Here is a 56293-nt window from a genome sequence, read left to right on the forward strand (position 1 = left end):
GAGTGATCAGGGCCGCAACGGTTTCACCGTCGGGCAGTTCAAGGGATTCACCGTTCAACTGAATGCGCATGCGCAACGCCGCCATCATTTTTTGGGGCTGGCATTCTAGCCCGATCATGACCTAAAGGTCAGCACCAAGCGTCAAGCGGTTGCTTGCAAGCGCCAGGCGGCGAGCCCCAGGCAAACCCATCCGGCCAGAAATGCCAGGCCACCGAACGGGGTGATGATGCCAAGCTTGCTGATGCCGGTGGTGGTGAGCACGTACAGGCTACCGGAGAACAGCAGGATACCGACGGTGAACGATACGCCCGCCCAAGCGACCAGCCGCCCCTGAATCTGCGTGGCCAACAGCGCCACACCGAACAGTGCCAAGGTGTGCACCAATTGATAGGTCACGCCCGTGTGGAAAATCGTCAGGTACTCGGGTGTCAGGCGGTTTTTCAGGCCATGGGCGGCGAACGCACCCAAAGCGACCCCGGTGAAACCGAAAAAAGCGGCCAGCATCAAAAAGCCACGCAGCATTGGGAACTCCAGTCAGACGCGATCGGCAGGGTCTGTATAATGGCCCGCTCCACCGGTTCGGCCAAGCCATCTCTATGCTGCGTACTATTTTCCGTCGTCTCACGAAGGCCCTGCTCTGGTTCGCGGGCGGCAGCATCTTGCTGGTGCTGGTGTTTCGCTTCGTGCCGCCGCCGGGCACGGCGCTGATGGTCGAGCGCAAAGTCGAATCCTGGGTCGATGGCGAGCCGATTGATCTGCAACGTACCTGGAAGCCGTGGGACGAGATTTCCGATGACCTCAAAGTGGCGGTCATGGCGGGTGAGGATCAGAAATTTCCCGAGCATTGGGGCTTTGACTTCAGTGCCATCCAGGCTGCCTTGGCGCACAACGAGTTGGGCGGCTCGATTCGCGGCGCCAGCACCTTGAGTCAGCAGGTGTCGAAGAACCTGTTTCTGTGGGCTGGGCGCAGCTATCTGCGTAAAGGGCTCGAGGCGTGGTTTACCGCGTTGATCGAGGTGTTCTGGCCCAAGCAGCGGATTCTTGAGGTCTATCTGAACAGCGTCGAGTGGGATGACGGGGTGTTTGGCGCCGAAGCGGCGGCCCGGCATCACTTTGGCGTGAGCGCGAAATCCTTGTCACGGCAGCAGGCTAGTTATCTGGCTGCCGTTTTGCCAAACCCGCGTGTCTGGAGTGCCAGTCACCCGACCGCTTATGTCTCGCGCCGGGCCGGGTGGATTCGGCAGCAGATGAGTCAGTTGGGTGGGGATAGTTATCTTTTGGGGCTCAACGATTCGCGGCGGGCGCCGTGGTCTCGATAACTGATCAAAGATCTTCCAAACCCTGAAGATCCCTGTGGGAGCGAGCTTGCTCGCGAAGGCGGTGGGTCATTCAGCAGTGGCGGTGACTGACACTCCGCCTTCGCGAGCAAGCTCGCTCCCACATAGGTTTTGTGTGAAGCCAGAAATGAAAACGCCCCGATCATCGCTGATCGGGGCGTTTTTTATTGCCGAGGCGCCGGTTATGCGGCGATCGACAACTTGAGCTTGTTCATCGCGCTCTTCTCGAGCTGACGAATACGCTCGGCCGACACGTTGTACTTCTGTGCCAGGTCGTGCAGCGTGGCTTTCTCTTCTGCCAGCCAACGCTGATAGAGGATGTCGCGGCTACGTTCGTCCAGCACTTCCAGCGCTTCGTGCAGGTTGTGATTGGAGTTGTCACTCCAGTCGGCATCTTCCAGTTGACGCGCCGGGTCGTACCGGTGGTCTTCCAGGTAGTTGGCCGGCGACTGGAAAGCGCTGTCGTCGTCGGCTTCAGCAGCCGGGTCGAAGGCCATGTCATGGCCGGTCAGGCGACTTTCCATTTCACGCACTTCCCGCGGTTCAACGCCAAGGCTTTCCGCCACACGGTGGACTTCCTCGTTGTTCAGCCACGCCAGACGTTTCTTCTGGCTGCGCAGGTTGAAGAACAGCTTGCGCTGGGCCTTGGTGGTCGCGACTTTCACAATGCGCCAGTTGCGCAGGATGAACTCGTGAATTTCCGCCTTGATCCAGTGCACGGCGAACGACACCAGACGCACACCCATTTCCGGGTTGAAACGTTTCACGGCCTTCATCAGGCCGACGTTACCTTCCTGGATCAGGTCAGCCTGAGCCAGACCGTAGCCGGAATAGCTACGGGCGATATGTACGACAAAACGCAGGTGGGCGAGCACCATCTGCCGAGCCGCCCCCAAATCCTGCTCATAGTAGAGACTCTCGGCCAGTTCACGCTCCTGCTCCGGCGTCAGCAATGGAATGCTGTTGACGGTGTGCACGTAAGCTTCCAGGTTCGCACCCGGAACCAACGCATACGCAGGCTGCAAAGAATTGGTCATACGAAAAAACCTCCCACTTACATAACTCATGCCTTTCGGCACTGCGAAAAATTGACCGGGAATTCAAGTACAAGTTCCCATAAAAACCGCAAGGTCAATCACGCGCAAAAAAGATTCTACTTCGGCGCCAGCTCCCTGAGATGGCGTGCGACTGCAATCCATGCACCGATATAACCCAACAGCACCGCGCCAAGCAAGAGCGACAGACCGTCGGCAACTGGCACTCCGGCCAGTGCGAAATCACTGCCGTACAAGCCGGCCAGCCCAACCACCGCATCGTTCAGCCAGTTCAGGCCGAACGCCAATACACCCCAGGACAACAGTCCCGCACCGAAGCCATACAGCGCGCCCATATAAAGGAAGGGACGACGCACATAGCTGTCAGTGCCGCCGACGAGTTTAATCACTTCTATCTCGGTGCGGCGGTTTTCAATATGAAGACGAATGGTATTGCCTATCACCAAAAGTAATGCAGAAACCAAAAGCACCGTCAGACCGAAGACAAAACGATCGCCAAGCTTGAGGATGGCGGCCAGACGCTCGACCCAGACTAGATCAAGTTGCGCCTGTTGTACCTTGGGCAGCTCGGAAAGTTTTTGTCTTAATGCTTCCAGGGTCGGCTTGTCGACTTCGTTCGGCGTCACCAGCACCACGCCCGGCAGCGGGTTCTCAGGCAGCTCACGCAGGGCTTCGCCCAGTCCGGACTGCTGCTGGAACTCTTCCAGCGCCTGATCGCGGCCGACATATTCTGCATCAGCTACGCCGGGCATGCCTTTGATCTGTTCACGCAACGACTCTCCCTGCTCCGGGCTGGCGTCGAGTTGCAGGTACAGCGAGATCTGCGCCGCCCGCTGCCACGAACCGCCGAGACGCTCGACGTTGTTGAGCAACAGCGAAAGCCCCATCGGCAGGCTCAGTGCGACCGCCATCACCATGCAGGTGAAGAAGCTGCCGATCGGCTGTTTGCCCAAGCGGCGCAGGCTGTCGAGCAGGCTGGCGCGATGGCTTTCGATCCACGCACGAAACAGCGTGGCGAAATCCGGGCCATCGTCATCGTCGTGCTTTTTCTTCTTTGGCGGCTGCGGATCAGCGGCTTTCGGGGCCACGCGCTCGGAAACCTTCGGACTGCGTGTCGCACTCATTCGCCGGCCTCCCCGTCGCCAATCAATCGGCCGCGTTGCAGGGTCAGCATGCGGTGACGCATGCGCGCGATCAGCGCCAGGTCGTGACTGGCGATCAGCACGCTGGTGCCGAGACGGTTGATGTCTTCGAACACGCCCATGATTTCCGCCGCCAGACGCGGGTCGAGGTTACCGGTCGGCTCGTCCGCCAGTAGCAAGGCCGGACGATGCACGATGGCGCGGGCAATGCCGACGCGCTGTTGCTGACCGGTGGACAGATCGCCCGGGTACAGATCGGTTTTATCCGACAGCGCCACGCGCTCAAGTGCCGAATCGACACGCTTGGCGATTTCGGCCTTGGACAAGCCAAGAATCTGCAGCGGCAAGGCGACGTTGTTGAACACGGTGCGATCGAACAGCAACTGGTGATTCTGAAACACCACGCCGATCTGCCGGCGCAGGAACGGAATCTGCGCGTTGCTGATGGTGCTCAGGTCTTGCCCGGCCAACAGCAGTTTGCCGCTGGTCGGACGTTCCATCGCCAGCAGCAGGCGCAACAAGGTGGATTTACCGGCACCGGAGTGGCCGGTAACAAACAAGAACTCGCCACGACGGACTCGAAAGCTCAGCTCATGCAAGCCGACGTGACCGTTCGGGTAGCGTTTACCGACCTGTTCGAAACGAATCATGAACGCTCCCGCTCGGCAAACAGTGCCTGGACAAAGGGTTCGGCTTCAAAAGTACGCAAATCATCGATGCCTTCACCGACGCCGATGTAGCGGATCGGCAGGCCGAATTGCTTGGCCAGGGCGAAAATCACCCCGCCCTTGGCGGTACCGTCGAGCTTGGTCAGCGCCAGACCGGTCAGTTCGACGGTCTGGTTGAATTGCTTGGCCTGGTTGATGGCGTTCTGGCCAGTACCGGCGTCGAGCACCAGCAGCACTTCGTGCGGCGCGTCGGCATCGAGCTTGCCGATCACTCGGCGAACCTTTTTCAACTCTTCCATCAAGTTATCTTTGGTGTGCAGACGACCGGCGGTGTCAGCGATCAATACGTCGATGCCACGGGCCTTGGCGGCCTGCACGGCGTCGAAGATCACCGAAGCCGAGTCAGCGCCGGTGTGCTGGGCGATCACCGGAATCTTGTTGCGCTCGCCCCAGACCTGCAATTGCTCCACGGCAGCGGCGCGGAAGGTGTCACCGGCGGCGAGCATGACTTTCTTGCCTTCCAGTTGCAGCTTCTTCGCCAGTTTGCCGATGGTGGTGGTCTTGCCGGCGCCGTTGACGCCGACGACCAGAATCACGAAAGGCTTGTTCTGCGAGACGATTTTCAGCGGTTGTTCGACCGGTTTGAGCATCGCGGCCAGCTCGGCCTGCAGGGATTTGTACAGCGCGTCGGCGTCGGCCAATTCCTTACGAGCAACCTTCTGGGTCAGGCGCTGGATGATCTGCGTGGTGGCTTCGACACCGACGTCGGCGGTGAGCAGACGAGTTTCGAGGTCGTCGAGCAGATCGTCGTCAATGGTTTTGCGGCCGAGGAACAGGCTGGCCATGCCCTCGCCGATGCTCGCGCTGGTTTTCGACAGGCCTTGCTTGAGGCGGGCGAAGAAACCGGCTTTGGTTTCTTCGGTGCGTGGGGCTTCGACGGGCGCTTCAGCAACCACTTCGATTGGCGTAACTGGAGCAGCAACGACCGGTGCAGGCGCAGGTTCGGGCTCAACCACAAGCGCTGGCGCCACTTCAGGCACAAACGCGGCAGGCGCAGGGATCACTGGCGTGATGTGTGCCGCAGCCTCTTCAACCAATGCCACCGGCTCTTCCGCCACCGGCAAGGTCAGCCACGGCTCAGCCGCCGGCGTCAGCGGCAGTTCAGCCGCCTCAGGCGCTTCTGGCTCAGGCTCTGGCTCAACCGGTTGCAGCACCGGCTCGGCAATCGGCAGGACAATCGGTGCCGGCTCTTCTTCTATTACCGGAGCCGGCGCGGGAGCGGGTTCAGGAATCGCGGGCGGCTGTTCGACGACGGGTTCCTGCGGTTTCTTACGCAGCCATCCGAACAGGCTTTTCTTCTCGCCAGCCGCAGCTGGGGTCTTCTTGTCGTCGTTGGAACCAAACATGGAGGACGGCTATCTCACGGTAGCGACGCGCCATAAGGGCGCCCCGGCAAATAAATATTCGATGCAGAACAGACTGTGTTTCATCCAGCTTGTTCACGCGCAACATTTTGTCGAGGCGCCACAGGCACCTCAAAGGTCGATTAATACGAAGGACTGGAACGGCATCGTCGGCGAAAACGCAGAGTTTAGCTGACAAACTCAAAGCTTCTGCCGGGAACCCATACAACCTATCGACCGATCAGTGGCTTGATAGGCGTGGCCGCCAGTAAAACGGATCAGTATCCTAGCACCCTCTCGCCCGCCGACGCTAAGACCAAGCGGGCAGCCCAACAGGTTAAAAAACGAATGAATGCTCTAGCCCGCCGCGCCGCAGGCCTGCTGCTCAGCACAGTCTGCCTGCCCCTTTCGGCCCTGGCGGCCGACCCGCAACCGACCCACGAATTCACCCTCGACAACGGCCTCAAGGTCGTCGTGCGCGAAGACCATCGCGCGCCAGTGGTGGTCTCGCAGGTCTGGTACAAGGTCGGCTCCAGCTACGAAACCCCGGGCCAGACCGGTCTGTCTCACGCGCTCGAGCACATGATGTTCAAGGGCAGCGAGAAAGTCGGCCCCGGCGAAGCCTCGCTGATCCTGCGTGATCTGGGCGCCGAAGAGAACGCCTTCACCAGCGACGACTTCACCGCTTATTACCAGGTGCTGGCCCGCGACCGTCTGGGCGTAGCCTTTGAACTGGAAGCCGACCGCATGGCCAATCTGCGCCTGCCGGCCGACGAGTTCGCCAAGGAAATCGAAGTCATCAAGGAAGAGCGCCGCTTGCGCACCGATGACAAGCCGATGTCCAAGGCTTACGAGCGCTACAAGGCCATGGCCTACCCGGCCAGCGGCTATCACACGCCGACCATCGGCTGGATGGCCGACCTCGACCGCATGAAGGTTGAAGAGCTGCGCCACTGGTACCAATCCTGGTACGTGCCGAACAACGCCACGCTGGTGGTGGTCGGCGATGTCACCCCGGACGAAGTGAAAACCCTCGCCCAACGCTACTTCGGCCCGATCGCCAAGCGCGACGTGCCACCGGCGAAAAAACCACTGGAACTGGCCGAGCCAGGTGAACGCCAGATCACTCTGCACGTGCAGACACAACTGCCTAGCCTGATGCTCGGCTTCAACGTGCCAAGCATCGCCACCGCTGAAGACAAGCGCTCGGTCAACGCCCTGCGCCTGATCTCGGCGCTGCTCGACGGCGGCTACAGCGGTCGCATCCCGACACAACTGGAGCGCGGCGAAGAACTGGTCTCCGGCGGTTCGTCGAACTACGACGCCTACACCCGTGGCGACAGCCTGTTCACCTTGTCGGCAACGCCGAACACGCAGAAGAAAAAGACCATGGCGCAAGCCGAGGCCGGTCTGTGGAAACTGCTGGAGCAGCTGAAAACCACCGCACCGTCCACCGCAGAACTGGAGCGCGTGCGTGCGCAAGTGATTGCCGGCCTGGTCTTCGAACGTGATTCGATCACCAGCCAGGCCACCGCCATTGGCCAACTGGAGACCGTCGGCCTGTCGTGGAAACTGATGGACACCGAACTTGCCGATCTGGAAAGCGTGACCCCGCAAGACATCCAGAACGCCGCCAAGCTGTATTTCACCCGCGAACGTCTCAGCGTCGCCCACGTCCTGCCATTGGAGACGACCCATGAGTGAGCGCAAAACCCCACGCCTGATGCTGCTCGGCCTGATCGCCGTGGCGGTGATCGGCTCCGCTGCTTTCTATCTGTCGCCAAGTGCTGACAGCAAAGCCAGCGAAGCCCTCGACAACGCCAAAACCAGTCAGAAGCTGCAATCACTGGCCGAACTCGACGGCAAGGCCCCGGCCAGTCGCAAACTCGACGTACAAACCTGGAACACCGCCGAAGGCGCCAAAGTGCTGTTCGTCGAAGCCCACGAACTGCCGATGTTCGACATGCGCCTGATCTTCGCCGCCGGCAGCAGCCAGGACGGCAGCGCGTCGGGTCTGGCGGTGCTGACCAACGCGATGCTCAACGAAGGTGTCGCCGGTAAAGACGTCGGCGCCATCGCTCAGGGCTTTGAAGGCCTGGGTGCGGATTTCGGCAATGGTGCTTTCAAGGACATGGCGCTGGCCTCGCTGCGCAGTCTGAGTGCGCCAGAGCAACGTGAACCGGCGTTGAAGCTGTTCTCGGAAGTGGTCGGCAAACCGACCTTCCCGGCCGACTCGTTCGCGCGCATCAAGAACCAGATGCTCGCCGGTTTCGAATACCAGAAACAGAACCCCGGCAAACTCGCCAGCCTCGAGCTGATGAAGCGTCTGTATGGCGATCACCCGTATGCGCATTCGAGCGACGGCAATCCGCAAAGCGTGCCGAAGATCACCCTCGCGCAATTGCGTGAGTTCCACGCCAAGGCCTACGCCGCTGGCAACGTGGTGATCGCGCTGGTCGGTGATCTGTCTCGCGCAGAAGCCGAGGCGATTGCCAATCAGGTCTCCTCTGCGCTGCCGAAGGGTCCGGCGCTGGCGAAGATCGCGCAACCGCAGGAACCGAAAGCCAGCGTCAATCACATCGAGTTTCCGTCGAAGCAGACCAACCTGCTGCTCGCGCAACTGGGCATCGACCGTGACGACCCGGATTACGCGGCACTGTCGATGGGCAACCAGATCCTCGGTGGCGGCGGTTTCGGTACGCGCCTGATGAGCGAAGTGCGCGAGAAACGTGGCCTGACCTACGGCGTGTACTCGGCCTTCAGCCCGATGCAGGCGCGTGGCCCGTTCATGATCAACCTCCAAACCCGCGCGGAAATGAGCGAAGGCACCCTGAAACTGGTGCAGGACGTGCTCGCCGACTACCTGAAAACCGGGCCGACGCAGAAAGAACTCGACGACGCCAAACGCGAACTGGCCGGCAGCTTCCCGCTGTCCACCGCAAGCAATGCCGATATCGTCGGCCAACTCGGCGCGATGGGCTTCTATAATCTGCCGCTGAGCTATCTGGACGACTTCATGCGTCAGTCGCAAAGCCTGACCGTGGAACAAGTCCGCGACGCCCTGAACAAACACCTGAGCACGGACAAAATGGTCATCGTCACCGCGGGTCCAACCGTGCCGCAAAAGCCGTTACCGGCCCCATCTGATAAACCTGCCGAGCAACCGCTCGGGGTTCCGGAGCATTAATGGCGACTCGTTCCCCTAAAAAACCTGCGCACAACGTTCACAACGGTGTGAACCAGTTGCGCATCATTGGCGGCCAATGGCGCAGCCGCAAGCTGAGCTTCCCCGACGCACCGGGCCTGCGCCCGACGCCGGACCGCGTGCGGGAAACCCTGTTCAACTGGCTGGCGCCGTACGTTGAAGGGGCCAAAGTACTTGATCCGTTCGCGGGCAGCGGCGCGCTGTTTCTCGAAGCGCTGTCGCGTGGCGCGGCCATGGGCCAGGCGCTGGATGCCAGCAACATCGCGGTGTCCAGCCTGAAGGAACACCTCGGCACCTTGCGCTGCACCAACGGCCAGGTACAGACCGCCGACGCCCTGCGCTATCTGGAAACCCAGACCGCCAGCGCGTTCGATCTGGTGTTCCTCGACCCGCCGTTCAATCAGAACCTGCTGCCAGCCGTTTGCACCCTGCTGGAAGAACGCCAATGGCTGGCCGCCGACTCGTGGATCTACACTGAAAGTGAAACGGCGCCATCGACGCTGGGCCTGCCGGGCAACTGGCGCCTGCACCGCGAACAGAAATCCGGGCGGGTTTACTACGCGCTGTGGCAACGTACGGCAGAGATCGCCGGTTAACCGACCGGCTTGAACAAGCGGCGCGCTTCGAACGAGGCCGCCGCGCTGCATCGAGAATCATCGTGTCCCCTCCTTCAGAACGCTTCACCCCCGCCTTCGGCCTTGGCAATCCGCACCTGCAAACCTTGTGGGGACCGCTGTGGCGCAAAACCGTGCATATCGAACGTGAACGCGAACGCCTGTGGCTTGAGGATGGCGACTTTCTCGATCTCGACTGGCACGGTCCACATACCGCCGATGCGCCACTGGTGCTGGTGCTGCATGGCCTCACCGGTTCCTCCAATTCGCCCTATGTGGCGGGTGTGCAAAAGGCCTTGGCCGACCAAGGCTGGGCCAGCGTTGCGCTGAACTGGCGGGGCTGCTCCGGCGAACCCAATCTTTTGCCGCGCAGCTACCATTCCGGCGCCAGCGAAGACCTCGCCGAAACCATCAAACACCTACGCGCCAAACGCCCTTTAGCCCCGTTGTATGCCGTCGGCTATTCGTTGGGCGGTAATGTGCTGCTCAAGCATCTTGGGGAAACCGGCAGCGCCAGCGGTGTACTCGGTGCAGTGGCGGTGTCGGTGCCGTTTCGTCTTGATCAATGCGCCGATCGTATTGGCCAGGGCTTTTCCAAGGTCTATCAGGCGCACTTCATGCGCGAGATGGTCGCCTACATCAAGAACAAGCAACGGCAGTTTCAGCACGATGGGCGCGAGGATGGACTGGCAGCGCTAGCGGCGCTGGGTTCGCTGGAGAACATGCGCACGTTCTGGGATTTCGATGGCCGGGTGACGGCGCCGCTGCACGGTTTTACTGATGCCGAGGATTACTATCGGCGGGCGTCGAGTCGCTATTTCCTTGGCGAAATCCGCACGCCAACCCTGATCATCCAGGCGGCGGACGATCCGTTCGTGTTCCCGCACAGTTTGCCGCAGGCCAGTGAACTGTCGGCCTCGACCGCGTTTGAGTTGCAGCCACGCGGCGGCCACGTCGGATTCGTCGACGGCTCTGTGCGCCGGCCCGGTTATTACCTCGAACGTCGTATCCCGCAATGGCTGGCCAGCGTGCCCACATGAGCGATCACGGCGAGTCGATCCATTTCTGGCAAACCGCGCCACTGGCCGGCGTCGAACTGTTGTCGGCACGCTACATCGATCATCGTTTCGCCCCGCATGTGCACGACGGCTTCGTGATCGGCATGATCATGGCCGGCGCCCAGCGCTACCGCTATCGCGGCGCCGAACATCTGGCCGGCAGCGGCACGCTGGTGCTGATCAATCCGGACGAATTGCACACCGGGCACAAAGGCACTGAGGATGGTTGGTTGTATCGGGCGTTTTATCCCGACACGTCACAGATCGTTTCGCTGCTGGATGAACTGGAACTGTCCAGCACAAGCCTGCCGGCGTTTGGCGCCACGCTGTATCGCGATGCGGATCTGGTCAGCGGGTTTGCGCAACTGCACCGTTTGCTGGAAAGCCCGGCGACCGCCCTGCAACAGCAAACGGTGTGGCGCGAGATGATGTTGCTGCTATTGCAGCGTCACGCGGCAGTGCCGGTGCCCGGTCGGGCTGGCAAAGAGCACCGCGCGGTGCTGCTGGGCAAGGAATTGCTGCACGCGCAACTGGCCGCGCCGCCATCGCTGGAAGAGCTCGCCGCGGCGGTCAATCTGTCGCCCTTCCACTTCGCCCGGGTGTTCCGCCGTGCGACCGGCATGCCGCCGCACACCTGGCTGATGCAACAGCGCATTGCCCAGGCACGCGCCCTGTTGCAGAGCGGTTGCCTGCCACTGGAAGTCGCCACGCAATTGGGTTTTGCCGACCAGAGCCATTTGAGCCGACAGTTCAAACAGGCTTATGGCGTCGGACCCGCCGCCTATCGCAGCGCCCGACAGACTCCCTCAGACACCCCATAACCAATGTGGGAGCGAGCCTGCTCGCGAAAGCGGTCGCTCACTCAACATTGATGTCGACTGATCTGACGCCTTCGCGAGCAGGCTCGCTCCCACAGGGGGATTTGTATTGGTTATTCGCCGGTGGCGATGCCGCGAGCAGGTTCGTTGATCCACTCACTCCAAGACCCGGCATACAACGCCCCCAACGGGTAACCCGCCAGGCACAACGCAAACAGGTTATGACACGCGGTCACTCCGGAGCCGCAATAGGCGACCAGCTCCGACGGCGAACGCTCACCGAGCTTGGCCGCAAAACGCTGCTTGAGCTGATCGGCCGGCAGGAATCGCCCGTCACTGCCCAGGTTGTCGGTGAACGCCGCGCATAGCGCGCCGGGAATATGCCCGGCAACCGGATCAATCGGCTCCACTTCGCCCTTGAAGCGCGGCAACGCCCGGGCATCGATCAGCGTCAGCGTCGACTGGCCGAGGCGCTGCTGCAATTGGTCGGCGCTGAGCAGCAGGCTCATGTCCGGCTCGCCATTGAGATTGCCACGGGTAACCGTCGGTGCATCCAGACTCAGCGGCAGACCCGCCGCGTGCCAGGCCTTGAGGCCGCCATCGAGAATGAACACGCCGTCGCGCTTGCCCAGCCACGCCAGCAACCACCATGCGCGCGCCGCGTAGGCACCGGGGCCGTCGTCATACAAAACCACGTCGCTGTCGTCGTTGATGCCCCACGCGTGCAGGCGCTCGATCAACTCTGCCGGTTCGGGCAGCGGATGACGACCGGTGACGCCTTTGACCACTTTGCCGCTGAGATCGCGCTCAAGGTCGGCGAAGCTCGCTCCGGCAATATGCCCTTCGGCGTAGCTGCGCTGACCGTAATCCGGGTCTTCAAGGGCAAAACGACAATCGAGAATCACCAGCCCCGGCTGTTCTTTGCGGGCATCCAGTGCTGGCGGGCTGATCAACTGCGCAATCGGCATAACGAGCTCCTGTGGAGTTGCATCGGGAATGTTTACTTTACGTCTTCGAGCGCCTGGGCCAAGGGTACGTAGAACTCGTCGAACAGCGCGTTGACCGCGTCCCGCGCCTGCTCGGTAACAAAACCGGCCTCCAGCACCAGCACTTGATACACACCGCGTTTAACGGCCTGCTCACTGAGGTGATTGGAGTTCTCGCGGGTGGTGCACAGAAAGCGAACCCACGAGGTCAGGATGATCCACGCGTTGAGGGTCAGGGATTCGATCTGCACGCGGTCCATTTTCAGGATCCCGGCGGCGACAAAGCCTTCGTAGATCGCCGCACCCTGAATCACGCAGCGCTGGGAAAAGCGCCGATACCGGGCGGCCAGTTCTGCGTCGCTGTCGAGCAAGTGTTCGAGATCGCGGTGCAGAAAGCGGTAACGCCACATCGCCGAGAGCAGTTCCTTGAGATAGAAACGCTTGTCTTCAACCGTCGCGGCGCGCCCCTGTGGCGGGCGCAGAAAGCTGTCCACCAAGGCTTCGTACTCACTGAACAGCACGGCGATGATCGCCTGCTTGTTAGGGAAGTGGTAGTACAGGTTGCCCGGAGAAATCTCCATATGGGCCGCAATGTGATTGGTGCTGATGCTGCGCTCGCCCTGCTGATTGAACAGCTCGAGACTGTTCTGAACGATGCGCTCGCTGGTTTTTATTCGTGGGGCCATGGCTTGAGCTTTAATTCAGAGTGCGGTGACCGGCATCTTACGACCTATCCGGAAATGGATAAAACAAAGCTGCGCAAGGAAGTCATTTGACTTTCTAGAGCATAGACTCTAAAAAGTCCTCACTACAATAAAACCGGAGCCTTTGATGACTGCCGACATTGCCTACCTGCAAACGCTGCAACAGCCACTCGAAGCGCTCGACCGGTTGTTCGCCGTGCAACGCGCCGCGTATGCCGCCAACCCGATGCCGCCGGCCGCTCAGCGCCAGCAATGGCTGAAAACCCTGCGCGATTTGCTCAGCAGCGAGCGCCAGGCGTTGATCGAGGCGATCAGTGCGGATTTCAGTCACCGCAGCGCCGACGAGACCCTGCTCGCCGAATTGATGCCGAGCCTGCACGGCATTCATTACGCCAGCCGCCATCTCAAGCGCTGGATGAAAGCCTCGCCGCGCAAGGTCGGCATCGCCTTCCAGCCCGCCTCGGCGAAAGTGGTTTATCAGCCGCTGGGCGTGGTCGGCGTCATCGTGCCGTGGAATTACCCGTTGTATCTGGCCATCGGACCGTTGGTCGGGGCATTGGCAGCGGGCAACCGGGTGATGCTCAAACTCAGCGAATCGACCCCGGCCACCGGGCTGCTGCTCAAGCAATTGCTGGCGCGGGTGTTCCCCGAAGATCTGGTCTGCGTGGTGCTCGGCGAGGCTGACGTCGGCGTCGCTTTCTCGCGCCTGCCCTTCGATCATCTGCTGTTCACCGGCTCCACCAGCGTCGGCAAGCACGTGATGCGCGCCGCTGCTGAAAACCTTACGCCCGTGACCCTGGAACTGGGCGGCAAATCCCCGGCGATCGTCTCCCATGACGTGCCGCTGAAGGACGCGGCCGAGCGCATCGCCTTCGGCAAAACCCTGAACGCCGGACAAACCTGCGTCGCGCCCGATTACGTGTTGGTGCCGGAAGACCGCGTCGGCGCTTTCGTCGAAGCCTATCGCCAGGCCGTGCAGAGTTTTTACCCGAACCTCGCCGACAACCCGGACTACACGGCGATCATCAACGAACGCCAACTGGCGCGACTGAACGGTTATGTCAGCGACGCGACCAGCAAAGGCGCGTTACTGATTCCACTGTTCGAGCAAGGTCAGGGCCGACGCATGCCGCACAGTGTGCTGTTGAATGTCAGCGACGAGATGACCGTGATGCAGGACGAGATCTTTGGCCCGTTGCTGCCGATCGTGCCGTATCAGGATTTGCAGCAGGCATTTGCTTACATCAATCAGCGGCCACGTCCTCTGGCTCTTTACTACTTCGGCTACGACAAACGTGAACAGAATCGCGTGCTGCACGAAACCCACTCCGGCGGTGTTTGCCTGAACGACACCTTGCTGCACGTGGCGCAGGACGATATGCCGTTCGGTGGCATTGGTCCTTCGGGTATGGGCCACTATCACGGCCATGAAGGTTTCCTGACGTTCAGCAAGGCCAAGGGCGTATTGATAAAACAGCGCTTCAACGCGGCCAAACTGATTTACCCGCCGTACGGCAAATCGATTCAGAAACTGATCCAGAAGCTGTTCATCCGCTAACGTTCGTCACCGCCGGGTAATAAAAACAATGCACCCAAGCCTGACCGAAACACCTGCGCTGTCGCGCCGTGGCCTGCTGAAATTCAGCCTCGGCGCCACGGCTTTCCTTGCCACTGCCGGGCTCGGCGCCAGCCTCAGTGGCTGCTCGTCGAGCGTTGCGGCTAACGGTTTCATCGCGCTACGCGACGGCGACCTGCTGTTTTTGCACGCGCTGATCCCGGTGATGCTCGACGGCGCCGTGGCGGTCGAGAAAATGCCGGGCGCGGTTGAAGGCACGCTGAAATCACTGGACTACAGCCTCGATCACTTGTCGCCGGAAATGCTCAAACTCACCCGGCAACTGTTCGATGTACTGGGCATGGCCGTGACGCGCGGGCCGCTCACCGGGATCTGGGGCAGTTGGGAAAATGCCAGCCCGGAGGCGATGCGCAATTTCCTCGATCGCTGGGAAAACAGCTCGTTGAGCCTGCTGCGCATGGGGCATAGCTCGTTGCAGCAGATGGTGATGATGGCCTGGTACACCCGCGCAGAAGCCTGGGCGCATTGCGGTTATCCCGGCCCGCCTACCGTTTGAGACCGGCGGCGCGGCTTTCGCGAGCAAGCTCGCTCCCACAGGGGTTCGCACTCCAATGTGGGAGCGAGCTTGCTCGCGAAGGGGCCAGCCGCCACACCTTGCATCCAAAAATAATAAAGAGAAGCTGATCGATGCCCGTACCCGACCCGTTCCGCGAAGGCCTCGCCCGAGGCTGGAAAACCTACAACGGCGCGCAACTCACCGACGACCTGACCCTTGAAGCCGACGTGGCCATCATCGGCAGCGGCGCGGGTGGCGGCACCACCGCTGAAATCCTCAGCGCCGCCGGCTACAAAGTCCTGCTGATTGAAGAGGGTCCGCTGAAAACCAGCTCCGACTTCAAAATGCTCGAAGACAAGGCCTACAGCAGCCTGTACCAGGAAGGCATCGGTCGCATGAGCAAGGACGGTGCGATCACCATCCTGCAAGGTCGCGCGGTCGGCGGCACGACGTTGATCAACTGGACATCGAGCTTTCGCACGCCCGAACCGACGCTTGAACACTGGGCCAGGGAGCACAACGTCAAAGGCCACAGTGCCGCCGACATGGCGCCGTGGTTCGAGAAAATGGAACAGCGCCTCGGCGTCGCGCCGTGGATGGTCCCGCCCAATGCCAACAACGACGTGATCCGCAAAGGCTGTGAGCAACTCGGCTATAGCTGGCACGTGATCCCGCGCAACGTGCGCGGTTGCTGGAACCTCGGTTACTGCGGCATGGGCTGCCCGACCAACGCCAAACAATCGATGATGGTCACCACCATTCCGGCGACGTTGGAAAAGGGTGGAGAACTGCTCTATCTGGCCCGAGCGGAGAAACTGCTGATCAATGGCGACAAGGTCACCGGCCTGCACTGCGTGGCGATGGACGAGCGCTGCGTCGCACCGACCGGGCGCAACATCACTGTCAAGGCGCGGCATTACGTGCTGGCCGGCGGGGGCATCAACAGCCCGGCGCTGTTGCTGCGCTCGGACGCCCCGGACCCGCATAAAAATCTGGGGAAACGCACCTTCCTGCACCCGGTGAACATGTCCGCCGCGCGCTTCGATGAAGTCATCAACCCGTTTTACGGGGCGCCGCAGTCGATTTATTCCGATCATTTCCAATGGAAGGACGGCACCACCGGGCCGATGGCTTTCAAACTGGAAGTGCCGCCATTGCACCCGGCGCTGGCCGCCACGCTGCTCGGCGGTTTTGGTCAGGAGAGCGCGCAACACATGGCCGACCTGCCGCACACCCACGCCATGCTCGCCTTGTTGCGCGACGGCTTCCACCCGGACAGTACCGGTGGCTCGGTCGAATTACGCGGTGACGGTTCGCCGGTGCTCGACTATCAGGTTTCGCCCTATGCCTGGGAAGGCTTGCGCCGGGCGTTTCAGGTCATGGCCGAAATCCAGTTCGCCGGCGGCGCGAAATCGGTAATGCCGATGCACGCCGACGCGCGCTACGTGAAAACCCTGGCTGAAGCGCGCACGTTGATCGACGGTTTGAGCCTGGAGCTGTATCGCACGCGACTGGGCAGTGCCCACGTCATGGGCGGCTGCGCGATGGGTGAAGAGCCGAAAAGCGCCGTCACCGACAGCCTCGGCCGCCATCATCAACTGGCTAATCTGTCGATCCATGACGGCTCACTGTTCCCCACCAGCATCGGCGCCAACCCGCAGCTGTCGGTGTATGGCCTGACCGCGCAACTGGCGACAGCACTCGCCGACAGGCTGAAAAACCCGTGAAAAAACCCATTATTGCGATCGTCTATAGTGCTTTCTTACCCAACAGGCGACTTGGCCGACCGGGACGGCTGCGATACCATCCGACTCCCCAACGGACTCCCGCCAGGACGACGCGATGAACCGAGTGTTGTACCCAGGTACCTTCGACCCTATTACCAAGGGCCATGGCGATCTGGTCGAACGCGCCTCGCGCCTGTTCGATCACGTGATCATTGCGGTCGCTGCCAGCCCGAAGAAAAACCCGCTGTTCCCGCTGGAACAACGGGTCGAACTGGCTCGCGAGGTCACCAAACACCTGCCGAATGTGGAAGTGGTCGGCTTCTCGACGCTGCTGGCGCATTTCGCCAAAGAGCAGAACGCCAATGTGTTCCTGCGTGGTCTGCGCGCGGTGTCGGACTTCGAATACGAATTCCAGCTGGCCAACATGAACCGCCAGTTGGCCCCGGATGTCGAGAGCCTGTTTCTCACCCCATCCGAGCGTTATTCGTTCATTTCCTCGACGCTGGTACGGGAAATTGCCGCGCTGGGCGGCGATATCAGCAAGTTCGTCCACCCGGCCGTGGCTGACGCGCTGACCCTGCGCTTCAAGAAGTAACGACCGTTCAAACGGCGCCCGCGTGCACTGCGGGCGCCAATGCGGCACAATTGCGCGCATTGATTTATAGCGCCCGGGCCTGCCGCCCCGGCTGGAGTTAGCATGTCCCTGATCATCACCGACGATTGCATCAACTGCGACGTCTGCGAACCCGAGTGCCCGAACGCCGCCATTTCCCAAGGCGAAGAGATCTACGTGATCGACCCAAACCTGTGCACCCAGTGCGTCGGCCACTACGACGAACCGCAGTGCCAGCAGGTTTGCCCGGTGGATTGCATCCCGCTGGACGAGGCGCATCCGGAGACTGAAGAACAGTTGATGGAGAAGTACCGCCTGATCACCGGCAAGGCCTAAGCCTTCAGCGTCCGTTCGGGCCTCTTCGCGAGCAGGCTCGCTCCCACTTTTGAAATGCGTTCCAAAGTGGGAGCGAGCCTGCTCGCGAAGGGGCCATCAGCAGCACCGCAAAACCCTGATCAACTCACTCGCGCTGCTCAAACCCCTCCCCGATACACCCCAGACACCGCACAAACGCCGCTTTCGCCGGATCAACCACCAGCGCCTGCCCGGCATCGCCAATCCCGCCACCCAGCGCGGTAAACGGCAACGACACGACAAACGCCCCCGCACCGATCACCGTCGCCACCACCAATAAAGGTCGGGCAATCAGCAAATCGCCGATCATCGCGTAGGCCGGGGGATTCTGGATGGTGTAGCGCGGATCACCGCTGCCGTTTTCCGTGGCCTGAACAGCCAGACTGGAACACAGCAGCAGTGCAACAACGAGGGCTTGCAAGGACTTCATGGCACGATCCTTCGGGCTGAACAGTGAGACAACTCACTATAGACCGTAGGACCTTTTCAGCTTTTTGCCTCAGCTCTGGCAGCGCGGGCAGAACACACTGGCGCGCTGACCCAGCTTCACTTCGCGCAGACCGGTGCCACAGACCTTGCAGTGCTCACCGCCGCGGCCGTAGACAAATAGCTCCTGCTGAAAATAGCCCGGCTGGCCGTCACCACCGATGAAATCACGCAACGTGGTGCCACCGCGCTCGATGGCGGCGGCCAGAATACGTTTGATCTCGATCGCCAATTTCAGATAGCGCCCCCGAGAAATGCCTCCGGCCTCGCGACGTGGGTCGATCCCGGCGGCAAACAATGCTTCGGTCGCGTAAATATTGCCGACCCCAACCACCACCGCGTTGTCCATGATGAACGGCTTGACTGCCATCGAACGCCCGCGCGACAACTGGAACAGCCGCTCGCCATCGAACAGATCGGTCAACGGCTCCGGGCCGAGACGGATCAGCAGTTCGTGATTGAGCGGGTCGTTACTCCACAACATCGCACCGAACCGTCGCGGGTCCGTATAGCGCAGCGCCAGCCCCGACTCCAGTTCGATATCGACGTGTTCATGCTTGAGCGCCGGCAAACCGACTTCGACCAGACGCAAATTGCCCGACATGCCCAAATGGCTGATCAGCGTGCCCACTTCGGCATTGATCAACAGATACTTGGCGCGTCGCTCGACCAGCACGATGCGCTGCCCTGACAGGCGCACATCGAGGTCTTCTGGAATCGGCCAGCGCAGCCGCCGATCACGCACGATGACCCGACTGACACGCTGGCCTTCCAGATGCGGGGCGATCCCGCGACGGGTGGTTTCGACTTCCGGCAGTTCAGGCATGGCGTCCTCGGATCAATGCGCGCCGAGGTCGCGGATCGTTTGTTTGAGGGTTTCGAAGTCGTAATCCGACAGTCCTACATAGTCGAGCACCAGCGGCCCGACGGCGTTCCATTCGAAATCTTCGGTCTGGTTGCCCAGCACGCGATACGAAGCGCAAATGTGCTCGGCCATCTTCAGGATCGCCAACAGGTTTTTCAGCTGACTGTTGCGCGACGACTCATCGCTGAAGATCGCCAGGGCATTGTGGTGATTGGCGATGGCCGCGCTGACATGCTCGGGCAGGCGCCAGGACTTGGCCGTGTAGTAACCGACCACCGCGTGGTTGGTGTTGAACTCGCTGTTCTCGGTGTCGACGACCCGGCATTCGGCGCTGGCGTTGGCGTACGCCTTTTCCAGCACCGACATGTAATTGGGGAACCGTTGCAGCATCAATGGCACGCCGCAATCGTGGAACAGGCCCAAGGCATACGCCTCGTCGCCGGCCTGAGTACCGACGCGCTTGGCCAGGGTCAGGCAGGTCATCGCCACATCCTGGGCGGTGTCCCAGAAACGGTTGAGGGTGACGATGGTGTCGTCGTTCATCTCGCCCTTGATCGACTGCGCGTTGATCAGGTTGATGATCGAGCGGCTGCCCAACAGGTTCACCGCGCGTTGAATCGAGGTGATCTTGTTGCTCAAGCCGTAATACGGCGAGTTGACGATTTTCAGCAACGAGCCGGACAGGCCAGGATCCTGAGCGATCAGCTTGGCGATCACCTCCAGGTCCGGATCAGGCATGTACTGCTCCATTTGCAGATCCACCATGATCTGCGGTTGCGCCGGCACACTGATGCCTTGCAGCGATTGTTGAATCTGTTCGGTGGTCAGCTCTTGGGACATAAGTACACACTCTGGGACAGGCGGCGATTCTAACCGTTGAAACCGCAGGACGACACACCGATGGGCATATCGGAGGAACTTTCATTCAAGCTCAGGCTTCGGATTTTGTAAGGCGCGCCGGACAATTTCTGTCTGCTGCGCCAGTAAATTCCCGCAGACTCAGGAGCTTATCGATGGCCACCTCACTCAATGGCAAGCGCGTCGCTTTTTTGGTAACCGATGGTTTCGAACAGGTTGAATTGACAGGTCCCAAGCAGGCCCTGGAACAGGCTGGTGCCCAAGTCGACATACTGTCGGCTGAAGCTGGCAAGGTCAAAGGCTGGAACCACGACAAACCGGCGGACGATTTCAACGTCGACCAGACCTTTCAAAGCGCCAGCAGCGAGCAGTACGACGCAATCGTCCTGCCGGGCGGCGTGCAGAATTCCGACACCATCCGCATCGATCAGGATGCCCAACACTTGGTCAAGACCGGCGCCTCGGCCGGCAAACCGATTGCGGTGATCTGCCATGGCGGCTGGCTGCTGATCTCGGCCGGGCTGGTCAACGGCAAGACCATGACCAGTTACAAAACGCTCAAGGATGATCTGGTCAATGCCGGGGCCAATTGGGTCGATAAAGAAGTGGTCAAGGACGGTCACTTGATCAGCAGCCGCCAGCCGGATGATATTCCGGCGTTCAACAAGGAGCTGATCGACGCACTTTCGGCGTAGAAGTCAAAACCGCCTTCGCGAGCAAGTCGAATCGTCGCACCGTCGCTCCCACACTGGTCTTGTGTAGGCCGTAAATCCCCTGTGGGAGCGAGCTTGCTCGCGAAGGGGCCATCAGCGTTTCATCGCTCATCAAACCCGGCACAAGTCGCAACACGCTATACTCCCGCTCTTTTTTCCGGAGCGACGTCATGTCCCTGCCTAGCCTGCGCCTCAAAGCCAACGCCGACCGTCGCCTGCGCAACGGCCACTTGTGGGTCTACAGCAACGAAATCGATGTGGCCGCCACCCCATTGCACGGCTTCAAGGCCGGCGATCAGGCGATCCTCGAAGCCGCCGGCGGCAAAACGCTGGGCATCGTGGCGATGAGCCCGAATAACCTGATCTGTGCCCGTCTGGTGTCGCGCGACATCAAGCTGCCGTTGGACAAATCCCTGCTGGTGCACCGCCTCAACGTAGCCCTGTCGCTGCGCGAGCGCCTGTTCGACAAGCCGTTCTATCGTCTGGTTTACGGTGACTCCGACCTGCTGCCGGGCCTGGTGGTTGACCGTTTCGGCGACATTCTGGTGGTGCAGATCGCCTCGGCGACCATGGAAGCGCATAAAGACGACGTGATCGCCGCGTTGACCCAAGTGCTCAAGCCAAGCGGCATCCTGTTCAAGAACGATTCCGCTGCGCGTGATGCCGAAGGCCTCAACCGCTACGTCGAAACCGTGTTCGGTCTGGTGCCGGAGTGGGTGGCGCTGGAAGAGAACGGCGTGAAGTTCGAAGCACCGGTCATTCAAGGCCAGAAAACCGGCTGGTTCTACGACCACCGCATGAACCGCGCACGCCTGGCGCCATACGCCAAAGGCAAACGCGTGCTCGACCTCTATAGCTACATCGGTGGCTGGGGTGTGCAGGCTGCCGCATTCGGCGCCAGCGAAGTGTTCTGTGTCGATGCGTCGGCCTTCGCCCTCGACGGCGTTGAGCGTAACGCTGCGCTGAACGGTTTCGCCGACAAGATGACCTGCATCGAAGGCGACGTCTTCGAAGCCCTGAAGGAACTGAAAGCCAGCGAAGAGCGTTTCGACGTGATCGTGGCCGATCCGCCAGCGTTCATCAAACGCAAGAAAGACATGAAAAACGGCGAAGGCGCCTACCGTCGCCTGAACGAGCAAGCCATGCGCCTGCTCAACAAGGACGGCATTCTGGTCAGCGCTTCGTGTTCGATGCACCTGCCGGAAGACGATCTGCAGAACATCCTGCTGACCAGCGCCCGTCACCTGGATCGCAACATCCAGATGCTCGAGCGTGGCGGCCAGGGCCCGGACCATCCGGTGCACCCGGCCATCGCTGAAACCCGCTACATCAAAAGCATCACCTGCCGTCTGCTGCCTAACAGCTGATACCGGTATGACGGGGAGCCCCAGCGGCTCCCCGCTTGCTTTTTACGCGCTCATTTTCGTCTTTCTGTCACCCCGCCCACACTGAGCTTCCTACACTTGCCTTCCCATGGAAGTGCAGGAAATTTCCCTACGCCCGTTAATTACTGCCATTAGTCTCACAACTTCGTGACAAGCCCAAGATGAGTCCGACAAAATTACTGGAATATTCCTACTTAATATCCGCTTGCCAATAATCCATTACAAACTATTATTGAGTTGTCACCACGAGGTGGCACTTACCATTCAATGAACAAGGAGTTCACGTCATGAAAGTTATCTCTATGGAAGGCAACAAAATGGCAAACCTGGCTTTTCTGGTAGCCCCTAAAGCCCGCTAAGCGAGTCTAGACGCCGGGTAGTGCCGGCAACCCGGCGTCTTTACAAACTTCAACCAGAGCTTCCTAAAACATGCACATCAACCCTTATCTATTTATATTGCCACGCACACCCGCGCACATAGTCTGGAATTATAAAGACCACATTCAACATGAACTTGATCTTGACTATTCACTGCGACTAAGCCAACTCATCAACAATCCCGACTTGTTCGACAGCCGCAACAATATAGACATACAACTCCTCAATGCCGGAATCCTGAGTATTTCAAAACAAGACCCGATTGAATGGGGCTGGGACGAGCTATCGAAGATTTATCACATCGGCACGCAAAACATTCCCTGCCGCACAATATTCACGAATGGTCGAGACAATACCTGGACCACTGCAATGAAGTTCTGGCCAAACCCGCACCCTGCGCCGGGCGCGCGATCATTGACGCGACGTCGCGCATCGCATTGCCCACAGCCAGCGCACCGTCTCACGACAACCTGACTGACGCCCTGACCCGGCGCAAAACCTGTCGCTCCTTTACCGGCCGCGCCCTTTCGCTCGATGACGTCAGTACGTTGTTGTACCTGTCATTCGGTTTTCTGCAAGAACGCGACAACGCGCAAGACGGCATTGCCGAAGGTCTCGACGCGCGCCGCAGCAGCCCTTCGGGTGGCGGACTGAACGCGTGCGAATGCTTTCTGCTGGCACAGAACATCGACGGTCTGGAGCCCGGTGTTTATGCCTATCACCCTGCCGAACATGTCCTGACACGGGTGAATGCGTTGCCGCAAGCGCCGCTAGGGCAGTTACTCGGCGGGCAGCATTTCATCAACAACCTGCCGCTGGGGTTGTTCATCACCGCCCGGTTCGACCGGTTGTGGTGGAAATATGAACACTCGCGTGCCTACCGCATGGCCTTCGTCGAAGCCGGTCATCTGTCGCAATCCTTCCAGTTGATCGCGACAGCATTGGGCCTCAATACCTGGCTGACCGGGGCCTTCACTGACAATCAGGTCGAGGCTCTGCTGAACATTGAAGGCACGGCCGAGCAACCGCTGTTTTTTGTCGGCTGTGGCGAAAGTGACGGCCAGGCAATGTGTCAGGAGATTCAGGATCTGCTGCGAGGGCCGCAAACATGAGCGTCCTTGATGATGCTCAGGACGAAGCGCCGGTTTCCTGGGCATTGCGCTTTACACTTGGCGACTGGAACAGTCGCGCCTCGGTGCGCAGCAGCCCGCACGACTATCAGCTAGCCGATGACGTCCAACAACAATTGCTCACTCGTCACTGGTTTCCACCCGCGTTCCTGCCGTACCTGGCACACCCGGCGATCATCGCGGCAGGTCGCGCCGTTACCCATCGCCTGACAGCCAATCATCTGGTGCATTTCCTCGACTACACGACGCTGCTCGAGCACCGCATCGTCAATCGTGCCGTCGAGGTTATCGTCCACGGTGAGCTACCGGTTTTCGTGCCTGCACGCATGAAAACCGCCGCACTCCAGCTCTATACCGACGAGGGCTATCACGCACTGTTTTCCAATCGCCTCGCCGAACAGATCGCTGACTTGCATGGCTTCAAAGGACGTCCGGTGATGCCGTTGCGCATCAGCCGCTTTAACGCTCTGATCGCCCGTACGCCTGAAAGCAAGCGGCCATTGGCGTGGTTTCTGCTTGGGTTCGTCTCGGAAACCATCATTGCCCGGGAGCTGCTCGATGTTTGCCGCGACAGTCTGGTGTCGACGGTCAACGACATGTTGCGCGATCACCTGGCTGACGAGGCCCGCCACAGTCGCTTTTTCGCCGAAGTGTTTCATTATCTGTGGCTGACGCTGAACAGCCGCCAGCGCATCTTCGCCGCCAGAACCGTGCTGATCGTCATCGAGATGTTCTTTGAGGTAGATACCCTTTGGTTGCAGCAGAGCCTGCGCAGCAACGGCATCGATGAAAGGGCCATCGAGGAAATCCTCGGTAGCCTGAGCGATACACACGCCAGACGTCTGCGCGCCAGAACGGGGGCCATCGCCACCGTTGATGCACTGAAAAAGGCCGGTTTCTTCGCCACCCCCAATAACCGCAAGCTTTTCGCCAAGGCAGGACTGCTCGATGAATGAAGGAAAACCTGTGGTCAGCGCCCGTCAACGGCGGGGGGCCATCAGCCTGTTACTGGCCATGGTTTTGTTGGGTGTGTTTCCGCTGGATGTCCTGCTGCCTTCGTTCCCGGCCCTGGCCGAGCACTTTCGCACCAGCCCGGCAGACATCGCGCTGTCGATCAGTCTGTTCGCCGTGGGCATCGCCTTTGCTCAATTGCTGATCGGACCACTCTCGGACGTGATCGGGCGCAAGGGCTTGCTGCTGGTGGGCATGAGTATTTCGATGCTCGGTGCCCTCGGCTGCGCTTTGACCAGCGACTACACGCTGTTTCTCGGATTCAGGCTGATCCAGGCCCTGGGTTGCGGCTGTTTCGTGTTGTCCCAGGCGCTGGTGCAGGATCTGTTCGAAGGCGAGGAGCGCGATCGCCTGCGTATCCTGATGGTGACCGCCACCGGGTTGTTCATCTCGGTATCGCCATTGGCCGGCACCTTCCTGCAGGCCACCCTCGGCTGGCGAGGCAGCTTCTGGGTGTTCGCCGCACTGGCGGCAGCGGTTCTGTTCAAGGCCTGGCTGTTTCTCGACAACAGCCGGCCTGTCGCCAGTGACCGTCCACACAATTTCCTCAAGGCTTACCAAAGGGTGCTGGGAGATTTCGATTTCGTGGGGCACTGGCTTATTTCGGCTTTCGCTTTCGCCTGCCATTTCTCGTTCATTGTGATCTCGCCGCTGATCTTCATGGATCAGCTGCAACTGTCGGCCTATGACTTCTCACTGATATTGCTGGTCTACGGCGCCGCCTACGTAGTCGGTGGCATCATCGCCACCGTGCTCAGCCGCCGGATAACGCCCGGCCAGCAAATCGTCGTCGGACTGAGCCTGATCCTGATTTCGGGGCTGGTCATGCTCAGTCTGAGCGCAAACTTCGAACTGTCACCCGCCACCGTATTGATCCCGATGCTGATCTGCACCGCCGGCACCACCATTGCCCGGCCGGCAGCCACGTCGCGGGCCATGGGGCTGTTCCCGGAGATCGCCGGTACATCGGCTGCGGCAGGCAGCACGCTCATTTTCATCTGCGGCGGTTTGATCAGCGCATTGATCAGCCTGAGCCCGGCCAATCTCCAGTCGACGCTGGGCTACAGCTTTGTCTTGCTCAGCGTCGTGGCACTGGCACTGAACCGTCGGATCAGCCGGCGCAACAGAACCCTTCAGGTCACCGCCATAGTGCAACCGGGAGCGGACTGAACCTGCCGATCGTCATCCCACACGCACCGTCGGCACTGGAACAACACTTTGCGCCATTCCCTCCAGGCGCCAGCGGTGTAGAATCGGCTGATTCATCGCCATTCATCCCCCGGCGGGTTTATGAGCTCAGGCTGAGACCAGCGGCGATCCCGCAACGTCATCGGCAACTTCACGGACACACGGCCATTTCTGAGTGTTCCAGACGTCAATAGAAGCTCACTCCCATTTAGTACCTGATTAGCCGCCCGGAGTGCTCCATGCCAGATTACCGCTCGAAAACATCCACCCACGGCCGCAACATGGCCGGCGCCCGCGCACTGTGGCGCGCCACGGGGATGAAAGATGACGACTTCAAAAAGCCGATCATCGCCATTGCCAACTCGTTCACCCAGTTCGTACCCGGCCACGTGCACCTGAAGGACTTGGGCCAACTGGTCGCCCGCGAAATTGAACGCGCCGGCGGTGTCGCGAAAGAATTCAACACCATCGCCGTGGATGACGGCATCGCCATGGGTCACGACGGCATGCTCTATTCGCTGCCGAGCCGCGAGATCATCGCCGACTCCGTCGAGTACATGGTCAACGCCCATTGCGCCGACGCCATCGTGTGCATTTCCAACTGCGACAAGATCACCCCGGGCATGTTGATGGCCGCCTTGCGCCTGAACATTCCGGTGATCTTCGTTTCCGGCGGCCCGATGGAAGCCGGCAAGACCAAACTCGCTTCCCACGGTCTCGACCTCGTCGACGCCATGGTGATCGCCGCCGACGAAAGCGCTTCTGACGAGAAAGTCGCTGAGTACGAGCGCAGCGCCTGCCCGACGTGCGGTTCGTGCTCCGGCATGTTCACCGCCAACTCGATGAACTGCCTGACCGAAGCCCTCGGCCTGGCCTTGCCGGGCAACGGTTCCACTCTGGCCACCCACAGCGACCGCGAACAGCTGTTCCTGCAGGCCGGCCGTACCATCGTCGAGCTGTGCAAGCGTTACTACGGCGAGAACGACGAGTCGGTATTGCCGCGCAATATCGCCAACTTCAAGGCGTTCGAGAACGCGATGATGCTCGACATCGCCATGGGCGGTTCGACCAACACCATCCTGCACTTGCTCGCCGCTGCCCAGGAAGCCGAGATCGATTTCGACCTGCGCGACATCGACCGTCTTTCGCGCACCGTTCCACAGCTGTGCAAAGTCGCGCCGAACATCCAGAAGTACCACATGGAAGACGTGCACCGCGCTGGTGGCATCTTCAGCATCCTCGGTTCGCTGGCCCGTGGCGGCCTGCTGCACACCGATCTGCCAACCGTGCACAGTCGCAGCATGGAAGAAGCCATCGCCAAGTGGGACATCACCCAGACCACCGATGAAGCCGTGCATCACTTCTTCAAGGCCGGCCCTGCCGGTATCCCGACGCAGACGGCGTTCAGCCAGTCGACCCGTTGGGAAACCCTCGATGACGACCGTGAAAATGGCTGCATCCGCAGCTTCGAGCACGCCTATTCGCAAGAAGGTGGTTTGGCCGTGCTGTACGGCAACATCGCCCTCGACGGTTGCGTGGTGAAAACCGCCGGTGTCGACGAATCGATCCACGTCTTCGAAGGCAACGCGAAGATCTTCGAAAGCCAGGACAGTGCCGTACGCGGCATCCTCGCTGACGAAGTGAAGGCTGGCGACATCGTCATCATTCGCTACGAAGGCCCGAAAGGCGGCCCGGGCATGCAGGAAATGCTCTACCCGACGTCGTACCTGAAATCCAAAGGTCTGGGCAAAGCCTGTGCGCTGCTCACCGACGGGCGTTTCTCCGGCGGTACTTCCGGTCTGTCCATCGGTCACGCTTCGCCTGAGGCTGCGGCCGGCGGCGCGATCGGTCTGGTGCAGGATGGCGACAAGGTGCTGATCGACATTCCGAACCGTTCGATCAACCTGTTGGTCAGCGACGAAGAACTGGCGGCACGCCGCGCCGAGCAGGACAAGAAAGGCTGGAAACCGGTCGAGATTCGTCCACGCAAAGTGACCACCGCCCTCAAGGCCTACGCCCTGCTGGCGACCAGTGCCGACAAAGGTGCTGTGCGTAACAAAGCGATGCTCGACGGACTATAAGTCTTAACCGTCGAACAAAAAATGCCCCGCCAAGTGCGGGGCATTTTTTTGTCTGACCGAAATCCCAAAGTCACTGCAGATCAAACTGTGGGAGCGAGCCTGCTCGCGAATACGGTATGTCAGAAACAGAGAGGGCGACTGACACTGCGCTTTCGCGAGCAGGCTCGCTCCCACATTGGATCGGTGTGGCTTACTGGATTTCTTCTGGCTTAACGATCACCCAGTTCTTGTCCGCCGTCACCGGCAATCCTTCCTTGGCCTGCGCTGCTGCATGCTTGGCCATCATGCCGTTCAACTGCGTCATGTATTTGTCCTTGCGGTTGATCCACAGGTGAATCCCGCCCTTGGCCACATCCACATCGTGGAACAGCATGTAACCGTCGCTGGTCGGGGTATCGCCACCGACCAGGACCGGTTTTTTCCACTCATCGATGTAGGTAAGGATCGCCGCGTGCTTGCCGGCCATCCACGTTGCCGGGGTCCACAGGTATGGCGTCAGCTCCAGGCCCAGGTTGGCCTTCTCGTCATATTTGCCGGCGGTAATCTGCTTGCGTGCGGTGGTCAGTTCGTTGGTCTCGCGATTCTTCAGCAGTGTGGTCACGCCGATGACGTTCTGCGGTTTGACGTTGTAGCCGTACTTCGGATCCGCCGCGACCATGCGCACCAGTTCTTCCGAGGCGGCAGTCATCACGTAAACCTCGATGCCGTTCTCCATCAGCTTGTTGTACAGCTCTTGCTGGCCAGTGAAGATCTTCGGCGGATTGACGTCGAGCTTCTTGACCACATCACCTTCGTAATAAGTCGCCGGCACCGGTTTGCCCGAGGCCATCAACTCATCGACATAGCCCTTCAGCTCTTTGAGGGTGAAGCCGGAGAACACCTGCGCCACCCACGGGTAGCAGACCATGTCGTCGACTTCACAGAGACGGTAGTAGTAACTGAACAGGCTTTCCTTGTGGTCGGCGGTGTCCTTGAACGGCATCAGTTTCAGGGAGGGATCGAGTTTGTCGCGGGTGATCAGGCCCTTGTTTTCCATGAACGGCAGCAAGGATTCTTCAAGGTCGTAGCGGTAACTGGTGTTGTCCATGTCGAACACCGCGTAGTTACCCTTGTTGGCGTTGGCGGCGATCATCGCGTCCAGCGCCTTGGCCTGATCCGCCGGCCAGTGTTTCAGGTCGGTGGCGAAAGCCTGAGTAGCCAGGCCCATGCCCACTGTCAGCGCGACAGCCAGAAATTTCGGTGCGAACTTCATAAGCCTCTTCTCCCTGATTCAAAGAGATCGACGCTAACAAATAAGTGTGACAGTCCTCGTCTGTCAGCGACCGCCCACGTCCCTATTGCGCCAGATGCATTGCCGAGAGCGACACGTGCTTATTCCAAAAACGACGGACAACCTTCGATTTCGGTATTAATTCATTGCAAATCAAACTGTTAGGCTTGCCGGTTCACAGTTGCCCAAGAATGCGACTGGCACAAGTCTTATCGGAGTTTTCATGAATCTGCCACTGATCCTCAATCTGCTGGTGTTCCTCGCCCTGCTGTTCGGTCTGGCACAGACCCGCCACACCACGTGGAGCCTGGCGAAAAAAGTTCTGCTCGCACTCGCGCTGGGCGTGGCGTTCGGCGTTGCACTGCACACCGTTTACGGTGCCGGCAACCCGGTGCTGAAAGCCTCGATCGGCTGGTTTGATCTGGTCGGCAACGGCTACGTGCAGTTGCTGCAAATGATCGTCATCCCGCTGGTGTTCGCCTCGATCCTCAGCGCCGTGGCGCGTCTGCACAACGCTTCGTCGCTGGGCAAGATCAGTTTCCTGACCATCGGCACCCTGCTGTTCACCACCGCGATTGCGGCGCTGATCGGTATCGGCCTGACCAACCTGTTCGGCCTCACCGCTGAAGGTCTGATCGCCGGCACCCAGGAAATGGCCCGTCTGCAAACCATTCAGACCGACTACGCCGGCAAGGTCGCTGACCTCAATGTGCCGCAACTGCTGCTGTCGTTCATCCCGCAAAACCCCTTTGCCGATCTGGCGCGGGCCAAGCCGACGTCAATCATCAGCGTGGTGATTTTCGCTGCATTCCTCGGGGTTGCCGCGCTGCAACTGCTCAAGGATGACGTCGAGAAAGGTCAGAAAGTGATCAACGCCATCGACACCCTGCAGGCCTGGGTGATGCGTCTGGTGCGTCTGGTGATGAAGCTGACCCCGTACGGCGTGCTGGCGCTGATGACCAAAGTGGTCGCCGGTTCCAACCTGCAGGACATCATCAAACTCGGCAGCTTCGTCGTGGTCTCGTACCTCGGTCTGGGCCTGATGTTCGTCGTGCACGGCTTGCTGGTTTCGGCCGCAGGGATCAACCCGCTGCGTTTCTTCCGCAAGATCTGGCCGGTGCTGACGTTCGCGTTCACCAGCCGCTCCAGTGCCGCCAGCATTCCGCTGAGCATTGAAGCGCAGACTCGTCGTCTGGGGATTCCGCAGTCGGTGGCGAGTTTTGCGGCATCGTTCGGTGCGACCATCGGCCAGAACGGTTGCGCCGGTCTGTACCCGGCGATGTTGGCGGTGATGGTGGCGCCGACCGTTGGTATCAACCCGCTGGATCCGCTGTGGATCGCGACGTTGGTGGCAATTGTGACGTTGAGTTCGGCCGGTGTGGCCGGTGTCGGTGGTGGCGCGACGTTCGCGGCATTGATCGTGCTGCCGGCGATGGGCTTGCCGGTGTCACTGGTGGCGTTGCTGATTTCGGTTGAGCCGCTGATCGATATGGGTCGCACGGCGTTGAACGTGAGCGGTTCGATTACCGCTGGCGCAATTACCAGTCAGGTGATGCAGCAGACCGATAAAGAGTTGCTGGATGCTGATGAGCATGCGGAGTTGGCGCAGGCTTAAGCTCTTCTTTGCCTGATCCGGCCTCTTCGCGAGCAGGCTCGCTCCCACATCGGAATGCATTTCCCCTGTGGGAGCGAGCTTGCTCCGGGTGGCGTTCCGACGAAGCTCTCAGGCTTTCTCCCAAACCTCAAAGCTATACGCGGGTTTGTCGCCCTCAGCCGGATTCGGCACATTCGACACCAGCTTCCACTGCTGCAAATCAAACTCTGGAAACCACGCATCCCCCTCCGGGCTCAACGCCACGCGGGTCAGATACAGACGATCCGCCTGCGCCAGCCCTTGCGCATATAACTGCGCACCACCAATCAGCATCAGCTCATCAACGCCCTGCGCCTTCGCCCATTCCTCGGCGCGAACCACTGCTGCTTCCAGCGATGGGTAAACCTCGGCACCTTCGAGCACCAGATCGGCCTGACGGCTGACCACGATGTTCAAGCGTCCCGGCAACGGCCGACCGAGCGAATCCCAGGTCTTGCGACCCATGATGATCGGCTTGCCCAAGGTCGTGGCCTTGAAGTATTTGAAGTCCCCCGGCAGGTGCCAGGGCATGCTGTTGTCGACGCCGATCACGCGGTTTTCACCGAGGGCTGCGATCAGGCTGAGGGGGAGTGATTTAGTCATGCCGGCGAGGATACCAGAGCCGCGCTTACCCCGATAAGCGCCACAGCGGTTATGCTCAGCGCTCAATTGAGCGACGGGATGCCGCGTGACTGAACTGACTCCACTGCAAAACCTCTGGCTGACCGAGACCGTGCGCCTGCGCGAAGAACACGCAGGCCCATTGGATGATCTGGAAGCCAACCGACTGGCGCGCACGGCCGGCGGCGATCTGCCGAGCCGCATTCAGCGCCGGGCGTTATGGCTGGCCGAGCGTGATGGGCTGACCAATGCACTCAAACACTGGCTGCAAGGCGCACGTCTGGCGCTGGTGCTGATGGCGCTTCTGGCCTGCGTCACCGGGGCTGGCATGGCATTTTCTGCGCTGGGCGACGGAACACGAGCGGTAAACATTTTCTGGGCGCTGGGCACGTTGCTCGGGGTCAATCTGATCCTGCTGCTGAGCTGGGCATTCGGCCTACTGTTCGCCGGCGAACACGCTGCTGCGCTTGGCCGCCTGTGGCTGTGGCTCAGCGAAAAATTTGCCCGGGACGCCAAAGCCGCGCAGTTGCCCCCCGCATTGCTGGTCTTGCTGCAACGCCACAAACTCAATCGTTGGGCGATTGGCTCACTGGTCAATGGCCTGTGGCTGCTGATCATGTTCAGCGCGCTGAGCATGCTGATATTGATGATGGCCACTCGGCAATATGACTTCATCTGGGAAAGCACGCTGCTGGGCGCTGACTTCTTCGCAGCACTGACTGATGCGTTGACGGTTATTCCCCATGCGCTGGGCTGGAGTGCGCCGAGCGTGGACATGATCCGCGTGACGCTGGACACCGATTACAACCGCGTCCTGGTTCGCCAGATGTGGGCGATATGGCTGGTCGGCGCGGTGCTGATCTATGGCGTGCTCCCCCGCCTGCTGCTGATGCTGTTCTGCCGTTGGCGCTGGAAGCGTGGACGTGATCGCTTGCGTCTGGAACTAAACCTGCCCGGCTACGCGCAACTGCGCGAACGCTTGATGCCGACCAGCGAACGCCTTGGCGTCAACGATCCTGCGCCTGCGCAATTGCATCGCGTCGAAAGCAGCGTTGGCGAACTCGCCAGCGAAGGCGCGTTGCTGGTCGCCATCGAACTCGACGAACAGCGCCCATGGCCACCCGCGTTGCCGAAAAACGTCAGTAACGCTGGCATCCTCGACAGCCGCGAATCACGCCACAAACTCCTCGAACAACTCAGTCGTTTCCCGCCGGCGCGTCTGGCGATTGCCTGCGATCCTCGACGTTCACCGGATCGCGGCAGTCTCGCGCTAATCGCCGAACTGGCACGCAGCGCGGGCGAAACCCGCGTCTGGCTGCTGCAAGCGCCGCCCGGCGAAGCACTCGATGCCGAACGCCTCGGCGACTGGCACATCGCGCTGCAACAACTGGATCTGCAATTTGCCGATTGCGCGCCGTTGAACTGGCTGGAGACTGGCCATGACTGATGCCTTGAAAGCGCCGCTGAAACTCGCGGTGGTCGGCCACACCAACGTCGGCAAGACCTCGCTGCTGCGTACGCTGACCCGCGATGTCGGCTTCGGCGAGGTCTCCCATCGCCCCAGCACCACGCGGCATGTCGAAGGCGCACGGTTATCGGTGGACGGCGAGCCATTGCTCGACCTCTACGACACGCCGGGACTGGAAGACGCCATCGCCCTGCTCGACTTTCTCGAACGTCTGGAACGCCCCGGCGAACGCCTTGATGGCCCGGCGCGGCTGGCGCGATTTCTCGACGGCAGTGAAGCGCGCCAGCGTTTCGAACAGGAGGCGAAAGTGCTGCGACAACTACTCGCCTCCGACGCCGGTTTGTATGTGATCGATGCACGCGAGCCAGTGCTGGCCAAGTACCGCGATGAACTGGAAGTGCTCGCCAGTTGCGGAAAACCGCTGCTGCCGGTGCTGAATTTCGTCAGCAGCGCCAACCATCGCGAGCCGGATTGGCGCGAGGCGTTGGCGCGGCTCGGGCTGCATGCGCTGGTACGTTTCGACAGCGTTGCGCCGCCTGAAGATGGCGAGCGGCGGTTGTATGAAAGCCTCGCGCTGCTGCTGGAAAACGCCCGTCCGCAACTTGAGCGGTTGATTGCCGATCAACAGGCTCAGCGCCTGGCGCGGCAGCAAAGTGCGGCGCGATTGATTGCTGAATTGTTGATCGACTGTGCGGCTTGTCGGCGCAGTGTGGTCAGCGAAGCTGCGCAGGAACAGCAGGCCATCAGCGAACTGCGCAAGGCTGTGCGCCAGCGCGAGCAGAAGTGTGTTGAGGCGTTGCTCAAGCTGTATGCGTTTCGTCCACAGGATGCGGCGGCGAGTGATTTGCCGTTGCTGGATGGGCGCTGGGGTGATGATTTGTTCAACCCGGAGACCTTGAAGCAACTCGGTGTGCGCGTGGGCGGTGGGATTGCTGCCGGTGCGGCGGCGGGGGCTGGTGTTGATCTGCTGGTTGGCGGGATCACGCTCGGCGCGGCGGCGTTGGCCGGTGCGATTGCCGGCGGTGCGCTGCAAACGGCGCGCAGTTATGGCAGTCGGTTGCTGGGCAAGATCAAAGGGCAGCGCGAGCTGACGGTGGATGACGGGGTGTTGCGGCTGTTGGCGTTGCGTCAGCGGCAGTTGGTGTTGGCGCTGGATCAGCGCGGGCATGCGGCGATGGACGCCGTACAAGTGGCGACGCCCCAGGACAAGACCTGGCGCGAGGGCAAATTGCCTGAGGCGCTAAGCAAGGCGCGGGCGCATCCGCAGTGGTCGTCGTTGAATCCGCAGGCGAAGTTGAATCAGGCGGAAAGGCAGGAGCAGATTGAGGCGTTGGTTGCTCGGGTGCTTGAGCTTTAGATCGCTACCCCCTCACCCCAGCCCTCTCCCCCAAGGGGTAGAGGGGGAAGGGAGCAGATCTTCTGGCTTTTCAAAACCTGAGTTCGACTGGATATTTCAGGTCGATGTATCACCTGAGATCAACTCCGTAGGCCCCCTCTCCCTCCGGGAGAGGGGGAAGGGAGCAGATCTTCTGGCTTTTCAAAACCTGAGTTCGACTGGATACCTCAGGTCGATGTATTACCTGAGAACAACTCCGTAGGCTCCCTCTCCCTCCGGGAGAGGGCTGGGGTGAGGGTTGCAATCACCCGGCCGACAACAAAACCTCAGCCTTACGCTTCAGCACAGCCAAATCAATCACCGGCACCGCCCTCTCCTTGGCCAACTCATCCCACTGCCGCATCCGCAGGCTGACCGCACACAGCGGATCACGCTCAAACACATCCGCCTCAGCCTCGGTCATCACCCCGCCCTGATACGCCAGCGTCCGCCGACTCGCCTCACTCAACCGCTCGAAATACCCCGGCTCACGCAACGTCAGATACCGCTTGGCCTGCACGTGATATTCCACCAACCGCGCCATGCGCTCGCTGAAACCGGCTTCACGCAAATAATCCGCGCCCAGCCGTTCATGACTGACCACGCCATAGCCGCCCATGTTCTGCGCGCCCTCGGCACACAAATGGCCGATGTCATGGAAGAACGCCGCCAGCACCACTTCATCATCAAAGCCCTCGGCCATCGCCAGTTCGGCAGCCTGAGACATGTGTTCGATCTGCGACACCGGCTCGCCGATGTAATCACGGGTGCCGAAGCGTTCATACAACCCGAACACCCGCGCGACGACTTGCTCGTGACCTGTCATCAAATTTCCTCCAGCAACTGCGCAATGTTGCGCTCGGCCATCGCCGGGCCGACGCTCATGCCGACGCCGGTGTGCATCAGCGCCACACTCAGACCCGCTGCCGGGCGCAAAAACGAAAACGGCCCCGGCCCCCGGGAACCATAGACGCCCTGCCAGCGCTCGACCACTTGCACTTTGCAGCCAAGCGTCTGCTCGGCCAGTTCAAGCATCCAGTTATCCACTTGCTCAGCGTTGAACGGTGAAGGGTCGCTGCCGTAATGGTGCGAGTCGCCGATGATCAATTCGCCGTACGGCGTCGGGCTGATCAACAGGTGGATGCCGTTGTCGTGCAGGTGCGGTTGTTCACGCAGGATCTGCGCCTGCACCGCCGCCGCTTCCGGCAGATCGGCGAAGGCGCCGTAGTGCACGCAACTGAGGCCGGTGAGCAAGGCGTGTTGCAGATTCAGATCGATCTGCGGTTTGGCGCGGAGCATTTGCAGGCGGCAGATTTGCGGTTCGAGCGCAGCGATCGGCTCGGCCAACAGGGTCTGATAATCGTGGCCGGAGCAAACGACGATCTGATCCGCCGCGAAAGTCCCCGCCGTGCTTTGCAGACGCCCCGGTTCGACGTCGCGCACCAGCGTGGAAAAATGAAACTCGACACCGAGGTCGCGACGCAAGTAATCGATCAGCGCCGGGATCGCTTCGCGCGAATACAACTGTTGATCGTCGATGCCGTGGAGGGCGGCGCGGTGATGGCTGAACTGGCCGTTGTACAAATCGCGCAGCGCGGCGCCGCGCAGCAGTTGAATGTTGTAACCGTGTTCCACGGCGCGGCCATTACAGAAGGCTTCGAGCAGGTGTTCTTCGGCTTCGGTTCTGGCGAACAGGTAAGAACCGTTGCGCTTGATTTGCAGACCGGCGAGTTGCGCCCAATCGCCCCATATCTCGCGGCTGGCCTTGGCCAGTTCGAGCATTTGGCCGGGTGGCTGGCCGGTCACAAGTGCCTGACCGAAGTTGCGCACCGAAGCGCCGAGGGGGGTGGCGGTGCGTTCGAAAACGGTGACCTTGAGGCCGCGTTTGGCGGCGGCGTAGGCGTGCGATAAGCCGAGAATGCCGGCGCCGACGATGAGCAGGTCTTTGGGTTGTGTCATCTGGATGCTGTCCTGCATGGGAGACCGCTTTCGCGAGCAGGCTCGCTCCCACAGGGGATTTTTTGTGCCCACAAAATTTGTGTTCACTGGAGATCCAATGTGGGAGTGAGCCTGCTCGCGATGAGGCCCGGTCAGACTACGAAGATTTACTTGGCAGCGACTTTTTCGGACTTGCCGTCATAACGCTTGCGCCACTCGGTCAGAATCTCGTCGCGATTCTTCGAGGCCCAGGCAAAGTCGTTTTTGATCAGACGCTGCTCATAATCCGCCGGCAATTCAGTCTGCGGCTTGGCGATCCCTGGCTGTGCGAGAACAGCGAAGTTCTCCTTGTACAGATCCATCGCCTCGGCACTCGCCGAGAAGTCAGCCAGTTTTTTCGCCGCCTCTTCATGCGGCGTGCCTTTGATCACGGCAGTCGCTTCGATCTCCCAGCCCAGACCTTCCTTCGGCAGGATGATGTCCAGTGGCGCGCCCTGACGCTTCAGCTGTACCGCCGGGTATTCAAAGGAAATCCCGATCGGGAACTCCCCCGCCGCCGCCAGCTTGCAAGGCTTGGAACCGGAGTGAACGTACTGGCCGATGTTCTGGTGCAAGCCGTCCATGTAGGCCCAGCCCTGCTTCTCGCCGAAGGTTTGCAGCCACGCGCTGACGTCGAGGAAACCGGTGCCGGACGAGGCCGGGTTGGGCATGACGATCTTGCCCTTGTACTCAGGCTTGGTCAGATCCTGCCAGCTCACCGGTTTGCTCAAACCCTGCTTCTCGGCCTCGACAGTGTTGAAGCAAATGGTCGCGGCCCACACATCCATGCCGACCCACGCTGGCGGGTTGGCAGCGTCGCGGTAGTTCGCGCCGATCTTGCCGAGGTCCTTCGGCGCGTAGCTTTGCAGCATGCCTTGCTGATCGAGGATCGCCAGACTGGAAGCCGCGAGGCCCCACACCGCGTCAGCCTGCGGGCGGGCTTTTTCGGCGAGCAGTTTGGCGGTGATGATCCCGGTGGAATCACGCACCCATTTGATCTCGACGTCCGGGTTGGCCTTTTCGAACGCTTCTTTATAGGACTTCAGTTGCTCGGCTTCGAGGGCGGTGTACACCGTCAACTCGGTTTTTGCCGCGAAGGCATTCAGGCTGAAAGTAGCGAGCACAGCAGCGGCCAGGGCCATAGGCTTGAACATGATCGTTTTCCTGTAGTGAGTTGAACGGAGTTGGAATCAGTGACCGGGCGCGGTTTGCCGCCAGGCTTGAGAACGGCGCAGCAAGCCGCGCGAAGCCCACGCCAGCAGCAAGGACACGCCCGCCGAGGTGAACAGAATCAGGGTCGACATCGCCGCCGCGCCGCCGACGTTGCCGGCGTCATCCATGTTCAGCACCGCCACCGCCGCGAGGATGGTGTCGGGGCTGTAGAGGAAGATCGCCGCCGACACCGTGGTCATCGCCGAGACGAACAGGTAGCGCACGATGTCGAGCAGCGCCGGCAGACAGATCGGCACAGTGACGCGCAGGTAGTGCCGATACAGTGGTGCTTTGAGCGACAGCGCGGCGGCTTCGAACTCGGCATCGAGTTGGCGCAGCGCGGTGGTCGCGGTCATTTGTGCGGTGGTCAGGTAGTGCGCGATGGTGCAGACGATCAGCAGCGTCATCGTCCCGTACAGCACATGCAGCGGGTTACCCGTGAGGTTGAAGAAGAAAACGTAACCCAGACCAAGCACCAGCCCCGGCACCGCCATCGGCACAAAACTGAGCATGCGCAACGCCAGGTTGAGGCCACGCTGACTGCGGGTTTTCTCCATCAGGTAAGCACCGGTGAAGATCAGCACGCTGCCGATCAACGCCGTACCCAGCGCCATCTTCAAACTGTTGCTGTAGGCCAGCCAGCCACCGCCAGCGGTTTCGTTGAACTGATAGTGGTTGAGCGACAGCGACAGGTTGTACGGCCAGAACTTCACCAACGACGAGAACACCGCCATACCGAACACCAGAATCAATGCGGCGCTGATCAACAAAACAATCGCCAGATAGCAGCCATCGCGCACTTTCGACGGCGCCGGTTTGAACACCTGCGCCCGACCGCTCATGGAATCGCCGTGACGCCGACGCAGCCAGGCATCGACACCAAAGCTGAACAGCGCCGGCAGCAACAGCACCATGCCGATCAATGCGCCGCGCCCGAATTGCTGTTGGCCGACCACGGCTTTGTAGGCTTCCAGCGCCAGCACCTGATAGTCGCCACCGACCACCACCGGCACACCGAAATCGGTGATGGTCAGGGTGAACACCAGACAGAACGCCGCGAACACTGCCTGGCGAGTCGCCGGCCAAGTGATGCTGCGAAACGCCTTGGCCGGGCTGGCACCCATGCTCGAAGCAGCATCGAAAAGACGCGCATCGGCCAGCGACAATGCCGAGAGCAAAATCATCAGCGCATGGGGAAAGGTGTAAATCACCTCACCCAGCACAATCCCCCAGAACCCATAGATGTTGTCCGAGAGCAGCCCGCGCAACATGCCCTGATTGCCGAACAGATAGACCAGTGCAATTCCCGGCAGCATCGACGGCGCCATCAGCGGCAACAACGAAATCCCGCGCCAGATGCCCTTCGCCGGAATCATCGTGCGCTGCAGCGCGTAGGCAAACAGGTAAGCCAGCGGTACGACGATGGCCGCAACGCTGAGAGAAACTTTCAAACTGTTGCCGAGCAGCCAATGGAAATTCTCGCTGGTCACCAACTCCTTCGCCGCGACCCAGCCACCGCCCTGCCCGGCCTCGCTGCTGAAACCACGCCAGAAGATCGCCAGCAACGGCAGCAACACCGCGACGCCGAGCAACAGCAGCAGAAGGACTTTGCCGCCGACAACAAAAATGCGGTCGCCGATCTCGGCTTTCGAAGTCTGACGCACCTGCTTGTGCGGTAGCGGCAGCGCGAGGTTGCTGTTCATCAGGCAAACACCTGCAGGCTGCGCGGCGGCAAGGCGACCATGATCTGCTGGGCGCCGAGGCGCGGCATGGCTTCCGGGGCGAGTTCGGCGAGCAAGGCGTGGCCCGGCAGTTGGTCGAGTTCGAAGCTCATGCGGCAGCGATTGCCGAGGAAGGTGATCTCGCGGACTTTAGCCGGGAACAGGTTTTCTTCGTGCACTGGCGGATTGACGTTGATCGCCTCCGGGCGGCAGAACAAACGGCCCGAGGCGCGCTGAATGCTGCCATCGCTGAGGCGCAGGTTCATCCCGCCGACCTGCGCGTGAGTGTCGCTGCTGCGCTGGAACGGCAACCAGTTGCCCTGCCCGACGAACTCAGCCACGAACGGTGTGGCCGGGCGGTTGTAGATTTCCTGCGGGGTGGCGTACTGCTCGACGCGGCCGTTATTCATCACGGCAATGCGGTCGGCCATCAGCATGGCTTCGTCCTGATTGTGCGTGACCATCAGGGTGGTGATGCCGAGGTTGCGTTGCAGTTGGCGCAGTTCGGTGCACAGATGCTCGCGGACGCGGGCGTCGAGGGCGGACATCGGTTCGTCGAGCAACAACAACGAGGGTGCTGGTGCCAAGGCCCGAGCCAGAGCAACGCGCTGTTGTTGGCCGCCGGACAATTGGCCGGGGTACTTTTTCTCGCTGCCGGTGAGGCCGACCAGTTCGAGCATCTGTCCGACGCGCCGGCGCACTTCATCGCGACCGCTGCCGGCGAGGCCGTAGGCAATGTTCGCTTCGACGGTCAGATTGGGGAACAGCGCGTAGGACTGGAACAAAATCCCGTAGTCGCGGGCTTGCGGGGCGAGGTGCGAGACGTCGCGATCACCGAGGTACAGCTCGCCGCTGTCCTGTTTCTCCAGACCGGCGATGCAGCGCAGCAACGTGGTCTTGCCGCAGCCCGACGGGCCGAGCAGGCACACCAGTTCACCGGCGGCGACGTCGAGGGAGACATTATCCAGTGCGGTGAACGCGCCGAAGCGTTTCTGCACGCCGCGCACTTTCATCGGCGCACCGGGGTGGGTCAGGGCAGTTGCGATGGCAGGATTCATGGACAGACCTCATCAAGCAGATGAGGCCAATCCTAGAGTTGTAATGCGTCCGTCATGTGGCAGTGAGGCAAAAACGGCCGATAGTGGTATTCGGGGATTTTGGTTCAGAAGATTCAGGTCTTGAGTTGTTTGAACCGACGCCTTCGCGAGCAAGCTCGCTCCCACAGGGATCTTCGGCGAACGTAAATCCTGTGGCACCAGAAATACCTGTGGGAGCGAGCTTGCTCGCGAAAAGACCAGCACAGGCACTGAAAATCTCAGGCCGGGGACATTTCCTGGGCCAAGCCGAGGAACGCCGCCGGCAACCGCGCGCCCTTGCGCTCTTTCAGGCAATACAGATATTCAGGAATCTGCGGCGCATTCTCGATCGTCAGCACGCGCAACTGCGGGTCATGCGGCACTTCCTGCCGGGCAATGATGCTGATGCCGATATTGCGCAACACCGCCTCACGAATCGACTCACGGCTGCCAATCTCCAGCAACGGCCCGAAACTCACCCCGGCACTGGCGAGCAACTCTTCCGTCAGCCGCCGCGTGGTCGAACCCGACTCACGCATCAACAACGTATGCCCGGCCAGCGCACTCAACGCGACATGCTCCTGCGCCGCCAGCGGATGATTGCGATGCACCGCCAGCACCAGCGGATCAGTGCCCAACACCCGACGAATCAACCGCGCGTCATCGAGCAATTGCGACGACGCGGCGATGTCCACCCGATAATCCTCCAGTGCTTCCAGCACCTGCTGCGAGTTGCCGATTTCCACCGACACCTCAACCTGCGGCAGACGCTCGCGAAAGGTCTTCACCAGATCGAGGATGTAATACGGCGCCGTCGCGGCAATGCGCAATGTGCCCTGCACCTGACCGCTGTTGCGCAGGAAAAACTCGATATCCGCTTCCTGCTGCAACAGCGTCTTGACCATCGGCAGCAGCCGCGCGCCTTCGTCACTGACGCTGAGGCGCCGGCCGCCCCGGTAGAACAGCTCCACCGAATACTGACTTTCCAGATTGCGAATCTGCGTGGTCACGGTCGGCTGGCTGAGGCCGAGTTTTTTCGCCGCCAGCGTGATGCTGCCCAGGCGGGCGACCATGTAAAACGCTTTCAGCTCGGCACTCAGCACAACCGTTCCTCACTCTATTTGCGCAGCAGGCGCAAACCGTTGAACACCACCAACAGACTCACGCCCATGTCGGCGAACACCGCCATCCACATGGTGGCGAGTCCGGCAAAGGTTACCGCAAGAAAGATCGCTTTGATCACCAAGGCCAGCGCGATGTTCTGTTTCAGAATGCTCGCGGTGTTGCGCGACAAGCTGATAAACGCCGGGATCTTGCGCAGATCGTCGTCCATCAGGGCGACATCGGCAGTTTCGATCGCGGTATCGGTGCCTGCGGCAGCCATGGCGAAACCGATCTCTGCACGGGCCAGTGCCGGGGCGTCATTGATGCCATCGCCGACCATACCGACTCGCCGGCCCTGTGCATAAAGGTCTTCGATGGCTTGCAGCTTGTCGGTCGGCAGCAAGTCGCCACGCGCTTCGTCGATGCCAACCTGCGCGGCAATCGCCTGGGCGGTGTGGACGTTGTCGCCGGTGAGCATCAGGGTTTTCACCCCGAGTTCATGCAACTGACGGATCGCTTCGCGGCTGGTTTCCTTGACGGTATCGGCCACGGCGAACAGTGCCAGCGGGCCGGAGCTGTCGAGCAGCAGCACCACGGATTTGCCCTGTTTCTCCAGCGCGAAGAGTTTTTCTTCCAGTGCCGGCGAGCACAGGCCCAGTTCTTCAACCAGACGATGGTTGCCCAAGTGGTAGGTCTGGCCGTTGATTTCGCCTTTGACGCCACGCCCGCCCAGCGCTTCGAAGTTATCCACAATCAAAGCTGCGAAGTTTTTATCCACAGCGGCATTGGCGATGGCCAACGACACCGGGTGATCGGAGCGACCGGCCAACGCAGCGGCGATGGCCGGTGCCGTGGCGTCCGCCGTCGCGTCGAGGGACAGGTAATCGGTCTGCACCGGTTTGCCGTGGGTGATCGTGCCGGTTTTATCCAGCGCCAGATAATCGAGCTTGAAACCGCCTTCCAGGTACACGCCGCCCTTGACCAGAATGCCTTTGCGCGCGGCAGCGGCGAGGCCACTGACGATAGTCACCGGCGTCGAAATCACCAGTGCACATGGGCACGCGACCACCAGCAACACCAGCGCGCGGTAGATCCAGTCGAACCACACGGCGCCCATGAACAGCGGAGGAATGATCGCCACGGCCAAGGCAAACACGAACACCACAGGCGTGTAGATTTTCGAGAACTGATCGACGAAGCGCTGAGTCGGTGCGCGCGCGCCTTGAGCCTGTTCGACGGCGTGGATGATCCGCGCCAGGGTCGAGTTATTCGCTGCGGCGGTGACCGCGTATTCCAACGAACCGGCCTGGTTGATGGTGCCGGCGAAGACTTTGTCGCCGACGGTTTTTTCCACCGGCAGGCTTTCCCCGGTGATCGGCGCCTGATCGATGGTTGAACTGCCACTGACCACTTCACCGTCCAACGCAATGCGCTCGCCGGGTTTCACTCGTACGCGGGCGCCGAGTTCGACGCTTTTCACATCCTGTTCAATCCAGCTGCCGTCAGCCTGCAACACCGTGGCTTGCTCCGGCGTCATCTGCATCAAACCGCTGATCGCATTGCGCGCGCGGTCCAGCGAACGTGCTTCGATCAGCTCGGCGACGGTGAACAGGAACATCACCATCGCCGCTTCCGGCCACTGGCCGATGAGGATGGCACCGGTGACGGCGATGCTCATCAGCGCGTTGATGTTGAGGTTGCGGTTCTTCAGGGCGATCCAGCCCTTTTTGTAAGTGCTCAGGCCACCGCTGAGGATCGACACCAGCGCGATGATCGCGACCACCCAGGTCGGCGCGGCGTTGGTGAAGTGGATGACTTCGGCGGCAAGTGCGCCGACACCGGACAATGCCAACGGCCACCAATGTTTTTTCACTGGCGCCGGGGCTGGCGCATCGACGCCCGCCTCCAGCGGCTCAGCGTGCATGCCGAGGGATTTGATCGCCTCGGTGATCGGCTCGGTACCCGGCAGATTGTGAGTCACGCCGAGTACACGGTTGATCAGATTGAATTCCAGTTGCTGCACACCGGCGAGTTTGCCGAGTTTGTTCTGGATCAACGTCTGCTCAGTCGGGCAGTCCATCGCCTCGATACGGAAACTGCTCAGCCGCGCATCGGCGCTGGTCTTTTCGCTCAGTTGCACCAACGCAGGCGCGGCAGCTGTCGACGAGCAGCAGGAGTCTTCGTGCGCATGAACCGGTGCCGGTGCTGCGACTTTCGACCCACAGCAAGAGTCGCCGCCATGGGAATGCTTATGCACAGGCTGCAATTTATGACTGTGATCGTGGCCGTCGCCGGGCTTATGGGTGTGCTGGGAATCGCTCATTGGTCGCGTCCATGAAGGTGCCTGTTGCCAAGTAAAGACCCTGTAGCCACTATAGGGTCAAGCACCCTTTTGGAGATTGTCGTCATGAAGATCGGAGAACTGGCCAAACTGACCGATTGCGCCGTGGAAACCATCCGTTACTACGAGCGCGAAAACCTGTTGCCGGAGCCGGCCCGCAGCGACGGCAACTACCGCGTCTACACCCAGGCCCACGCCGAACGCCTGACCTTCATCCGCAACTGCCGCACCCTCGACATGACCCTCGAAGAGATTCGCAGTTTGCTGACCTTGCGCGACAGCCCGCAGGATCAATGCGAAAGCGTGAATGCGTTGATCGACGAACATATCCAGCATGTGAAGGCGCGGATTGATGGGTTGTTGGCGTTGCAGACACAACTGCTCGACTTGCGCCAACGCTGTGGCGAAGGACCGGATGCGGAGCAGTGCGGGATTTTGCAGCGGCTGGAAGTGAGTGGCGGGGTTGTCGCGACCGAAGTCGAACACTCCCACGTAGGCCGCAGCCACGGCCATTGAGCCCAACACAAAACACTGTGGGAGCGAGCTTGCTCGCGAAAGCGGTGGTTCAGTCGACACTTCTATCAACTGACACTCCGCTTTCGCGAGCAAGCTCGCTCCCACAGGGGGGTGCGTACTACTTGTCAGACCGCCATTGGCGCGGTCATTGGCGCGTGGTGCTCATAACCTTCCAGCGAAAAATCGCTCGGCTCGACCAGCTCCAGCCATTCCGGCTGATACACGCCCGTCTTGGCAAACTCCGGCACGCGGTCGGAGATCTTCAGCTTAGGCATGGCGAACGGCTCGCGCTTGAGCTGTTCGTTGAGCATGTCCAGATGGTTCTCGTAGACGTGCGCATCTCCGATGAAATAGGTGAACCAGCGCGGCGTGTAGCCGGTCAGGCGACCGATCAGGCTCAGCAGCGCGGCACCTTCGGTGAGGTTGAACGGCGTGCCCAGGCCCAGATCGTTGGAGCGGATGTAGAGGGTCAGAGAAATCTCTTTGGTCTCGACATTCGGGTGGAACTGGTACAACAGATGGCACGGCGGCAGGGCCATTTCATCCAGCTGCGCGACGTTCCAGCCGTGGAACAGAATGCGGCGGCTGCCCGGATCGTTGATGATCGTGTCGACGCACTGACGCACCTGATCGATGGCTTTGTACAGCACCACGTAAGCCTGGCCGTCTTCTTCGCCCTGAGCGATCTGCTTGTAGCCGTTGCTCAGGGTTTGTTCGATGGCAGCGCTGTTGCTCAGCGGGATCTGCTTGTACGCCGGCCATTTGCGCCATTGCACGCCGTAGATTTCGCCGAGGTCGTCGTCGCCCTGACGGAACGGGTTGGCCAGCCACTGCGCGTTTTCGTTGGCGTTCTGGTCCCAGACCTTGCAGCCCAGCGCACGGAATTCAGCGGCATTGTTCACGCCACGGAGAAACCCGCACATCTCGCCGATGGCCGATTTGAAGGCCATTTTGCGCGTGGTGATCGCCGGAAAACCTTCCTGCAGATCGAAACGCAGCATCGCCCCCGGGAAACTGATGGTGTTGATGCCGGTGCGGTTGGCTTGCTTGGTGCCGTTCTGAATGACGTGCGAGACCAGTTCGAGATATTGCTTCATGAGTTACCTGTGTCCTTTGAGCCCCGGCGTCGCGCGCCGGGGTTCGTAGTTTAAGCCGTCGGTGCGAGCGGTGCTGCCGGCGCGCGACGATAGGCCAGCCAGATCAGGAACAGCCCGCCGACGATCATCGGCACGCAGAGCACCTGGCCCATGGTCAGCCAGTTCCACGCCAAGTAGCCCAGCTGCGCATCCGGCACGCGGACGAATTCGACGATGAAACGGAAGATGCCATAGAACAGCGCGAACATGCCCGACACGGCCATGGTCGGACGCGGTTTGCGCGAGAAAATCCACAGGATCAGGAACAACGCCACGCCTTCGAGCGCGAACTGATACAGCTGCGACGGGTGACGCGGCAGCTGCGCCGGATCGCTGAATGGCGGGAAGACCATGGCCCACGGCACGTCGGTGGCCTTGCCCCACAGCTCGGCGTTGATGAAGTTACCGATACGCCCGGCGCCCAGACCGATCGGCACCATTGGTGCAACGAAGTCCATCAACTGGAAGAACGACTTGCCGTTGCGCTTGCCGAACCACAAGGCCGCGAGCATCACGCCGATGAAACCGCCGTGGAACGACATGCCGCCCTTCCACACTTCGAAAATCAGCGTCGGGTTGGCCAGGTAGGCGCTCAGATCGTAGAACAGCACATAGCCCAGACGTCCGCCGACGATCACGCCCATCGATAGCCAGAACACCAGATCGGAGAGTTTCTCCTTGGTCCAGGTCGGGTCGAAACGGTTGAGCCGGCTTGATGCCAGCAGCCACGCACCGCCGATGCCGACGAGGTACATGAGACCGTACCAGTGGATTTTCAGCGGACCGATGGCCAGGGCCACCGGGTCGATCTGCGGGTAAGGCAGCATTGCGACTCCTCGTTAGAGTTGAAACCAAAATTCCCGGGCGACGCTGCCACCTCAGGATTAAGCCAGGATTGCGACGCGGTTAAAGCAGGAAGCTCAAACCCACGCTGAACAGCAAAGCGGCGAACAGCCGTTTCAGCAAGCGCGGCGACAACCGATGCGCCAAACGCGCGCCGATGCGGGCGAAGACCATGCTGGTCAGGGCGATGCCCAACAGCGCCGGCAAATACACAAAACCGAGACTATGCGGCGGCAACAACGGATCGTGCCACCCCAGAATCATGAAACTTAATGCACTGACCAGCGCGATTGGCAGACCGCAGGCCGACGAAGTCGCCACCGCTTGCTGCATCGGCACGCTGCGCCAGGTCAGGAACGGCACGGTCAACGAACCACCACCGACGCCAAAAATCGCCGAGGCCCAACCAATGATGCTGCCGGCCACGGTCAGACCGAGTTTACCCGGCACCGTTCGGCTGGCCTTGGGTTTGATGTCCAGCGCCAGTTGCACCGAGATGATCAAAGCGAATACGCCGATAATCTTTTGCAGGTGAGGCCCGGAAATTGCCTCAGCGGTCAACGCACCGAAACCTGCACCGAGCAGAATGCCGACGGCCATCCACCTGAAGATCGGCCAGCGCACCGCGCCGCGTCGGTGATGCTCTCGTACGGCGTTGACCGAGGTGAAGATGATCGTCGCCAGCGACGTGCCGACCGCCAGATGGGTGAGGATCGACTGATCAAAGCCCTGCAAGGTAAAACTGAACACCAGCACCGGGACGATAATGATCCCGCCGCCAACCCCGAACAGCCCGGCCAGCACGCCCGCACAGGCGCCCAGCGCCAGATAGAGCAGAAATTCCATGACCGTCTCCCCAGACCGCATCCGCAAAACCGGAGCGGCATGGTAACGGATGCACACCCTTTGGCTCCACTGGCGATGGATGCACGGACGCGGGATGCGTAGAGTGAGCAAAAAACACACAAGGACCACCTTATGTGCCTGATCGTTTTCGCCTGGCGCCCGGGCCATGCCCGGCCGCTGATCGTCGCGGCCAACCGTGACGAGTTCTACGCTCGGCCGAGCCTGCCACTGGCGCAGTGGCCGGAGGCGCCGCATGTGCATGCCGGACGTGATCTTGAGGCTGGCGGGACTTGGCTGGGAATCGGCGCCAACGGGCGCTTTGCTGCGCTGACCAATATTCGTGATCCGCATCAGCCGCCGGCGCGCAAATCGCGGGGTGAGCTGGTGGCGCGGTTTCTGACCGGCGAATCGTCAATTGATGATTATTTGAACGATGTGGTCGGGCGTGCGCCGGAATATGCCGGGTTCAATCTGCTGCTGGGTAATAGCCATGAGCTGTGGCATTTCAATGCGCGGATGTCGGAGCCGGTGATGCTCGCGGCCGGCGTTTACGGGCTATCCAATGCCGGGCTGGATACGCCGTGGCCGAAACTGCTCAAGGCCAGGGCTGCGTTGAATGCGGTGCTGGATGATCCGACGCCTGCGCAGCTGTTGGCGTTATTGAGTGATGCGCAAACGGCGCCGTTTGCCGAGCTGCCGGATACCGGGGTGGGTTTGGCGACGGAGTCATTGTTGTCGAGTGTGTTTATTGCCAGCCAGAGTTATGGGACGCGGGCGAGTACGGCGTTGATTGTGCAGGCGGACGGGACGCGGCGGATGGTGGAGCGGAGTTTTGGGCCGTATGGCGGGCATTTGGGCGAGGTGGAGATATCAGCTTAAGAGCCAACCCTCACCCCAGCCCTCTCCCAGAGGGAGAGGGGGCCGACCGCGGTGTCTTGAGCCGTACATCGACCTGAAAAACCGAGTCGATTATGGACTCAGCAGCACCTTCACTCGGTGCGGGTCGATCATGGATTCAGCACAGCACTTTCAAGTCGGCGGAGTTCTGCAGCAACCCCCAATCAGTCCCCTCTCCCTTTGGGAGAGGGTTAGGGTGAGGGGCTTTTGATCTTCAGAGGGCCTTGACGACCGCTGGCGGATTGATCTTCGACAACCCAAGGTTCTTCAGCGCCAATTGCAGCGAGCTGTGGATAACTTGCGGGTTATCGATGGTCATCAGCTCAGCCAACAACTCCTTGGCCTTGCTCAGATTGACCTGCCGCAACATCCACTTCACCTTCGGCAGGTTGGTGGCGTTCATCGACAGGCTGTCAAAACCCATCGCCATCAACAGCACTGCCGCTGCCGGATCACCGGCCATCTCGCCGCAGATACTCACCGGTTTGCCTTCGGCATGGGCATCGCGCACCACGGTTTGCAGCGCTTGCAGCACCGCCGGGTGCAGGTAGTCGTAGAGATCGGCAACACGCGGGTTGTTGCGGTCGACCGCCAGCAGATACTGGGTCAAGTCGTTGGAGCCGACGGACAGGAAGTCGACCATCCGCGCCAGTTCCTTGGTCTGGTACACCGCCGCTGGAATCTCGATCATCACGCCAATCGGCGGCATCGGCACATCGGTGCCTTCGTCGCGCACTTCGCCCCAGGCCCGGTGGATCAGGTGCAGGGCTTCTTCGAGTTCGTGGGTGCCGGAGATCATCGGCAGCAGAATCCGCAGGTTGTTCAGGCCTTCGCTGGCCTTGAGCATCGCGCGGGTTTGCACCAGGAAGATTTCCGGGTGGTCGAGGGTCACGCGAATGCCGCGCCAGCCGAGGAACGGGTTGTCTTCCTTGATCGGGAAGTACGACAGCGACTTGTCACCGCCGATGTCGAGGCTGCGCATGGTCACCGGTTGCGGGTGGAACGCGGCGAGCTGCTCACGGTAGATCGCCAGTTGCTCCTTCTCGCTCGGGAAGCGCTGGTTGATCATGAACGGCACTTCGGTGCGGTACAGGCCGACACCTTCGGCACCACGCTTCTGCGCCCTTGCCACATCGGCCAGCAGGCCGGTGTTGACCCACAACGGCATGCGGTGGCCATCGAGGGTCACGCACGGCAGGTCGCGCAGGGTGTCGAGGCCCAGCGCCAGTTGTTTCTCTTCTTCGACGACTTCGGCGAACTGTTTGCGCAGCACTTCGCTCGGGTTGGTGTAAACCTCGCCGCGTGTGCCGTCGACGATCATTTCGATACCGTCGACCTTGGCGTACGGCAGGTCGACCAGACCCATCACCGTCGGAATGCCCATCGCCCGGGCGAGGATCGCGACGTGCGAGTTACCCGAGCCGAGCACCGACACCAGACCGACCAGCGTGCCTTCCGGCACCTCGCCGAGCATGGCCGGCGTCAGTTCTTCGCTGACCAGAATGGTTTTTTCCGGGTAGACCAGGTTCTGCTGGCGCTCTTCCTGCAAGTAGGCGAGCAGGCGGCGACCGAGGTCTTTGACGTCCGATGCACGCTCACGCAGATAGGCGTCGTCCATCAGTTCGAAACGGTTGACGTGTTCCGTGACCACCTGACGCAGCGCGCCCTGGGCCCACTGGCCAGTCTTGATCACGGTGGTGATTTCGCTGCCCAGCGAGGCATCGTCGAGCATCATCAGGTAGACGTCGAACAGCGCGCGCTCTTCCGGACGCAGCTGCGTCGCCAGCTTGGCGGACAACGCCCGCATGTCGGCGCGCACGCCTTCGATGGCGGTCTTGAACAGCGCCAGCTCAGCGTCGATGTCGGTGATGTTTTTATCGGGCACCACGTCGAGATCGGCCGGTGGCAACATGACCACCGCCGTACCGACCGCTGCACCCGGCGAACCCGGTACGCCGACGAACTTGGCTTCCTGAATGCCTTTGCCCTGACGACCCAGACCACGGATCGAACCGGTGGCCTCGGCGTGGGCGATTACGCCGGCGAGCTGCGCGCTCATGGTCACGAGAAAGGCTTCTTCACCTTCATCGAACTGGCGGCGTTCTTTTTGCTGGATGACCAACACGCCGACGACGCGGCGGTGGTGAATGATCGGTGCACCGAGGAACGAGGCGTAGCGCTCTTCACCGGTTTCGGCGAAGTAGCGATAGCGCGGGTGATCCGCAGCGTTTTCGAGGTTCAGGGGTTCTTCACGCGTGCCGACCAGGCCGACCAGACCTTCGTTGGGTGCCATGCTGACCTTGCCGATCGAGCGCTTGTTCAAGCCCTCGGTGGCCATCAGGACGAAGCGGTTGGTCTCGGGATCAAGCAGGTAGACCGAGCAGACCTGGCTGCCCATGGCCTCTTTGACGCGCAACACAATAATCCCCAACGCCGCCTTGAGATCCTTGGCGGAGTTAACTTCCTGGACGATCTTGCGCAGCGTATTGAGCATGGCTCGGGGTCGAACTCCGTCGTCAGTCGCGCGCTAAAAGGCGCGGGGCAAGCTCTTTGAGGGCGCGGCGATACACCTCGCGCTTGAATGTCACCACCTGGCCCAACGGATACCAATAGCTGACCCAGCGCCAGCCATCGAACTCCGGTTTACCGGTCAAATCCATCCGCACCCGCTGCTCGTTGGAGATCAGGCGCAGGAGAAACCATTTCTGTTTCTGGCCGATGCACAGCGGTTGGCTGTGCGTACGCACCAGACGTTGCGGCAAACGATAGCGCAACCAGCCCCGAGTACAGGCCAGTATTTCAACATCTTCACGTTCCAGGCCAACTTCTTCGTTCAGCTCGCGGTACAAGGCGTCTTCCGGCGTCTCTTCAGGGTTGATTCCCCCTTGCGGAAACTGCCAGGCATCTTGATTGATACGGCGAGCCCATAGCACCTGGCCGGCGTCATTCGTCAGAATGATCCCGACATTGGGGCGGAAACCATCGGGGTCGATCACGGGCACAACCTCGCAAACGCATGTCGCCGCATTGTTCCACAAAGGTTGATAAGGCGGCAACGAAGCTTCCTACCTTATGTGCACTCTTGTGAAAAGACCGTATTCTTGTTGCCTTTTTACAGACTTATCAGTGGGTAACTGCAATGCGCCTGGCACTCTTCGATTTGGACAACACCCTTCTGGGCGGCGACAGCGATCACGCCTGGGGCGACTATCTGTGTGAACGCGGCTTCCTCGACCCGATTGCGTACAAAGCGCGCAACGACGAGTTCTATCAGGATTACCTGGCCGGCAAACTGGATAACGCCGCTTACCTGAACTTCTGCCTGGAGATCCTCGGCCGCACCGAAATGGCCGTGCTCGAGCAATGGCACAACGATTACATGCGCGACTGCATCGAGCCGATCGTGCTGCCGCAGGCGCTGGACCTGCTGAAAAAACACCGCGACGCCGGCGACAAACTGGTGATCATCACCGCGACCAACCGCTTCGTGACGGCGCCAATCGCTGTGCGTCTGGGCGTTGAAACCCTGATCGCTACCGAGTGCGAGATGGTCGATGGCCGTTACAGCGGGCGCAGCACTGATATTCCGTGCTTCCGTGAAGGCAAGGTAACGCGCCTGAACCGTTGGCTGGAAGAGACCGGGTATTCGCTGGACGACAGCTATTTCTATAGCGATTCGATGAATGATTTGCCGCTGCTGGAGCAGGTGGCGAATCCGGTCGCGGTCGATCCGGACCCGAATCTGCGCGCCGAAGCCGAGAAGCGTGGCTGGCCGGTGATTAGTCTGCGCGACTGAAATCGCCTTCGCGAGCAGGCTCGCTCCCACAGGGTATTTGTGAACCACACAGATCCAATGTGGGAGCGAGCTTGCTCGCGAATGAGGGCAACTCGGTCTCAAGCCTTAAACCGGCTTGGCCCCCATCAACCCGGCAATGGCGAGAAATCCGATGCCGCTGACAATCGCCAGGGCCAGATTGAATTTCCAGTTACCAACCCCGCTAGTCCACAGCCGATTAAGCCGCACCAACAGCCACACTGCACTCAACGTGGCCACGGCATAGATCACGCTGGAACCCAGAATCCAGAACTGCCCCAGTGGCCAGCCGATCAGGTGCACCAACCACCAGCCGGTGAAAGGCATGCTCAGCATACCGATCAGCATCAGACACCAGATAAACAACCAGGGACGTTGCATCGTGCTGGCCGGCCCTTCGCTGCGATTACGCCACGTCAGAGCGGCAAGCCCCAGCCCGCTCGCGAGTATGATCACGGTTGCCGCGACGTGAAGTACTTTCAGGGTGGTCAGGGTTTCCATGAATTTCTCTTCCTTGGGCCATGCCCATCAGCGTAGCCGTTCAGCCGAGAAACAGCTGATAGGCCGGGTTCTCGCTTTCGTCCCAGTATGGGTAGCCGATTTCCTCAAGGGCTGCCGGCACCAGATGACGCTCGTCGTGCGGCACTTGCAGGCCCGCGACCACGCGGCCATCGGCGGCGCCGTGGTTGCGGTAGTGGAACATCGAGATGTTCCAGCGCCCACCCAGCTTATTAAGGAAGTTGAACAGCGCACCCGGACGCTCCGGGAACTCAAAGCGGAACACCACTTCATCAATCACGTGCGCCGCGTGCCCGCCGACCATGTGGCGGATGTGCAGCTTGGCCAGTTCGTTGTCGGTCAGGTCGAGCACCGGGAAACCCTGCTCGGTGAGGCTCGTCAGCAACGCACTGCGCGGATCGTTTTCCGGGTGCGTCTGCACGCCAACGAAGATGTGCGCTTCGCTGCCGGTGTTGTAGCGGTAGTTGAATTCAGTGATCTGGCGCTTGCCGATGGCTTCGCAGAACGCCTTGAAGCTGCCGGCCTTCTCGGGAATGGTCACGGCGATGATCGCTTCGCGGCCTTCACCCAGTTCGGCGCGCTCGGCGACATGACGCAAGCGGTCAAAGTTGACGTTGGCCCCGGAATCGATGGCGACGAAGGTCTGTCCGCTGACGCCGCGTTGCTCGACGTACTTCTTGATACCGGCCACACCCAAAGCACCGGCAGGTTCGGTGATCGAGCGGGTATCGTCGTAGATATCTTTGATGGCCGCACAGATCTCGTCGGTGCTGACGGTGATCACTTCATCGACATAGTCTTTGCAGATGTCGAAGGTGTGCTGGCCGATCTGCGCCACGGCCACGCCGTCGGCAAAGATGCCCACGGTCGGCAATACGACACGCTCACCGGCGGCCATCGCGGCTTGCAGGCAGTTGGAGTCGTCCGGCTCGACGCCGATGACTTTGATGTCCGGGCGCAGGTATTTCACGTACGCGGCGATACCGGCGATCAGGCCGCCGCCGCCTACCGGGACGAAAATCGCGTCCAGCGGCTGCGGGTGCTGGCGCAGAATTTCCATCGCCACCGTGCCCTGCCCGGCAATGGTGTGCGGATCGTCGTACGGGTGGATGTAAACGTAGCCTTTTTCATCGACCAGTTTCAGCGAGTAGGCCAGGGCTTCCGGGAACGAATCCCCGTGCAGCACCACTTTGCCGCCGCGCGAACGCACGCCTTCAACTTTGATTTCCGGAGTGGTCTTGGGCATGACGATGGTGGCTTTGACGCCCAGTACTTTCGCCGCCAGGGCCAGGCCCTGCGCATGGTTGCCCGCCGACGCGGTGACCACGCCACGGGCGCGTTCTTCATCGCTCAGTTGCGTCAGCTTGTTGTAGGCGCCGCGAATCTTGAACGAGAACACTGGCTGCAAGTCTTCGCGCTTGAGCCAAATGTCATTGCCCAGCCGCTCGGAGAGCTGGCGAGCGTTCTGCAGCGGGGTTTCTACGGCAACGTCATAAACGCGCGAGGTGAGGATCTTTTTGACGTACTGTTCGAGCATCGGAAAGCATCACTGAGCGGTTGAGCGGGACCGAGGAGTCTAACCCGGCTTTTGCCCGGGCGACCACACGAATCCAGAGGTTTTAGCCACGCTTGCGGCTATAATGCCGGCCTTTCCGTTCTCACCTTGCCCGCTTCCGGAGCCCGCATGACCCAGGATCAACTCAAACAGGCAGTGGCTCAGGCCGCCGTCGACTTCATCCTTCCGAAACTCGACGACAAGAGCATCGTCGGGGTCGGCACCGGCTCCACTGCCAACTGCTTCATCGACGCACTGGCTCAGCACAAGGGCGCATTCGATGGCGCGGTCGCCAGTTCTGAAGCCACCGCCGCGCGCCTCAAGGGCCACGGGATTCCGGTGTATGAGCTGAACACCGTCAGCGACCTGGAGTTCTACGTCGATGGCGCCGACGAAAGCGACGCGCACCTGAACCTGATCAAGGGCGGCGGCGCCGCACTGACCCGCGAGAAGATCGTTGCCGCCGTGGCCAAGACCTTCATCTGCATCGCCGACGCCAGCAAACTGGTGCCGGTGCTCGGCGAATTCCCGCTGCCGGTCGAAGTGATCCCGATGGCCCGCAGCCACGTCGCCCGCCAACTGGTGAAACTGGGCGGCGACCCGGTGTACCGCGAAGGCGTGCTGACCGACAACGGCAACATCATCCTCGACGTGTTCAACCTGCAAATCACCAACCCGGTGGAACTGGAAGCGCAGATCAATGCGATCGTCGGCGTGGTCACCAATGGCCTGTTCGCGGCGCGTCCGGCGGACTTGCTGTTGCTGGGCACCAGCGAAGGCGTGAAAACCCTTAAGGCTGAGTAAATCCAGTCATCCACACATTTGTCGGCAGACAAATAAACCTGTGGGAGCGAGCCTGCTCGCGAAGGCGGTAGATCGGTCGATGCAGATGTTGACTGATCAGACGCCTTCGCGAGCAAGCTCGCTCCCACAGTATTTTGTGGTGTTGATTAGTTCGGTGTTGGCTTTTTGAAGACGTAAAACAGGTTCGGCTCACTCACCAGATACAGCGTCCCGTCATCATCCATCGCAATGCCTTCCGCCTGCGGCACGGTTTTCTTCAAACCCTGCCGCCCGCCACTGATGGACATCGTGCTCAACGGCCGCCCGTCGACATCCAGCTCCAGAATCAACCGCGACTCATCCGACAGCGCCAGTAAATGGCCGCTGCGCTCGTCGTACTGCAAACTCGACAGATCGCGCACAAACATCCCGGCGTCACGCTTGGGATCGTTGATCACGTGCACCGCGTAGGACTTCTCCGGATTGAAGTGCGGAAAACCGTGGACTTCGTAGATCAGCATCGGGTTGCGCTCTTTCGCGACAAACAGGCGCTTGCCCACCGAGTCGTACGCCAAGCCTTCGAAACCCTTGTTGCCGGCCATGTGCACGCCGAGGGTCATCTGCTCGGCGTCCGCCGCGTCGAGGAAGGTGGTGTCTGCTTCCAGGTGAATCTTGATCAGCCGCTGCTGGCGCTCGTCAGTGATCACGTAAGTGTCGGCGCTGATGTATTCGACCGCTTCCGGATCGCCAAACCCAATCAGGGCAATGCGCCGCAGAATCTTGCCGTCGAGCGACAGTTCGACCAGTTCGGAATTCTTGTTGGTCACGGTGAACAGGCTTTTACGCACCGGATCGAAAGTCAGCGCCGAAACATCATCGTCCAGCCCATCAATCACCCGCGCCTCGATCTCCACTCGATACTGGTCCAACGCAATGGATTGACTGCTCAGCGGCTGCCACAACGTGTGCAGATTGAACCAGGCGCGCTCGAACAGGCGCATGTATTGGCCGATCACAATCAACGCGATCAGGGCAATCACCGACAGGAGGATAATCAGAGGCTTGGGACGGGCAAGTCGACGCATTCGGGCGGGCTCGGGATCAAGACAGGCGGATGAAATATCACGCCTGTCTGAACTGAAGCTTAATGGCCACTTGCCTGTCAGGACAATCAGACTTGTCTGAAATTGCCGCGAGGACCGTTATTTCTGTTTTTCGAAGCGGTAGAACAGATTGGGTTCGCTGACCATGTACAGCGTGCCCGCCTCGTCCATGGTCACGCCTTCGGCGCGGGGGATGGTGTTCTTCAGGCCATTGAAGCCACCAAGCAGGGTCATGAAGCTGACCTGTTCGCCCTTCTCGTCCAGTTCCAGCAGCAGGTGCGAATCAGCGGACAACACCAGCGTATGGCGGGTACGCGGATCAATCGCCAAGGCCGAGAGGTTGCGAATATCCAGTTCATCACTGGCAAGTTTTTGCTTGTCACCCTTGAGGGTCTGGCTGCCATCGCTTTTCCAGGTGAACAGCGCCGGTGGACGCTCTTCGCCCAACAGCAATTGCTGGTTGTGCGAGTCCCAGGTGATCGCTTCGAAGGCTTTGTTCTGGTCTTTCGACGGGCCGAGATCGTATTTCGGGAAGTCGGCGATGTTCAATTCGCGGGTGTCGGCGTCGACCT

General features: G+C 60.6%; 54 protein-coding genes and 1 pseudogene (2 of these 55 running past the window's edge). 26 read left to right on the forward strand and 29 right to left on the reverse strand.

The genetic code is table 11. The annotated features are described in order from the left end of the window. Nucleotides 1–70 carry the 5' portion of a sulfur carrier protein ThiS gene (gene thiS, locus A8O26_RS00280; protein ID WP_122604433.1) on the reverse strand. It extends 131 nt beyond the left edge of the window, so only the first 70 of its 201 coding nucleotides appear in the window; it begins with the start codon at nt 68–70; the stop codon falls past the left edge of the window. 71 nt (nt 71–141) lie between these two features. Continuing rightward, entirely contained in the window at nt 142–522 is a 381-nt protein-coding gene (locus tag A8O26_RS00285) for a DUF423 domain-containing protein (RefSeq protein ID WP_064116277.1), read from the reverse strand. Between the two features lie 74 nt (nt 523–596). Here A8O26_RS00285 and mtgA point away from each other — a divergent pair, with 74 nt between their 5' ends. Continuing rightward, nucleotides 597–1319 (forward strand): monofunctional biosynthetic peptidoglycan transglycosylase, encoded by a 723-nt coding sequence (gene mtgA, locus A8O26_RS00290; protein ID WP_016983236.1) that lies wholly within the window; start codon nt 597–599, stop codon nt 1317–1319. Between the two features lie 200 nt (nt 1320–1519). On the opposite strand, the gene rpoH is transcribed toward mtgA, so the two are convergent. The 4 genes from rpoH to ftsY form a co-directional block, all read right to left on the reverse strand. After that, nucleotides 1520–2374 carry an RNA polymerase sigma factor RpoH gene (gene rpoH, locus A8O26_RS00295; protein ID WP_003229146.1) on the reverse strand — a complete coding sequence of 285 codons (855 nt, stop codon included), beginning with the start codon at nt 2372–2374 and terminating at the stop codon, nt 1520–1522. A 116-nt stretch (nt 2375–2490) separates the two neighbouring features. Beyond that, nucleotides 2491–3516 (reverse strand): permease-like cell division protein FtsX, encoded by a 1026-nt coding sequence (gene ftsX / locus A8O26_RS00300; RefSeq protein ID WP_064116278.1) that lies wholly within the window; start codon nt 3514–3516, stop codon nt 2491–2493. Next, on the reverse strand, nt 3513–4184 hold the full coding sequence (gene ftsE / locus A8O26_RS00305; RefSeq protein WP_008065082.1) for a cell division ATP-binding protein FtsE: 672 nt from the start codon (nt 4182–4184) through the stop codon (nt 3513–3515). Before ftsE ends, ftsX begins: the two co-directional genes overlap by 4 nt. Beyond that, entirely contained in the window at nt 4181–5608 is a 1428-nt protein-coding gene (gene ftsY / locus A8O26_RS00310; protein ID WP_064116279.1) for a signal recognition particle-docking protein FtsY, read from the reverse strand. The genes ftsE and ftsY overlap by 4 nt, the downstream gene beginning before the upstream one ends. Here ftsY and A8O26_RS00315 point away from each other — a divergent pair. From A8O26_RS00315 to A8O26_RS00340, 6 genes are all read left to right on the forward strand, one after another. Beyond that, nucleotides 5607–5801 (forward strand): hypothetical protein, encoded by a 195-nt coding sequence (locus A8O26_RS00315; RefSeq protein ID WP_025112092.1) that lies wholly within the window; start codon nt 5607–5609, stop codon nt 5799–5801. The genes ftsY and A8O26_RS00315 overlap by 2 nt on opposite strands. 152 nt (nt 5802–5953) lie before the next feature. Next, on the forward strand, nt 5954–7309 hold the full coding sequence (locus A8O26_RS00320; RefSeq protein ID WP_064116280.1) for a M16 family metallopeptidase: 1356 nt from the start codon (nt 5954–5956) through the stop codon (nt 7307–7309). Beyond that, complete coding sequence (locus A8O26_RS00325) at nt 7302–8792, forward strand: M16 family metallopeptidase (RefSeq protein ID WP_064116281.1); 1491 nt, start codon at nt 7302–7304, stop codon at nt 8790–8792. Before A8O26_RS00320 ends, A8O26_RS00325 begins: the two co-directional genes overlap by 8 nt. Then, nucleotides 8792–9406 carry a 16S rRNA (guanine(966)-N(2))-methyltransferase RsmD gene (gene rsmD / locus A8O26_RS00330; protein WP_064116282.1) on the forward strand — a complete coding sequence of 205 codons (615 nt, stop codon included), beginning with the start codon at nt 8792–8794 and terminating at the stop codon, nt 9404–9406. Before A8O26_RS00325 ends, rsmD begins: the two co-directional genes overlap by 1 nt. A 62-nt stretch (nt 9407–9468) precedes the next feature. After that, nucleotides 9469–10464, forward strand: a complete 996-nt coding sequence (locus tag A8O26_RS00335; RefSeq protein WP_064116283.1) for a hydrolase — start codon at nt 9469–9471, stop codon at nt 10462–10464. Further along, a complete protein-coding gene (locus A8O26_RS00340) occupies nt 10461–11303 on the forward strand; it encodes an AraC family transcriptional regulator (RefSeq protein ID WP_064116647.1) in 843 nt (280 codons plus the stop codon). The genes A8O26_RS00335 and A8O26_RS00340 overlap by 4 nt, the downstream gene beginning before the upstream one ends. Nucleotides 11304–11413: 110 nt before the next feature. On the opposite strand, the gene A8O26_RS00345 is transcribed toward A8O26_RS00340, so the two are convergent. Continuing rightward, the gene (locus tag A8O26_RS00345; protein WP_064116284.1) at nt 11414–12268 is read right to left on the reverse strand and encodes a sulfurtransferase; all 855 of its coding nucleotides are present in this window, start codon (nt 12266–12268) and stop codon (nt 11414–11416) included. A gap of 32 nt (nt 12269–12300) precedes the next feature. After that, a complete protein-coding gene (locus tag A8O26_RS00350) occupies nt 12301–12960 on the reverse strand; it encodes a TetR/AcrR family transcriptional regulator (RefSeq protein WP_253756625.1) in 660 nt (219 codons plus the stop codon). On the opposite strand from A8O26_RS00350, the gene A8O26_RS30100 reads away from it, so the two are divergent. From A8O26_RS30100 to A8O26_RS00375, 6 genes are all read left to right on the forward strand, one after another. Next, the gene (locus tag A8O26_RS30100; protein WP_253756634.1) at nt 12868–13062 is read left to right on the forward strand and encodes a hypothetical protein; all 195 of its coding nucleotides are present in this window, start codon (nt 12868–12870) and stop codon (nt 13060–13062) included. The two genes, A8O26_RS00350 and A8O26_RS30100, sit on opposite strands and share 93 nt — an antisense overlap. 55 nt (nt 13063–13117) lie before the next feature. Then, the gene (locus tag A8O26_RS00355) at nt 13118–14548 is read left to right on the forward strand and encodes a coniferyl aldehyde dehydrogenase (RefSeq protein ID WP_064116286.1); all 1431 of its coding nucleotides are present in this window, start codon (nt 13118–13120) and stop codon (nt 14546–14548) included. Between the two features lie 28 nt (nt 14549–14576). Continuing rightward, nucleotides 14577–15122 carry a hypothetical protein gene (locus tag A8O26_RS00360; protein ID WP_064116287.1) on the forward strand — a complete coding sequence of 182 codons (546 nt, stop codon included), beginning with the start codon at nt 14577–14579 and terminating at the stop codon, nt 15120–15122. A 131-nt stretch (nt 15123–15253) separates the two neighbouring features. Then, nucleotides 15254–16849 carry a GMC family oxidoreductase gene (locus A8O26_RS00365; protein ID WP_064116288.1) on the forward strand — a complete coding sequence of 532 codons (1596 nt, stop codon included), beginning with the start codon at nt 15254–15256 and terminating at the stop codon, nt 16847–16849. Nucleotides 16850–16964: 115 nt separating this feature from the next. Continuing rightward, nucleotides 16965–17444 (forward strand): pantetheine-phosphate adenylyltransferase, encoded by a 480-nt coding sequence (gene coaD, locus A8O26_RS00370; protein ID WP_003229157.1) that lies wholly within the window; start codon nt 16965–16967, stop codon nt 17442–17444. Between the two features lie 102 nt (nt 17445–17546). Further along, on the forward strand, nt 17547–17798 hold the full coding sequence (locus A8O26_RS00375; RefSeq protein ID WP_003213796.1) for a YfhL family 4Fe-4S dicluster ferredoxin: 252 nt from the start codon (nt 17547–17549) through the stop codon (nt 17796–17798). A 124-nt stretch (nt 17799–17922) separates the two neighbouring features. Here the strand turns inward: A8O26_RS00375 and A8O26_RS00380 are convergent, their stop codons facing one another. The 3 genes from A8O26_RS00380 to A8O26_RS00390 all read right to left on the reverse strand — a co-directional run bounded on the left by A8O26_RS00380 (nt 17923) and on the right by A8O26_RS00390 (nt 19953). Next, nucleotides 17923–18246: a hypothetical protein gene (locus A8O26_RS00380; RefSeq protein ID WP_064116289.1), complete on the reverse strand. Its 324-nt coding sequence runs from the start codon at nt 18244–18246 to the stop codon at nt 17923–17925. A gap of 69 nt (nt 18247–18315) precedes the next feature. Next, nucleotides 18316–19128 (reverse strand): bifunctional DNA-formamidopyrimidine glycosylase/DNA-(apurinic or apyrimidinic site) lyase, encoded by an 813-nt coding sequence (gene mutM, locus A8O26_RS00385; protein WP_007913582.1) that lies wholly within the window; start codon nt 19126–19128, stop codon nt 18316–18318. A 12-nt stretch (nt 19129–19140) separates the two neighbouring features. Next, nucleotides 19141–19953 carry an HDOD domain-containing protein gene (locus A8O26_RS00390; RefSeq protein WP_172828106.1) on the reverse strand — a complete coding sequence of 271 codons (813 nt, stop codon included), beginning with the start codon at nt 19951–19953 and terminating at the stop codon, nt 19141–19143. A 227-nt stretch (nt 19954–20180) separates the two neighbouring features. Here A8O26_RS00390 and A8O26_RS00395 point away from each other — a divergent pair, with 227 nt between their 5' ends. The 6 genes and pseudogenes from A8O26_RS00395 (at nt 20181) to ilvD (ending at nt 27911) form a co-directional block, all read left to right on the forward strand. Next, nucleotides 20181–20720, forward strand: a complete 540-nt coding sequence (locus tag A8O26_RS00395) for a type 1 glutamine amidotransferase domain-containing protein (RefSeq protein ID WP_064116291.1) — start codon at nt 20181–20183, stop codon at nt 20718–20720. A gap of 188 nt (nt 20721–20908) precedes the next feature. Next, the gene (locus A8O26_RS00400; RefSeq protein WP_064116292.1) at nt 20909–22105 is read left to right on the forward strand and encodes a class I SAM-dependent rRNA methyltransferase; all 1197 of its coding nucleotides are present in this window, start codon (nt 20909–20911) and stop codon (nt 22103–22105) included. 447 nt (nt 22106–22552) lie between these two features. Then, nucleotides 22553–23613 (forward strand): annotated as a pseudogene (locus A8O26_RS00405) (SagB family peptide dehydrogenase). Continuing rightward, on the forward strand, nt 23610–24587 hold the full coding sequence (locus A8O26_RS00410) for a diiron oxygenase (RefSeq protein WP_064116293.1): 978 nt from the start codon (nt 23610–23612) through the stop codon (nt 24585–24587). Before A8O26_RS00405 ends, A8O26_RS00410 begins: the two are co-directional and overlap by 4 nt. Continuing rightward, nucleotides 24580–25812 (forward strand): multidrug effflux MFS transporter, encoded by a 1233-nt coding sequence (locus A8O26_RS00415; protein ID WP_064116294.1) that lies wholly within the window; start codon nt 24580–24582, stop codon nt 25810–25812. The genes A8O26_RS00410 and A8O26_RS00415 overlap by 8 nt, the downstream gene beginning before the upstream one ends. Before the next feature lie 257 nt (nt 25813–26069). Then, entirely contained in the window at nt 26070–27911 is a 1842-nt protein-coding gene (gene ilvD, locus A8O26_RS00420) for a dihydroxy-acid dehydratase (protein WP_008088424.1), read from the forward strand. Nucleotides 27912–28101: 190 nt separating this feature from the next. Here ilvD and A8O26_RS00425 read toward each other — a convergent pair whose 3' ends face one another. Continuing rightward, a complete protein-coding gene (locus A8O26_RS00425) occupies nt 28102–29163 on the reverse strand; it encodes a hypothetical protein (protein ID WP_064116295.1) in 1062 nt (353 codons plus the stop codon). Nucleotides 29164–29404: 241 nt separating this feature from the next. Between A8O26_RS00425 and A8O26_RS00430 the strand changes: the two genes are divergently transcribed. Continuing rightward, entirely contained in the window at nt 29405–30796 is a 1392-nt protein-coding gene (locus A8O26_RS00430; RefSeq protein WP_064116296.1) for an L-cystine transporter, read from the forward strand. Nucleotides 30797–30904: 108 nt separating this feature from the next. Here the strand turns inward: A8O26_RS00430 and A8O26_RS00435 are convergent, their stop codons facing one another. After that, nucleotides 30905–31417, reverse strand: coding sequence for a dihydrofolate reductase (locus tag A8O26_RS00435; protein ID WP_064116297.1), 513 nt, complete (start codon nt 31415–31417; stop codon nt 30905–30907). 85 nt (nt 31418–31502) lie between these two features. On the opposite strand from A8O26_RS00435, the gene A8O26_RS00440 reads away from it, so the two are divergent. Then, entirely contained in the window at nt 31503–32882 is a 1380-nt protein-coding gene (locus A8O26_RS00440) for a DUF2868 domain-containing protein (protein WP_064116298.1), read from the forward strand. A gap of 4 nt (nt 32883–32886) precedes the next feature. Next, nucleotides 32887–34260 (forward strand): GTPase/DUF3482 domain-containing protein, encoded by a 1374-nt coding sequence (locus A8O26_RS00445; RefSeq protein ID WP_172828107.1) that lies wholly within the window; start codon nt 32887–32889, stop codon nt 34258–34260. A 283-nt stretch (nt 34261–34543) separates the two neighbouring features. On the opposite strand, the gene A8O26_RS00450 is transcribed toward A8O26_RS00445, so the two are convergent. The 7 genes from A8O26_RS00450 to A8O26_RS00480 form a co-directional block, all read right to left on the reverse strand. After that, entirely contained in the window at nt 34544–35104 is a 561-nt protein-coding gene (locus A8O26_RS00450; protein WP_064116300.1) for a phosphonate degradation HD-domain oxygenase, read from the reverse strand. Next, complete coding sequence (locus A8O26_RS00455) at nt 35104–36237, reverse strand: TIGR03364 family FAD-dependent oxidoreductase (protein ID WP_064116648.1); 1134 nt, start codon at nt 36235–36237, stop codon at nt 35104–35106. Before A8O26_RS00455 ends, A8O26_RS00450 begins: the two co-directional genes overlap by 1 nt. A 146-nt stretch (nt 36238–36383) precedes the next feature. Beyond that, nucleotides 36384–37409: a putative 2-aminoethylphosphonate ABC transporter substrate-binding protein gene (locus A8O26_RS00460; protein ID WP_034153698.1), complete on the reverse strand. Its 1026-nt coding sequence runs from the start codon at nt 37407–37409 to the stop codon at nt 36384–36386. 36 nt (nt 37410–37445) lie between these two features. Beyond that, complete coding sequence (locus tag A8O26_RS00465) at nt 37446–39170, reverse strand: putative 2-aminoethylphosphonate ABC transporter permease subunit (RefSeq protein WP_064116301.1); 1725 nt, start codon at nt 39168–39170, stop codon at nt 37446–37448. Continuing rightward, nucleotides 39170–40246 carry a putative 2-aminoethylphosphonate ABC transporter ATP-binding protein gene (locus A8O26_RS00470; protein WP_064116302.1) on the reverse strand — a complete coding sequence of 359 codons (1077 nt, stop codon included), beginning with the start codon at nt 40244–40246 and terminating at the stop codon, nt 39170–39172. Before A8O26_RS00470 ends, A8O26_RS00465 begins: the two co-directional genes overlap by 1 nt. A gap of 257 nt (nt 40247–40503) precedes the next feature. Further along, nucleotides 40504–41367, reverse strand: coding sequence for a LysR family transcriptional regulator (locus A8O26_RS00475; protein WP_064116303.1), 864 nt, complete (start codon nt 41365–41367; stop codon nt 40504–40506). Nucleotides 41368–41381: 14 nt separating this feature from the next. Further along, nucleotides 41382–43691 (reverse strand): heavy metal translocating P-type ATPase, encoded by a 2310-nt coding sequence (locus tag A8O26_RS00480; protein WP_064116304.1) that lies wholly within the window; start codon nt 43689–43691, stop codon nt 41382–41384. A gap of 84 nt (nt 43692–43775) precedes the next feature. Here A8O26_RS00480 and cadR point away from each other — a divergent pair, with 84 nt between their 5' ends. Further along, nucleotides 43776–44225, forward strand: coding sequence for a Cd(II)/Pb(II)-responsive transcriptional regulator (gene cadR / locus A8O26_RS00485; RefSeq protein ID WP_064116305.1), 450 nt, complete (start codon nt 43776–43778; stop codon nt 44223–44225). 125 nt (nt 44226–44350) lie between these two features. On the opposite strand, the gene A8O26_RS00490 is transcribed toward cadR, so the two are convergent. The 3 genes from A8O26_RS00490 to A8O26_RS00500 form a co-directional block, all read right to left on the reverse strand. Then, nucleotides 44351–45322 (reverse strand): thymidylate synthase, encoded by a 972-nt coding sequence (locus tag A8O26_RS00490; protein WP_064116306.1) that lies wholly within the window; start codon nt 45320–45322, stop codon nt 44351–44353. A 50-nt stretch (nt 45323–45372) separates the two neighbouring features. After that, nucleotides 45373–46188 (reverse strand): prolipoprotein diacylglyceryl transferase, encoded by an 816-nt coding sequence (gene lgt / locus A8O26_RS00495; RefSeq protein ID WP_064116307.1) that lies wholly within the window; start codon nt 46186–46188, stop codon nt 45373–45375. Between the two features lie 79 nt (nt 46189–46267). Continuing rightward, a complete protein-coding gene (locus tag A8O26_RS00500; RefSeq protein ID WP_064116308.1) occupies nt 46268–47050 on the reverse strand; it encodes a sulfite exporter TauE/SafE family protein in 783 nt (260 codons plus the stop codon). A 132-nt stretch (nt 47051–47182) separates the two neighbouring features. Here A8O26_RS00500 and A8O26_RS00505 point away from each other — a divergent pair, with 132 nt between their 5' ends. Beyond that, entirely contained in the window at nt 47183–47929 is a 747-nt protein-coding gene (locus A8O26_RS00505; protein WP_064116309.1) for an NRDE family protein, read from the forward strand. A gap of 232 nt (nt 47930–48161) precedes the next feature. Here the strand turns inward: A8O26_RS00505 and ptsP are convergent, their stop codons facing one another. Both ptsP and A8O26_RS00515 read right to left on the reverse strand, forming a co-directional pair. Further along, nucleotides 48162–50441, reverse strand: coding sequence for a phosphoenolpyruvate--protein phosphotransferase (gene ptsP, locus A8O26_RS00510; RefSeq protein WP_064116310.1), 2280 nt, complete (start codon nt 50439–50441; stop codon nt 48162–48164). 22 nt (nt 50442–50463) lie between these two features. Beyond that, nucleotides 50464–50943 (reverse strand): RNA pyrophosphohydrolase, encoded by a 480-nt coding sequence (locus A8O26_RS00515; protein ID WP_003229203.1) that lies wholly within the window; start codon nt 50941–50943, stop codon nt 50464–50466. Between the two features lie 143 nt (nt 50944–51086). Here A8O26_RS00515 and A8O26_RS00520 point away from each other — a divergent pair, with 143 nt between their 5' ends. Next, complete coding sequence (locus A8O26_RS00520) at nt 51087–51743, forward strand: HAD family hydrolase (RefSeq protein ID WP_064116311.1); 657 nt, start codon at nt 51087–51089, stop codon at nt 51741–51743. 105 nt (nt 51744–51848) lie between these two features. Here the strand turns inward: A8O26_RS00520 and A8O26_RS00525 are convergent, their stop codons facing one another. After that, a complete protein-coding gene (locus A8O26_RS00525) occupies nt 51849–52262 on the reverse strand; it encodes a DUF2269 family protein (protein WP_064116312.1) in 414 nt (137 codons plus the stop codon). A 40-nt stretch (nt 52263–52302) separates the two neighbouring features. Next, nucleotides 52303–53817, reverse strand: coding sequence for a threonine ammonia-lyase, biosynthetic (gene ilvA / locus A8O26_RS00530; protein WP_064116313.1), 1515 nt, complete (start codon nt 53815–53817; stop codon nt 52303–52305). 147 nt (nt 53818–53964) lie between these two features. Between ilvA and rpiA the strand changes: the two genes are divergently transcribed. Further along, entirely contained in the window at nt 53965–54639 is a 675-nt protein-coding gene (rpiA, locus tag A8O26_RS00535) for a ribose-5-phosphate isomerase RpiA (protein WP_007913886.1), read from the forward strand. 146 nt (nt 54640–54785) lie between these two features. On the opposite strand, the gene A8O26_RS00540 is transcribed toward rpiA, so the two are convergent. Both A8O26_RS00540 and A8O26_RS00545 read right to left on the reverse strand, forming a co-directional pair. Then, the gene (locus A8O26_RS00540; RefSeq protein WP_064116314.1) at nt 54786–55703 is read right to left on the reverse strand and encodes an SdiA-regulated domain-containing protein; all 918 of its coding nucleotides are present in this window, start codon (nt 55701–55703) and stop codon (nt 54786–54788) included. A gap of 117 nt (nt 55704–55820) precedes the next feature. Further along, on the reverse strand, nt 55821–56293 hold the 3' portion of the coding sequence (locus tag A8O26_RS00545; RefSeq protein WP_064116315.1) for an SdiA-regulated domain-containing protein. 451 nt of this gene lie beyond the right edge of the window; only the last 473 of its 924 coding nucleotides appear in the window; its start codon lies beyond the right edge, outside the window — the gene reads right to left on this strand; the stop codon is at nt 55821–55823.

Origin of the sequence: Pseudomonas fluorescens (assembly GCF_001648775.1) — a bacterium.
GTDB classification, from domain to species: Bacteria; Pseudomonadota; Gammaproteobacteria; order Pseudomonadales; family Pseudomonadaceae; genus Aquipseudomonas; species Aquipseudomonas fluorescens_M.

What these genes read in the sequence shown, in the direction of transcription:
- A8O26_RS00285 (WP_064116277.1), bottom strand. Translation starts at nt 522, where the DNA reads ATGCTGCGTGGCTTTTTGATGCTGGCCGCTTTTTTCGGTTTCACCGGG.
- mtgA (WP_016983236.1), top strand. Translation starts at nt 597, where the DNA reads ATGCTGCGTACTATTTTCCGTCGTCTCACGAAGGCCCTGCTCTGGTTC.
- rpoH (WP_003229146.1), bottom strand. Translation starts at nt 2,374, where the DNA reads ATGACCAATTCTTTGCAGCCTGCGTATGCGTTGGTTCCGGGTGCGAAC.
- ftsX (WP_064116278.1), bottom strand. Translation starts at nt 3,516, where the DNA reads ATGAGTGCGACACGCAGTCCGAAGGTTTCCGAGCGCGTGGCCCCGAAA.
- ftsE (WP_008065082.1), bottom strand. Translation starts at nt 4,184, where the DNA reads ATGATTCGTTTCGAACAGGTCGGTAAACGCTACCCGAACGGTCACGTC.
- A8O26_RS00315 (WP_025112092.1), top strand. Translation starts at nt 5,607, where the DNA reads ATGGAGGACGGCTATCTCACGGTAGCGACGCGCCATAAGGGCGCCCCG.
- ftsY (WP_064116279.1), bottom strand. Translation starts at nt 5,608, where the DNA reads ATGTTTGGTTCCAACGACGACAAGAAGACCCCAGCTGCGGCTGGCGAG.
- A8O26_RS00320 (WP_064116280.1), top strand. Translation starts at nt 5,954, where the DNA reads ATGAATGCTCTAGCCCGCCGCGCCGCAGGCCTGCTGCTCAGCACAGTC.
- A8O26_RS00325 (WP_064116281.1), top strand. Translation starts at nt 7,302, where the DNA reads ATGAGTGAGCGCAAAACCCCACGCCTGATGCTGCTCGGCCTGATCGCC.
- rsmD (WP_064116282.1), top strand. Translation starts at nt 8,792, where the DNA reads ATGGCGACTCGTTCCCCTAAAAAACCTGCGCACAACGTTCACAACGGT.
- A8O26_RS00340 (WP_064116647.1), top strand. Translation starts at nt 10,461, where the DNA reads ATGAGCGATCACGGCGAGTCGATCCATTTCTGGCAAACCGCGCCACTG.
- A8O26_RS00345 (WP_064116284.1), bottom strand. Translation starts at nt 12,268, where the DNA reads ATGCCGATTGCGCAGTTGATCAGCCCGCCAGCACTGGATGCCCGCAAA.
- A8O26_RS30100 (WP_253756634.1), top strand. Translation starts at nt 12,868, where the DNA reads ATGGGCCGCAATGTGATTGGTGCTGATGCTGCGCTCGCCCTGCTGATT.
- A8O26_RS00355 (WP_064116286.1), top strand. Translation starts at nt 13,118, where the DNA reads ATGACTGCCGACATTGCCTACCTGCAAACGCTGCAACAGCCACTCGAA.
- A8O26_RS00360 (WP_064116287.1), top strand. Translation starts at nt 14,577, where the DNA reads ATGCACCCAAGCCTGACCGAAACACCTGCGCTGTCGCGCCGTGGCCTG.
- A8O26_RS00365 (WP_064116288.1), top strand. Translation starts at nt 15,254, where the DNA reads ATGCCCGTACCCGACCCGTTCCGCGAAGGCCTCGCCCGAGGCTGGAAA.
- coaD (WP_003229157.1), top strand. Translation starts at nt 16,965, where the DNA reads ATGAACCGAGTGTTGTACCCAGGTACCTTCGACCCTATTACCAAGGGC.
- A8O26_RS00375 (WP_003213796.1), top strand. Translation starts at nt 17,547, where the DNA reads ATGTCCCTGATCATCACCGACGATTGCATCAACTGCGACGTCTGCGAA.
- A8O26_RS00380 (WP_064116289.1), bottom strand. Translation starts at nt 18,246, where the DNA reads ATGAAGTCCTTGCAAGCCCTCGTTGTTGCACTGCTGCTGTGTTCCAGT.
- mutM (WP_007913582.1), bottom strand. Translation starts at nt 19,128, where the DNA reads ATGCCTGAACTGCCGGAAGTCGAAACCACCCGTCGCGGGATCGCCCCG.
- A8O26_RS00395 (WP_064116291.1), top strand. Translation starts at nt 20,181, where the DNA reads ATGGCCACCTCACTCAATGGCAAGCGCGTCGCTTTTTTGGTAACCGAT.
- A8O26_RS00400 (WP_064116292.1), top strand. Translation starts at nt 20,909, where the DNA reads ATGTCCCTGCCTAGCCTGCGCCTCAAAGCCAACGCCGACCGTCGCCTG.
- A8O26_RS00410 (WP_064116293.1), top strand. Translation starts at nt 23,610, where the DNA reads ATGAGCGTCCTTGATGATGCTCAGGACGAAGCGCCGGTTTCCTGGGCA.
- A8O26_RS00415 (WP_064116294.1), top strand. Translation starts at nt 24,580, where the DNA reads ATGAATGAAGGAAAACCTGTGGTCAGCGCCCGTCAACGGCGGGGGGCC.
- ilvD (WP_008088424.1), top strand. Translation starts at nt 26,070, where the DNA reads ATGCCAGATTACCGCTCGAAAACATCCACCCACGGCCGCAACATGGCC.
- A8O26_RS00425 (WP_064116295.1), bottom strand. Translation starts at nt 29,163, where the DNA reads ATGAAGTTCGCACCGAAATTTCTGGCTGTCGCGCTGACAGTGGGCATG.
- A8O26_RS00430 (WP_064116296.1), top strand. Translation starts at nt 29,405, where the DNA reads ATGAATCTGCCACTGATCCTCAATCTGCTGGTGTTCCTCGCCCTGCTG.
- A8O26_RS00435 (WP_064116297.1), bottom strand. Translation starts at nt 31,417, where the DNA reads ATGACTAAATCACTCCCCCTCAGCCTGATCGCAGCCCTCGGTGAAAAC.
- A8O26_RS00450 (WP_064116300.1), bottom strand. Translation starts at nt 35,104, where the DNA reads ATGACAGGTCACGAGCAAGTCGTCGCGCGGGTGTTCGGGTTGTATGAA.
- A8O26_RS00455 (WP_064116648.1), bottom strand. Translation starts at nt 36,237, where the DNA reads ATGACACAACCCAAAGACCTGCTCATCGTCGGCGCCGGCATTCTCGGC.
- A8O26_RS00460 (WP_034153698.1), bottom strand. Translation starts at nt 37,409, where the DNA reads ATGTTCAAGCCTATGGCCCTGGCCGCTGCTGTGCTCGCTACTTTCAGC.
- A8O26_RS00465 (WP_064116301.1), bottom strand. Translation starts at nt 39,170, where the DNA reads ATGAACAGCAACCTCGCGCTGCCGCTACCGCACAAGCAGGTGCGTCAG.
- A8O26_RS00470 (WP_064116302.1), bottom strand. Translation starts at nt 40,246, where the DNA reads ATGAATCCTGCCATCGCAACTGCCCTGACCCACCCCGGTGCGCCGATG.
- A8O26_RS00480 (WP_064116304.1), bottom strand. Translation starts at nt 43,691, where the DNA reads ATGAGCGATTCCCAGCACACCCATAAGCCCGGCGACGGCCACGATCAC.
- cadR (WP_064116305.1), top strand. Translation starts at nt 43,776, where the DNA reads ATGAAGATCGGAGAACTGGCCAAACTGACCGATTGCGCCGTGGAAACC.
- A8O26_RS00490 (WP_064116306.1), bottom strand. Translation starts at nt 45,322, where the DNA reads ATGAAGCAATATCTCGAACTGGTCTCGCACGTCATTCAGAACGGCACC.
- lgt (WP_064116307.1), bottom strand. Translation starts at nt 46,188, where the DNA reads ATGCTGCCTTACCCGCAGATCGACCCGGTGGCCCTGGCCATCGGTCCG.
- A8O26_RS00500 (WP_064116308.1), bottom strand. Translation starts at nt 47,050, where the DNA reads ATGGAATTTCTGCTCTATCTGGCGCTGGGCGCCTGTGCGGGCGTGCTG.
- A8O26_RS00505 (WP_064116309.1), top strand. Translation starts at nt 47,183, where the DNA reads ATGTGCCTGATCGTTTTCGCCTGGCGCCCGGGCCATGCCCGGCCGCTG.
- ptsP (WP_064116310.1), bottom strand. Translation starts at nt 50,441, where the DNA reads ATGCTCAATACGCTGCGCAAGATCGTCCAGGAAGTTAACTCCGCCAAG.
- A8O26_RS00520 (WP_064116311.1), top strand. Translation starts at nt 51,087, where the DNA reads ATGCGCCTGGCACTCTTCGATTTGGACAACACCCTTCTGGGCGGCGAC.
- A8O26_RS00525 (WP_064116312.1), bottom strand. Translation starts at nt 52,262, where the DNA reads ATGGAAACCCTGACCACCCTGAAAGTACTTCACGTCGCGGCAACCGTG.
- ilvA (WP_064116313.1), bottom strand. Translation starts at nt 53,817, where the DNA reads ATGCTCGAACAGTACGTCAAAAAGATCCTCACCTCGCGCGTTTATGAC.
- rpiA (WP_007913886.1), top strand. Translation starts at nt 53,965, where the DNA reads ATGACCCAGGATCAACTCAAACAGGCAGTGGCTCAGGCCGCCGTCGAC.
- A8O26_RS00540 (WP_064116314.1), bottom strand. Translation starts at nt 55,703, where the DNA reads ATGCGTCGACTTGCCCGTCCCAAGCCTCTGATTATCCTCCTGTCGGTG.